At 68.9% G+C, this 43,902-nt stretch carries 38 protein-coding genes, 1 rRNA gene and 2 pseudogenes (1 of these 41 cut by a window edge); 29 read left to right on the top strand and 12 right to left on the bottom strand.

The genetic code is table 11. From position 1 onward, the window contains the following. Positions 1-59: 59 nt before the first annotated feature. The 6 genes from rrf to ARC20_RS05775 all read left to right on the top strand — a co-directional run bounded on the left by rrf (position 60) and on the right by ARC20_RS05775 (position 5,748). Positions 60-174, top strand: a 5S ribosomal RNA gene (gene rrf, locus ARC20_RS05800). A gap of 154 nt (positions 175-328) precedes the next feature. Next, positions 329-1,144: a bifunctional DNA-formamidopyrimidine glycosylase/DNA-(apurinic or apyrimidinic site) lyase gene (mutM, locus tag ARC20_RS05795; RefSeq protein WP_057645675.1), complete on the top strand. Its 816-nt coding sequence runs from the start codon at positions 329-331 to the stop codon at positions 1,142-1,144. A 66-nt stretch (positions 1,145-1,210) separates the two neighbouring features. Beyond that, positions 1,211-1,777 (top strand): ECF-type sigma factor, encoded by a 567-nt coding sequence (locus ARC20_RS05790; RefSeq protein WP_057645673.1) that lies wholly within the window; start codon positions 1,211-1,213, stop codon positions 1,775-1,777. Between the two features lie 9 nt (positions 1,778-1,786). Continuing rightward, positions 1,787-2,938, top strand: a complete 1,152-nt coding sequence (locus ARC20_RS05785) for a serine/threonine-protein kinase (protein ID WP_057645671.1) — start codon at positions 1,787-1,789, stop codon at positions 2,936-2,938. A gap of 64 nt (positions 2,939-3,002) precedes the next feature. Continuing rightward, entirely contained in the window at positions 3,003-4,061 is a 1,059-nt protein-coding gene (locus tag ARC20_RS05780) for a DUF4380 domain-containing protein (protein WP_081418050.1), read from the top strand. An 85-nt stretch (positions 4,062-4,146) separates the two neighbouring features. Continuing rightward, the gene (locus ARC20_RS05775; protein ID WP_057645665.1) at positions 4,147-5,748 is read left to right on the top strand and encodes an OpgD/OpgG family glucan biosynthesis protein; all 1,602 of its coding nucleotides are present in this window, start codon (positions 4,147-4,149) and stop codon (positions 5,746-5,748) included. A 42-nt stretch (positions 5,749-5,790) separates the two neighbouring features. Here the strand turns inward: ARC20_RS05775 and ARC20_RS05770 are convergent, their stop codons facing one another. The 4 genes from ARC20_RS05770 to ARC20_RS05755 all read right to left on the bottom strand — a co-directional run bounded on the left by ARC20_RS05770 (position 5,791) and on the right by ARC20_RS05755 (position 8,808). After that, positions 5,791-6,531: an SEL1-like repeat protein gene (locus tag ARC20_RS05770; RefSeq protein WP_057645663.1), complete on the bottom strand. Its 741-nt coding sequence runs from the start codon at positions 6,529-6,531 to the stop codon at positions 5,791-5,793. Positions 6,532-6,616: 85 nt separating this feature from the next. Beyond that, positions 6,617-7,237 (bottom strand): thymidine kinase, encoded by a 621-nt coding sequence (locus ARC20_RS05765; protein WP_057645660.1) that lies wholly within the window; start codon positions 7,235-7,237, stop codon positions 6,617-6,619. 39 nt (positions 7,238-7,276) lie between these two features. Next, positions 7,277-8,011, bottom strand: a complete 735-nt coding sequence (locus ARC20_RS05760) for a hypothetical protein (RefSeq protein ID WP_237642510.1) — start codon at positions 8,009-8,011, stop codon at positions 7,277-7,279. A 2-nt stretch (positions 8,012-8,013) separates the two neighbouring features. Next, positions 8,014-8,808: an SEL1-like repeat protein gene (locus ARC20_RS05755; protein ID WP_237642509.1), complete on the bottom strand. Its 795-nt coding sequence runs from the start codon at positions 8,806-8,808 to the stop codon at positions 8,014-8,016. 66 nt (positions 8,809-8,874) lie between these two features. Here ARC20_RS05755 and rep point away from each other — a divergent pair, with 66 nt between their 5' ends. Next, on the top strand, positions 8,875-10,851 hold the full coding sequence (gene rep / locus ARC20_RS05750; protein WP_057645652.1) for a DNA helicase Rep: 1,977 nt from the start codon (positions 8,875-8,877) through the stop codon (positions 10,849-10,851). 58 nt (positions 10,852-10,909) lie between these two features. Then, positions 10,910-11,425, top strand: coding sequence for a GNAT family N-acetyltransferase (locus ARC20_RS05745; protein WP_057645650.1), 516 nt, complete (start codon positions 10,910-10,912; stop codon positions 11,423-11,425). 2 nt (positions 11,426-11,427) lie between these two features. Here ARC20_RS05745 and ARC20_RS05740 read toward each other — a convergent pair whose 3' ends face one another. Beyond that, positions 11,428-12,084: a YceH family protein gene (locus ARC20_RS05740; RefSeq protein WP_057645728.1), complete on the bottom strand. Its 657-nt coding sequence runs from the start codon at positions 12,082-12,084 to the stop codon at positions 11,428-11,430. Between the two features lie 108 nt (positions 12,085-12,192). Here ARC20_RS05740 and ARC20_RS05735 point away from each other — a divergent pair, with 108 nt between their 5' ends. Both ARC20_RS05735 and pyrF read left to right on the top strand, forming a co-directional pair. Beyond that, positions 12,193-13,131: a 5'-nucleotidase, lipoprotein e(P4) family gene (locus ARC20_RS05735; RefSeq protein WP_057645648.1), complete on the top strand. Its 939-nt coding sequence runs from the start codon at positions 12,193-12,195 to the stop codon at positions 13,129-13,131. Then, positions 13,128-13,847, top strand: coding sequence for an orotidine-5'-phosphate decarboxylase (gene pyrF / locus ARC20_RS05730; protein ID WP_057645646.1), 720 nt, complete (start codon positions 13,128-13,130; stop codon positions 13,845-13,847). The genes ARC20_RS05735 and pyrF overlap by 4 nt, the downstream gene beginning before the upstream one ends. Before the next feature lie 280 nt (positions 13,848-14,127). On the opposite strand, the gene ARC20_RS05725 is transcribed toward pyrF, so the two are convergent. Next, positions 14,128-17,235, bottom strand: a complete 3,108-nt coding sequence (locus tag ARC20_RS05725; protein WP_057645643.1) for a TonB-dependent receptor — start codon at positions 17,233-17,235, stop codon at positions 14,128-14,130. A 592-nt stretch (positions 17,236-17,827) separates the two neighbouring features. Between ARC20_RS05725 and ARC20_RS05720 the strand changes: the two genes are divergently transcribed. Both ARC20_RS05720 and plsB read left to right on the top strand, forming a co-directional pair. Then, positions 17,828-18,742, top strand: a complete 915-nt coding sequence (locus ARC20_RS05720; RefSeq protein ID WP_057645642.1) for a hypothetical protein — start codon at positions 17,828-17,830, stop codon at positions 18,740-18,742. Next, positions 18,742-21,378, top strand: a complete 2,637-nt coding sequence (plsB, locus tag ARC20_RS05715; protein ID WP_057645639.1) for a glycerol-3-phosphate 1-O-acyltransferase PlsB — start codon at positions 18,742-18,744, stop codon at positions 21,376-21,378. The genes ARC20_RS05720 and plsB overlap by 1 nt, the downstream gene beginning before the upstream one ends. Before the next feature lie 36 nt (positions 21,379-21,414). Here plsB and ARC20_RS05710 read toward each other — a convergent pair whose 3' ends face one another. Then, positions 21,415-21,621, bottom strand: coding sequence for a YdcH family protein (locus ARC20_RS05710; RefSeq protein ID WP_057645724.1), 207 nt, complete (start codon positions 21,619-21,621; stop codon positions 21,415-21,417). A 97-nt stretch (positions 21,622-21,718) separates the two neighbouring features. Here ARC20_RS05710 and ttcA point away from each other — a divergent pair, with 97 nt between their 5' ends. The 3 genes from ttcA to ARC20_RS05695 are packed head-to-tail and all read left to right on the top strand — an operon-like array spanning position 21,719 to position 24,419. Further along, complete coding sequence (ttcA, locus tag ARC20_RS05705) at positions 21,719-22,615, top strand: tRNA 2-thiocytidine(32) synthetase TtcA (RefSeq protein ID WP_057645636.1); 897 nt, start codon at positions 21,719-21,721, stop codon at positions 22,613-22,615. A 57-nt stretch (positions 22,616-22,672) separates the two neighbouring features. Further along, a complete protein-coding gene (locus ARC20_RS05700; RefSeq protein ID WP_057645633.1) occupies positions 22,673-23,581 on the top strand; it encodes a recombination-associated protein RdgC in 909 nt (302 codons plus the stop codon). Positions 23,582-23,627: 46 nt separating this feature from the next. Then, positions 23,628-24,419, top strand: coding sequence for a YgjP family zinc-dependent metalloprotease (locus ARC20_RS05695; RefSeq protein WP_057645630.1), 792 nt, complete (start codon positions 23,628-23,630; stop codon positions 24,417-24,419). Position 24,420: 1 nt separating this feature from the next. Here the strand turns inward: ARC20_RS05695 and ARC20_RS05690 are convergent, their stop codons facing one another. Together ARC20_RS05690 and hemH are read right to left on the bottom strand one after the other, a co-directional pair. Next, a complete protein-coding gene (locus ARC20_RS05690) occupies positions 24,421-25,278 on the bottom strand; it encodes an alpha/beta fold hydrolase (protein ID WP_057645627.1) in 858 nt (285 codons plus the stop codon). Beyond that, complete coding sequence (gene hemH, locus ARC20_RS05685; protein WP_057645624.1) at positions 25,278-26,234, bottom strand: ferrochelatase; 957 nt, start codon at positions 26,232-26,234, stop codon at positions 25,278-25,280. The genes ARC20_RS05690 and hemH overlap by 1 nt, the downstream gene beginning before the upstream one ends. 163 nt (positions 26,235-26,397) lie before the next feature. Between hemH and ARC20_RS05680 the strand changes: the two genes are divergently transcribed. From ARC20_RS05680 to tatC, 4 genes and pseudogenes are all read left to right on the top strand, one after another. After that, the gene (locus ARC20_RS05680) at positions 26,398-27,279 is read left to right on the top strand and encodes a lipid-binding SYLF domain-containing protein (protein ID WP_057645619.1); all 882 of its coding nucleotides are present in this window, start codon (positions 26,398-26,400) and stop codon (positions 27,277-27,279) included. A gap of 71 nt (positions 27,280-27,350) precedes the next feature. Then, positions 27,351-27,578: a Sec-independent protein translocase subunit TatA gene (tatA, locus tag ARC20_RS05675; protein WP_057645616.1), complete on the top strand. Its 228-nt coding sequence runs from the start codon at positions 27,351-27,353 to the stop codon at positions 27,576-27,578. Positions 27,579-27,602: 24 nt separating this feature from the next. Beyond that, positions 27,603-27,959 (top strand): annotated as a pseudogene (gene tatB / locus ARC20_RS05670) (Sec-independent protein translocase protein TatB); the annotation flags it as partial. A gap of 35 nt (positions 27,960-27,994) precedes the next feature. Beyond that, the gene (gene tatC / locus ARC20_RS05665; protein ID WP_057645615.1) at positions 27,995-28,741 is read left to right on the top strand and encodes a twin-arginine translocase subunit TatC; all 747 of its coding nucleotides are present in this window, start codon (positions 27,995-27,997) and stop codon (positions 28,739-28,741) included. Positions 28,742-28,778: 37 nt separating this feature from the next. Here tatC and ARC20_RS05660 read toward each other — a convergent pair whose 3' ends face one another. The 3 genes from ARC20_RS05660 to ARC20_RS05650 are packed head-to-tail and all read right to left on the bottom strand — an operon-like array spanning position 28,779 to position 32,312. After that, a complete protein-coding gene (locus ARC20_RS05660) occupies positions 28,779-29,687 on the bottom strand; it encodes a BPSS1780 family membrane protein (protein ID WP_057645611.1) in 909 nt (302 codons plus the stop codon). 46 nt (positions 29,688-29,733) lie between these two features. Next, complete coding sequence (locus ARC20_RS05655; protein ID WP_057645608.1) at positions 29,734-30,495, bottom strand: glutamine amidotransferase; 762 nt, start codon at positions 30,493-30,495, stop codon at positions 29,734-29,736. Then, positions 30,492-32,312 carry a GspE/PulE family protein gene (locus ARC20_RS05650; protein ID WP_057645605.1) on the bottom strand — a complete coding sequence of 607 codons (1,821 nt, stop codon included), beginning with the start codon at positions 32,310-32,312 and terminating at the stop codon, positions 30,492-30,494. The genes ARC20_RS05655 and ARC20_RS05650 overlap by 4 nt, the downstream gene beginning before the upstream one ends. A 75-nt stretch (positions 32,313-32,387) precedes the next feature. Between ARC20_RS05650 and glyQ the strand changes: the two genes are divergently transcribed. From glyQ to ARC20_RS05600, 10 genes and pseudogenes are all read left to right on the top strand, one after another. Then, entirely contained in the window at positions 32,388-33,305 is a 918-nt protein-coding gene (gene glyQ, locus ARC20_RS05645) for a glycine--tRNA ligase subunit alpha (protein ID WP_057645604.1), read from the top strand. Further along, the gene (locus ARC20_RS05640; RefSeq protein WP_057645599.1) at positions 33,302-33,943 is read left to right on the top strand and encodes a glutathione S-transferase family protein; all 642 of its coding nucleotides are present in this window, start codon (positions 33,302-33,304) and stop codon (positions 33,941-33,943) included. The genes glyQ and ARC20_RS05640 overlap by 4 nt, the downstream gene beginning before the upstream one ends. A gap of 24 nt (positions 33,944-33,967) precedes the next feature. Further along, positions 33,968-36,121 carry a glycine--tRNA ligase subunit beta gene (glyS, locus tag ARC20_RS05635; RefSeq protein ID WP_425480272.1) on the top strand — a complete coding sequence of 718 codons (2,154 nt, stop codon included), beginning with the start codon at positions 33,968-33,970 and terminating at the stop codon, positions 36,119-36,121. A gap of 97 nt (positions 36,122-36,218) precedes the next feature. Continuing rightward, entirely contained in the window at positions 36,219-37,997 is a 1,779-nt protein-coding gene (locus ARC20_RS05630; protein ID WP_057645596.1) for an autotransporter assembly complex protein TamA, read from the top strand. Continuing rightward, complete coding sequence (locus ARC20_RS05625; protein ID WP_057645594.1) at positions 37,994-41,815, top strand: translocation/assembly module TamB domain-containing protein; 3,822 nt, start codon at positions 37,994-37,996, stop codon at positions 41,813-41,815. Before ARC20_RS05630 ends, ARC20_RS05625 begins: the two co-directional genes overlap by 4 nt. Positions 41,816-41,932: 117 nt before the next feature. Further along, the gene (locus ARC20_RS05620; protein WP_057645591.1) at positions 41,933-42,343 is read left to right on the top strand and encodes a hypothetical protein; all 411 of its coding nucleotides are present in this window, start codon (positions 41,933-41,935) and stop codon (positions 42,341-42,343) included. Between the two features lie 10 nt (positions 42,344-42,353). Continuing rightward, entirely contained in the window at positions 42,354-42,803 is a 450-nt protein-coding gene (locus ARC20_RS05615; RefSeq protein ID WP_057645588.1) for a type II 3-dehydroquinate dehydratase, read from the top strand. After that, positions 42,769-43,010 (top strand): annotated as a pseudogene (locus ARC20_RS05610) (hypothetical protein). The gene ARC20_RS05615 and the pseudogene ARC20_RS05610 overlap by 35 nt, the downstream one beginning before the upstream one ends. 49 nt (positions 43,011-43,059) lie before the next feature. Next, a complete protein-coding gene (locus ARC20_RS05605; protein WP_057645580.1) occupies positions 43,060-43,776 on the top strand; it encodes an SIMPL domain-containing protein in 717 nt (238 codons plus the stop codon). A gap of 70 nt (positions 43,777-43,846) precedes the next feature. Then, positions 43,847-43,902, top strand: the 5' portion of a protein-coding gene (locus ARC20_RS05600) for a S46 family peptidase (protein ID WP_057645577.1). 2,095 nt of this gene lie beyond the right edge of the window; 56 of the gene's 2,151 nt are visible here — the first part of the coding sequence; its start codon is at positions 43,847-43,849; the stop codon falls past the right edge of the window.

Raw genomic sequence — 43,902 nt, 5'->3', positions numbered from 1 at the left:
ATAACTATGCGAGACGCGCGCCTCATCCGTTCCTTGGATGGCGACGCTCCAACCGTCTCCCTGGTGAAATTAGCGCTGTGGAACCACCCGATCCCATCCCGAACTCGGAAGTGAAACGCAGCCGCGCCGATGGTAGTGTGGCTCAAGCCATGCGAGAGTAGGTCATCGCCAGGGGCTTTACCCCGCAAACCCCCAGCCAATCGGCTGGGGGTTTGTCTTTTGCGCGAGATAAAATCGAATTGGCATTGGGACGTCGCGCCGCGCCCATATATCCAGCGAAGCCCGGGCCGACGCCCATGTCACTTCCCTGCAGGCCCTGGATCTCGCCATGCCAGAATTGCCAGAAGTCGAAACCACGTTGCGCGGGCTGGAGCCCCACCTGCTCCGCCGTCGCATCCACGGCGTGATCCTGCGCAGGCCTGACCTGCGTTGGCCGATCCCCGCGGAAATCGAACGTGAACTGCCTGGGGCGAAGATCACCGCACTCCGCCGGCGCGCCAAATATCTCCTGCTTGATACAGAGCACAACGGCAGCGCGCTGTTGCACCTGGGCATGTCGGGAAGCCTGCGCGTTTTGCCGGGTGATACGCCCGTACGCGCACACGATCACGTGGACATCAGCCTCGATAACGGTCGGTTGCTGCGATTCAACGACCCACGCCGCTTCGGCGCGTTGCTCTGGCAGGCACCCGGCGAAACCCATCCCCTGCTGGCGGATCTGGGCCCAGAACCCCTCTCCCCCGATTTCGATGGCGACCAACTGTTCGACTTGAGCAGGGGCCGGCGCGCACCGGTAAAAACCTTTCTCATGGACCAGGCCGTGGTTGTGGGCGTTGGCAATATCTATGCCGCGGAAAGCCTGTTCAGAGCGGGCATCAGTCCTCTGCGCGAGGCCGGGAAAGTTTCCCGCGAGCGCTACCAGAAGCTTGCAGACGCCGTGAAGGAGATCCTGGCGCACGCCATTCAGCGTGGCGGTACTACCTTGCGCGATTTCATCAGTCCGGACGGTGCGCCCGGCTATTTCGAGCAGGAGTTGCTGGTCTACGGCCGCGAGGACGAACCCTGCCGCAGCTGCGGAAAGCCGCTTCGGCACGCCACCATCGGCCAGCGCGCCAGCGTCTGGTGTCCGCGCTGCCAGCGTTGACGCCTTCACCCCGGTCGGCCCGTTCACGGCTATAGTCCGCGCCATCTACGGTGTAAGGACTGCACCATGGCCGAGTCGACGGATATCACCCTCTGGCTGGATTCCGCGCGCGCGGGCGACCGTGCCGCGCTTGATCGCGTCCTCGCCACGCTCTACCGCGAGTTGCACGCCATGGCGCGCCGGCAGCTGGCGGGCCAGCAGAACCACACGCTCGACCCGACCTCCCTCGTCCACGAGTCTTACCTGAAGTTGCTCGGCGCCAGTGGTGGCGCCCGCTTCGATGATCGCGCGCACTTCTTCGCCTACGCGGCGTCGGCGATGCGCAGCGTCGTCGTGGACTACGCGCGCAACCGCCTGGCCCGCAAGCGCGGCGGCGACCTCAAGCGCGTAGCCGAAATTCCTGAAGACAGCGACAGCGGCGTGCGCCTGGATGAGAACCTGCTTGCGCTGGATGTCGCGCTCAACCGCCTGCATTCGGTCGACGAACGCCTGGCCAAGGTAGTCGAACTGCGCTACTTCGCTGGACTTTCCGAGCAGGAGATCGCCGAGCTCATGCAACGCTCCGAACGCAGCATCCGGCGTGACTGGCAGAAAGCGCGGATGCTCCTGCTCGCCTCGATGCAGGAAGGATGAGCCAACGCCATGGACGCGCGCCGCTGGGCCCAACTCTCGCCGCTGCTCGACGAGCTGCTCGAACTGGATGAAGACCTGAGGGCACAGCGCCTGCAACAACTCGCGCAGGCCGAGCCCTCGCAGGCCGCCGAACTGTCGCGGCTGCTGGCGATGGAAAAGCAGAGCACCGGCTTCATTGCCGAGCCATTGCTCGGCTATCACGATCAATCCGCCGCCCGCGGCGATCGCGTGGGCTGCTACCAGCTCCATGAACTGCTCGGCGAAGGCGGCATGGGCCAGGTCTGGCTGGCGACGGACGTCCGCCGCACCGTACCCCTCCAGGTCGCGCTGAAGCTCTTGCGCCCGGACCTGGCCGACCCGCACCTGCGGGCCCGCTTCCTGCGCGAACGCGACACCCTGCTGCAGCTTTCCCACGCGCGCATCCCCCGGCTGCATGACGCAGGCGAAGAAGGCCAGCTCTACCTCGCGCTCGAATACGCCCCGGGGGAGCCGATCATCGACTACTGCCGGCACCATGCCGCCACGCCCCGCCACTGCGTCGAACTCTTCCTGCAAGTGTGCGAAGCGCTGGAACACGTGCACGCGCAGGACATCGTCCATCGCGACGTGAAACCGTCCAACATCCTGGTCGACGCCTACGGCGAGGTGCGCCTGCTCGACTTCGGCATCGCGTGCCGGCGCGGCGAATCGCTGGAGCCGGCGCCCGACGATGCCACGCGTGCATTCACGCTCCACTATGCGGCGCCCGAGCAGATCCGCGGCGAAGCGGTCGACACCACGGCCGACGTCTACTCGCTCGGCGTGGTGCTCTACGAACTGCTGACCGGCCAGAAGCCTTACCGCCTGCGCCGCCAGAGCGATGCGGAATGGGAACGCGCGGTGCTGCGCGCGGAGGTGACGCCGCCCTCGGCCCTGGTCCAGCGGCAACCGGCAAACGCGGCCGCACGTCGGGCGTCGTGCCTGCGCGGCGACCTGGACGCCATCGTGCTGAAGGCCCTGCAGAAAGCCGCCACCCAACGCTATGCCAGCGTGACCGCGCTCGCCACCGACCTGCGACGCTGGCAGCGCGGCGAACCCCTCATGCCGCCGGCATCCGCCTCGTCGACAGGCTGGCTGCGGCGGTGGCGCCGCAGTCCCTTGCCGCCTCCCGCGCAGGCCTGACGCAACGCCTTTGCCCGCCGCGCCGCTGCGGTGACAATAGGGGCGATCGCAGCGGAAGGGCTACATGCGCGCACTCCACGGTTCTTTTCTCTTGCTCGGCTTGGTCGCTAGCATCGCACCCGCGGCGGCCGGCCCGGATACCTCCCGCCTCGTGCTCGACAACGGCACCGTCAGGCTGGAAGCCACGCCCGCTTTCGGCGGCCGCATCCTGTCCTGGCACCTGGTCGGCGAACCCAACGTGCTGAAGATCGGCGAGGCGGCCATCCGCGACCAGCCCCGCCCGGCGTTGTCCGCGACGGCAGGCGATATTCCGTATCTCGGCCATGACGTATGGGTCGGCCCGCAAAGCCAATGGTGGCTGCACCAGGACGTCAATCCCGCGCGCCGCGACGCCGCCGCGAACTGGCCGCCCGATCCCTATCTCTCCTTGGCCAACGTGCGCGTGCGATCCCGGGACGCACGCCAGTTCACCGTGGAAGGCATCGACAGTCCCGTGACCGGCGTGCGCCTGCGCAAGCAGGTTCGCCTGGACGAAGAGTCGCCGGACACCGTGTGGGTGGAAGCGCAGGCCCGCAACGTGCGCGCCACGCCGGTGTCGTGGGATCTCTGGTTCAACACGCGCGTCGCCGCCGACACCCGGGTGTTCGTGCCGGTAGCCGATGCGGAGCGGGATATCGACCTGCAGGCCTCCACCGATCCGGGCACCACCGCGCCGCGGCACGCCTGGAACGCCGGCCTGTTCGTGCTCACCGCGCAATCGGCCGACTCGCCGCTGATCCAGCGCGGCAAGTATCGCCTGCAGCCGTCCTCCGGCTGGATGGCCGGCTTCGCGGGCCACCAGATGCTGCTCATCCGCTTCGAGCACCAGCCGCGCGAGCGCATCCATCCGGAGCAGGGCCAGGTCGAGCTCTATCTCGATGCGCCGTCCTACGCGCGGGGGCAGGGCCTGATGGAAATGGAAGTCCACGCCCCCTATCGCCAGCTCGCCCCGGGCGAACGCATGCACGCGGCCGAACGCTGGACGCTGCTGCGCTATGACGGCCCGGACGAACTCAAGGCGCAACGCGACTTCCTCTGCCACCACGCGGTCCGCCTGCAGCTGGAAGGCGCCTGCGCGCCCTGACGGCGCGTATTCATCGGCCAGCCATCGGTTCGCCGACCGGCTGGCTATGATGTGCGTTCTTCCCCCACCTGCTGCCAAACGGCCCATGGAAAGACGCCAATTCCTCAAGAACGCCGCCGCCGCGCTCGCCGGTCTCGGCCTGCCGACGATCCCGGGCTGGGCCCTGGCCGCCGACGCCGTGGGCCTGCGCCGCCTGGGCGAGCCGCAGCCGTTCGACTTCGCCTGGCTGAAGGGCCAGGCGCGGGCATTGGCCAACGCGCCGTACCAGACCCACAAGCGCGTGCTGCCCGGCCCGGTGGAAAGCCTGACCTGGGACCAGTACCAGTCCATCGGCTATCGCCAGGACCATGCCCTGTGGGCGGACAAGCCCGGCAAGTTCCAGGCGAAGTTCTTCCACCTCGGCCTGTACTTCCATTCGCCGGTACGCATGTTCGAAGTGCTGGACGGCAAGGCGCAGGAGCTGGCGTACGATCCGGCCGCGTTCGATTACGGCAAGAGCGGCCTGCAGGGCAAGGGCCTGCCGCGCGACCTGGGCTTCGCCGGCTTCCGGCTCAACACCCGCCAGGACACCAACCGCGACTTCGCCGCCTTCCTGGGCGCCAGTTATTTCCGCGCGGTCGGCGCCGAAGGCCAGTACGGCCAGTCCGCGCGCGGCCTGGCGATCGATACCGGCACCGGCAAGCCGGAGGAATTCCCGGACTTCATCGCCTACTACCTGGAAAAGCCGGCGGCCGACTCCAACACCGTCGTCGTCTACGGCCTGCTGGATTCGCCCAGCGTCGCCGGCGCCTACCGCTTCGCCATCACCAACGGCGAAGTGCTGATCATGGACATCGACAGCGCGCTGTACCCGCGCAAGACCATCGAGCGCCTGGGCATCGCGCCGTGCACGAGCATGTACCAGACCGGCGAGAACGACCGCCGCATGGCGTGGGACTGGCGCCCGGAAATCCACGATACCGATGGCCTGTCGATGTGGACGGGCAGCGGCGAGTGGATCTGGCGTCCGCTGGCCAATCCGCCGCACCTGCGCTTCAACATGTTCGTCGACGAGAACCCGCGCGGCTTCGGCCTGCTGCAGCGCGACCGCAACTTCGACCATTACCAGGACGACGGCGTCTTCTACGAGAAGCGTCCGTGCCTGTGGGTGGAACCCAAGGCTGGCTGGGGCAAGGGCTCGGTGCAGCTGGTCGAAATCCCTACCGTGGACGAGACCTTCGACAACATCGTCGCGTTCTGGAACCCGGAAGCCAAGCCGCAGCCGGGCCAGGAGCTGCTGGTCGGCTATCGCCTGTACTGGGGCGCGCATCCGCCGGCGTCCTCGCCGCTGGCGCTGTGCGTGGCCACGCGCACCGGCCTGGGCGGGGTGATCGGCCAGAAGCGCGAGCATTTCTCCTGGCGCTTCGCGGTGGATTTCGCCGGTGGGGAGCTCGCCGCATTGGCCAAGGCCAACAACCTGCAGGTCGAAGCCGTGCTGCAGGTGTCGCGCGGCAAGACCGAGATCGTTTCGGCGCGGCCGCTGCACGAGATCTCCGGCTACCGCGCGATGTTCGACGTGGTGCCGCCGGACGATTCGACGCAGCAGATCGACATCCGCCTGTACCTGCGCCTGCAGGGCAAGCCGCTCACAGAAACCTGGCTGTACCAGTGGACGCCGCCGCCGGCGTCGGAGCGCAAGCTCTACTGAGCGTGAGCGCGCCGCGCCCCGATCAAGGCGCGGCGCATCGGCTCAGGGATGCTCGTCCTTGGGCTTGGCATCGGACGGCGGCTGCTTGCCGAGGTCCTGCACTTCGCCGATATCGACGCGGCCCGGGCTGCGGCCGTCCCAGACGTAGTCCTGCATCTGCCAATACGCCTCGGGTTCCCAGAACTCCTTGGCGTAGAACACTTCCGGGTCGATGTTGCCGCCGCGCGCGGTGGTGATCGACAGCGACGAGGCGCCCGAATAACCCAGCAGCCCGCCGGTGCCGCGCAACGCCTCGCGACGCATCACCGTCGCCTGCCGAGGCTTGGCCACGGCGTCGCCGTATTCGCCGAGCATCTTCTGGTCCAGCGTCACCGCGCGCTTGCGTTCGTCGGGCGTGAGCGCGTTCCAGTACTGCATCTTGCGGGCCGCGAACGCGTCGTAGCCACGCTCGGCGGCCAGCGCCATCCACAGGAAGCCCATCACGTGATCGGCCTGCACGCCCTGGCCTTCCCAGTAGATTTCGCCCAGGCGGGCCTGCGAAGGCTTGTCGGCATAGCGCGCGGCGAGCTGGTATTGCTTGCGCGCCTCGGCGAAGTCACCGCGCTTGTCTGCGGCGGTGCCTGCCTTGCGATAGAAAAGATCCAGGTGCGCTTCGAGGAAGCCGTCCGTGAGCACTTCGGCGGGAAAATCCTGGAAGGCCCGCGTGGGATCGGTGGCCGATGCGGGCTGGGCGAACAAGCCGAAGGCCAGCCCGAGCGCACACAGGCGAAATGCATGTCGCATGATCTCTCTCCTTGAGACTTCGACTGGATTTTCCACAATCCCGCCGCGCGGACAACCCAACCAACGACCTAGCCCGCGCGCGCATTCACCAGGGCAGCGACTCCTGCAGCGGCTCGATGCGTCCTTCGCCACGCATGATCCGCTTGTATTCCGCGCGGCTCACCGACACGTAGCGCTCGTTGCCGCCGATCTCCACCTGCGGCCCATCCTGCACCGCGTGGCCGTGCTCATCCACGCGCACGGTCATCGTCGCCTTGCTGCCGGTATGGCAGATCGTCTTGATCTCCTGCATCTCGTCGGCCCACGCCAGCAGGTACTGGCTGCCCTCGAACAGCTCGCCGCGGAAGTCGGTGCGCAGGCCGTAGCACAGCACCGGGATGCGCAGCTGGTCGACCACCTCGCTGAGCTGCCAGACCTGCGCGCGGGTGAGGAACTGGGCTTCGTCCACCAGCACGCAGTCCAGCTTGCCGAGCCCGGCGATGTCCTCTTCGACCAGCCGCAGCAGGTCGCGGTCGCGATCGAACGACACGCCTTCGGCCCGCAGGCCGATGCGCGAGGCCACCACGCCGCTGCCGGCGCGATGGTCCAGCTTGGGCGTGAGGATCAGCGTGCGCATGCCGCGCTCGCGATAGTTGTGGGCGGACTGCAGCAAGGTCGTCGTCTTGCCCGCATTCATCGCCGAATAATAGAAATAGAGCTTGGCCATGCCGCCAATTCTAGCGGCATGGCCGGCATCGGCCTGCGCTCAGTGCCTGGGTTCGGCGGGAGCTTCGTCGGGAACCTCGACCGCGCCGACGTGCACCTGGCCTTGGCGCTCGATCAGCTTGTCCTGGCTCTTCCAGTATTCGTCGGGCTTCCAGTACTTGCCCTGGTAGTACTGCTGCGCGATCACGCGCGAACCGGAGGCCGTGGAAGGCTCCATGAGGTACACGTCCAGCGTGCCGATGAAGCCGGTGCGGCTGCCGGTCACCTGGGTGCGCTCCTTGCGCATCACCCGTTCCAGGCGCGGTTTGGCGACCTTGTCGCCGTATTCCGAATACACCGCCACGCCTTCCTGCAGGGCGCGCTGGCGCTCGCCGTCATCCATCTGTTCCCAATAGTGCTCGCGCTTGGCGAGCAGGTAGGGCGTGCCGCGCTCGGCGGCCAGGTCCATCCATGCGTAGCCCAAGGCGCGATCGGTTTCGCCGCCTTGTCCGGTCCACATCAGCTCGGCCAGCGCGGCCTGCGAGATCTTGTCGCCGTAGCGCGACGCCGTGCGGTAGTAGCGCCGGGCGTCTTCCGTGCGGCCCTTCTGCGCGGCTTCATAGCCGAGGCGGCGGAAGCGCTGGTCGGGATGGGCGTCTTCCATCGCCTCGGAAGCGGCCACGTTTGGGTCGTCCATGCGCGGCGAGCTGCCCAGCATCTGGCCATAGGACTGGGCACCGGCCGCGAAGGGCAATGCCAGCAGGAGCGGAAGCGCGAGGGCGCAGGCGGTCTTCATCATCAGGTTCCATCCTTCTTCACGGTTTCGGGCGTGCCCAGCTGGATCTCGCCCTTGGGCACGCTGATCTGCTGCTCTTGCCACTTCCAGTAGTCGGCAGGTTTCCAGAACCGGTCCTGGTAATAGTGTTCCGCCGCGATGCTCCGGTTGCACACCAGTTGCATGTCGCTGACCTTCCAGTCGCCGATGCAAACGTTCACTTGCGTCACCACGCTGCCCAGCCGGCTGCCAACCGCCTCGTTCTTGCGCGATCGGCGCATCTCGGTTTCGAGTCGGGGCTTGGCCACGTCGTCGGCATACCGGGCATAGATCGCCTTGCCTTCCGCCACGGCGCGCGCGCGCTGCGCCTCGTCGAGTGCGTCCCAGTAGCGCTCGCGTTCGGCGACCAGCATCGGCGAGCCGCGTTCGGCCGCCAGGTCCATCCAGGCATAGGCCAGCGCCCGATCCTGCGCGATGCCACGCCCCTCCCACAGCATCTGCGCGATGAACGCCTGCGAGAGCTTGTCGGCGTACTTGGCTGCGCGGCGGAAGTTGTCTTCGGCCTGGCGTCCTTCGCCCCGATTGAGCGCGCCGAGCCCGCGCATCCGATACAGCATGTCCGGATGCGACTGCATGAAGCTTTCGGACAGGACGACCTCGTAGTCGCCCGGCGCCACGCCGGGAAGTCCGGACTCGTCCGAGGCACGCGCCGGGGCCGCCGCCAGCACTGCCGCCATCGAGGCGGCCAGGAGGGCCAGGGGAAACCGCATGGAAGCCTCCGTTGCCACCAGGGGAATGGCCCAGATACTGCAACCCATCGGGTCCGTCAAGCTGATGAGCCAGTCACAGTCCCGGCTACAATGCGGCGGCCCACGGAAGTCTCCATGCACGGTCTCAATCCCCCCCAGCGCGCCGCGGTCCTGCACTGCGAAGGTCCCCTGTTGGTGCTGGCTGGCGCCGGCAGCGGCAAGACGCGCGTGATCGTGGAGAAGATCGCCCACCTGATCGCGACCCACCGCTACCCCGCCCGTCGCATCGCCGCCATCACCTTCACCAACAAGTCGGCGAAGGAAATGCGCGAGCGCGTGGGCAAGCGCATCCGTGGCGAGGCGGCCGATGGCCTGACCATCTGCACCTTCCACGCGCTGGGGCTGAAGTTCCTGCAGGTCGAGCACGAGGCCGCCGGCCTCAAGCGCGGCTTTTCGATCTTCGACTCGGACGATGCCGCCGCGCAGGTGAAAGACCTGCTGCACGGCGCCAAGCCCGACGTCATCGAGGACGCCAGGAACCTGATCTCGCGCGCCAAGAACGCCGGCCTCTCGCCACAGCAGGCGATGGAAGCGGCGCGCAGCAACCGCGAGAAGGAAGCCGCCAGCCTCTACGAGCGTTACCAGGCGCGCCTGACCACGTTCAACGCGGTGGACTTCGACGACCTGATCCGCCTGCCGGTGCAGATCCTCGAATCCAACCCAGAGATCGTGATGGCCTGGCGCGAGCGCATCGGCTACCTGCTGGTCGACGAGTGCCAGGACACCAACGATGCCCAGTACCGCCTGCTGAAGATGCTCGCCGGCGAGCGCGGCAACTTCACCTGCGTGGGCGACGACGACCAGAGCATCTACGCCTGGCGCGGCGCCAACCCGGACAACCTGCTGCAGATGGGGCGCGACTACCCCAAGCTGGAGATCGTCAAGCTCGAGCAGAACTACCGCTGCTCCAACCGCGTGCTGCGCGCGGCCAACGCGCTGATCGCGCACAACCCGCACGAGCACCTGAAGACGCTGTGGAGCGACCAGGCCGACGGCGAGCGCATCCGCGTATGGGAATGCCGCGACAGTGAGCATGAAGCGGAGAAGGTCGCCGCCGAGATTTCCTATCTCGCCACCTCCAAGCAGGTGCCGTGGAGCGACTTCTGCATCCTGTTCCGCGGCAATTTCCAGTCGCGCCCGCTGGAAAAGGCCATGCAGCTGCTGCGCGTGCCTTACCACCTCACCGGCGGCACGGCGTTCCTCGAACGCCAGGAAGTGAAGGACCTGCTGTCCTGGCTGCGGCTGATCGTCAATCCGGACGATGACGCGGCGTTCCTGCGCGCCGTGCAGTCGCCCAAGCGCGAGGTGGGCGCCGGCTCGCTGGCCAAGCTGGCCGAGCTGGCCGCCAGCAAGCACGTGCCGATGTCGCGCGCGGCCGAATCGATGGGCGCGCTGCAGCACCTGCCGCCGCGCGCGGCCAACGGCCTGAGCGCGTTCACCGACATCCTGCGCGAGCTGCGCCAGCAGTCCGCCGTGCTGCCGGCCGCGGACCTGGTGCGCAAGCTGGCCGAGAAGTCCGGCCTGCTCACCGACCTGCGTAACCAGAGCAAGGACGAAGCGGGCTTCCAGCGCCGCAAGGCGAACCTGGAGGAACTGGCGGAATGGTTCGAGGGCGGCCCGCGCGGCGCCAGTGCCGGTGACCTGGCCGCGCAGCTCGCGCTGCTGTCGCGCAACGACAAGGACGACGGCGGCAACCAGGTGCGCATGATGACCCTGCATGCTTCCAAGGGTCTGGAGTTCCGCTACGTCTTCATCGTCGGCTGCGAGGACGGCGTGCTGCCGCATGAAGTCAGCCTGGAGGAAGGCAACCTGCAGGAAGAACGCCGGCTGCTCTACGTGGGCATCACCCGTGCCAAGGAGCAGCTGTGGATGAGCCACAGCAAGCTCACCCGCAAGTTCGGCGAGCAGATCCGCCTCAAGCCGAGCCGTTTCTTCGACGAGATTCCTGCCGGGGAAATCCAGCGCGACGGCGCCGACCCCGTGGCCGACGCCGAGCGCAAGAAGGAACGCGCGAGCGCCGGCCTGGCGGCGATCCAGGCGCTGTTCGATTGAGGCTTGCGGGCCTCCGCGCGTGCGGTCAGGCTGTGCCTCCGCACCACGAGAACCTCGCATGCCTGCCCTGATCCAGACGCGTCGCCTGCACCTGCGCGAGCTCTCGCCCGAGCGCGACGCGGCGAACATGCTCGCGCTGCTCAACGACCCGGGCTTCATCGCCGGCATTGGCGACCGCCAGGTGCGCACCGAGGCCCAGGCTCGCGATTACCTGGCCGGCTGGCACGGCGCGCAGTACGCCGTGCATGGCTTCGGCCACTACGCCATCGAGGTGCGCGAGGGCGGCACGTTCATCGGGACCGCCGGCCTGATCCAGCGCCCCGACCTGGCATTGCCGGATATCGGCTATGCGCTGCTCGGCGCGTATCGGGGCCACGGCTATGCCGAGGAAGCCGCGCGCGGCGTGATGGCCTACGCGCGCGACATGCTCGGGTTGAAGGCGCTGTGCGCCATCGTCTCGCCGGACAACCCGGCCTCCGTCGGCCTGCTGGAAAAGCTCGGCCTGAAACGCGAAGGCGAGTACCGAATCGCGCCGGAGCGCGAGCTGCTGGCGTACTACGCCATCCGCCTCTGACCTCAGCCCCCGGGCAGGGCCTGGCGCAGCTGTTCCAGCAGCGCACGCAGTTCGGCAACCTCGGCCTCCAGCGCTTCCACCCGGCTGGCCAGTCCCGGCGTGGCGGGCGCGTCGGGCGTCGCCGAATCGGCCATCGGCGCCATCGCCTCCACCGGTCCGCACAGCGCATGCGCGTAGCGCTCCTCGCGCTGTCCACTGGCGCGGGGCAGCACCCCGGCCAGGCCACGCGCGCCCAGGCGATCAAGCACGTGGCGCACTTCCTCGGCGTCGGCGAAACGCAGCAGGCGCTCGCTGCGCGCGAACAGCTCGTGCACCGTCTGCGGCCCGCGCAGGCAGAGCAGGGCCAGTACCACGGTCTGCTGGCGGGTGAGGGCCAGCGCGGTTTCCAGTCGGTGTTCGTAGCGCTCGGCGCGCGAGGAGAACTGCTGGCGCACCAGCCCCATCGCTTCGAGCTGGCGCAGCGCGTGGTGCACTTGCCCCGCCTCCAGCGCCATGACCGGCTCGCGCGCCGTCTTCTGGTTGGCCGCCACCTGCGCGGCGTTGACCGTCAGCGGATAGGTGTCCGGCGTGGTGGCCTCCTTCTCGACCAGGCAGCCGAGCACGCGTGCCTGCACGGCATCGAGGCGCGGGATCTCGGGGGTATCGTCGGACATGGGCATCACCTGCGGCACACGGGGCCGGCAGGATAGCCGCCCCCCGCCGGGGACTGAAACCCGCAGGTCATCCCGGAGCCGTTAAAATTGCGCCACTTTCCACGGTGGTAGCCCATGCGTCGCAGCACTTCCCTTTCCCTGACCCTCCTCGCCGGCGCCATGCTGGCCCTTGGCGCCTGCAAGGTGCAGGGCCCGGAGGGCACCCCCGCCGCCAAGCCGGCCCTGGCGCCCTCGGCCGCCCCCAAGGCGCCGGAGCCCAAGCCGGCCGCCGCCGGCGTCGCCGCCGATGACAACCTCAATGCCGTGCTGTGGATGCAGCGCTCGGAGGAATACCGCGCGCTGTCCGAGCAGACCTACCGCGCCGCCGCCGACCGCCTCGACGAGGCCCTCAAGCAGGCCAACTGGGACGCGCTGGTGCCGGAAGAGCGCGGCAACGCGACCCAGGGCCTGAAGCCGGCCGTGGTGATGGACGTCGACGAAACCGTGCTCGACAACTCGCCGTACCAGGCCCGCCTGATCCGCGACAACCAGGAATACGACGAAGTGACCTGGTCGAACTGGGTCGCCGAGAAGAAGGCCAAGGCCGTGCCGGGCGTGGTCGACTTCGCCAAGGCCGCCGCCGCCAAGGGCGTGACCATCCTGTACATCTCCAACCGTGCCCAGCACCTGCAGGAGGCCACCCTGGCCAACCTGCGCGCGGTGGGCATGCCGGTGGCCGACGACAGCGTGTTCCTCGGCCTGGGCACCTTCGTGAAGGACTGCGAGCAGAACGGCAGCGAGAAGAACTGCCGCCGCCGCCTGGCCGGGCAGAAGTACCGCGTGCTGATGCAGTTCGGCGACCAGCTGGGCGACTTCGTGCAGGTCATCGCCAACACCCCGCAGGGCCGCGGCGAGCTGCTGGAGCAGTACGACGACTGGTTTGGCGAGCGCTGGTGGATGCTGCCCAACCCGAGCTACGGCGGCTGGGAGCCGGCGCAGTTCAACAATGACTACACCCAGCCGCGCGAAGCCCGCCGCCAGGCCAAGCGCGACGCCCTGGACGTGGCCCCGTGAGCCGCCCGCCGCTGCCGCTGACCGACCGCGAGCGCCTGATCTTCGCGCTCGACGTGCCGGGCCGCCGCGAGGCGGTGGCGTGGATCGACCGCCTCGGCGAGGCGGTGTCGTTCTACAAGATCGGCATGGAGCTGCTGGCCTCGGGCGAGTACTTCGACGTGCTCGACGAACTGGCCAAGCGCGACAAGCGCATCTTCGTGGACCTGAAGTTCTTCGACATCCCGGCCACCATCGGCGGGGTGATCGGCCGCCTGTCGCAGTGGCCGGTGAGCTACTGCACCGTCCACGGCTGGCACGCGCCGATGCTGCAGGCCGCCGTGGAAGCCAACCGCAGCGAGATGCGCCTGCTTGCGGTCACCGTGCTGACCTCGATGGGCCGTGAGGACCTGCGCGCCATGGGCATCGACCGCGAGCCGGTCGACGTGGTGGTCGAGCGCGCGCTGGCGGCCCAGGCGGCCGGCATCGATGGCGTGATCGCCTCGGGCCAGGAAGCCGGGCCGATCCGCCGCGCCACTGGCGCCGGCTTCTCCATCGTGTGCCCCGGCATCCGCCCGGGCGGCCCGGTCGGTGACGACCAGCAGCGCACCGTCGGCGTGGCCGACGCCTTCCGCGACGGCGCCGACGCCATCGTGGTGGGCCGGCCGATCCGCAACGCCGCCGACCCGGTGGTCGCCGCGGAGGCCATCCAGGCCGAGATCGCCTCCCTGAAGCTTTGATGTTGTCCAATAAAAACAATCAATTGAACAACTAAGGTCAAGGTTTGCCTAAACATCGGGGGTGGCGTAGCATCGCCCCCGTCCGGCTCACGCCGGAGATGTGCCACAACACTGTCCACCGGCCTTGTGCCGGTATTTGAGGAGGCTGTGATCCTTGTGATCCGGCCTCTTTTTTTATGTGTCGCGCAAAGCAAAGGCCCGCGGACGGATCCGCGGGCCTGCTTTTGCGTCCTGGTCCCGGATTGCAGGCGATGGGCGCCTGCGAGCGGGAGGAGGGACCTCAGAACTTCACGCCGACTTCCACCTTCACTGTACGCGGCACGCCGACGATGTCGCCCTGCTCGTTGTAGTACGCCATCTTCCTGCCGCTGGCGTCCTCGTAAATGATGTTGGTGAAGTTGTCGAAGTTGAACACGTTGATGATGTCCAGGCGGGCATACGCGGTCCAGTCGCCGGCGATCTTGAAGTCCTTGGTCGCCTGCAGGTCCACCGAGCGGTAGCCGAAGATCTTGCCGCCGATCAGGAACTTGCCGTTGCCCTGCGGATTGAAGCCGGTGGGGATGCACGCCGGTTCGTTGGAACCGAACGCCGGTGCGTCGCCGCACAGGAAATCATTGCTGGGAATCGGGGTGGCCAGCGTCAGCTTGCCGCCGAAGGTGATGCCCCAGAAGCCGTCGTAGTTCGCGGTCGCGACCAAGCGATGGCGTGCCACCGCATTGGACTTGACCCACGGGTACTGGCCCAGCGTGGCGGCATCGAACGCGTAGTGCTCGTTGATGTCGCGGGTCTGGCGGGCATTGCTCCACGTATACGCGATCGAGGTGCCCCAGCCGCTCTCCTTCGTGTAGGGCTTCTGTGCCGACAGCAGCAGCTGGGTGGTCTGGGTCTTGATGCCGTTGTTGCCGACGATCAGGCCACCGAAGCCCGGCACGCCACAGCCCCACGGCTGCGACAGGCCCGGATCGGCGGTCGCGTTACACAGCTGCTGGTTGTCCCAGAAGTTGCCGTTCGGATAGCGGTTGCCGAGCGTGAAGCCGAAGCCGTCGTAGCTCAGGATGCGGGTGACGGTCACGTCGGTGAGCCAGTCGCCGATCTGGTTGCTCATGCCCAGGCTGAACTGGTCGGAGTAGGGCGCCTTGAGGTTGTTGTTCAGCAGGTCGACTTCGGTACCGGAATTGCTGGTGGCGCCGATGAGCGACTGCAGCCCCGCCACGCCGCCGGTGAGCAGCGCCGGATCCCACGCATAGCACGGCGCCGCGCCGCGGTAGCAGGCGCCGGTGGCCGGATCCTGGAAGTTCACGGTGACCACCGGCAGCGCCGACTTGGTGACTTCCAGCTGCAGGTAGTCGAACAGGTCGCGGTCATACGAACGACCGGCACCGCCGTGGATCACGTGCATCTCGTCGGCGTTGAGGTCGTACGAGAAGCCCAGGCGCGGCTGCCAGGCGCCGTCGAACGCCTTGCGGTTGTGGCCGTTGGAAATGTAGTCGTTGACGTCGATGCCGCCGGCGCGCAGCGAATCGGCATAGGTCTGGCCGGCCGGGCCGTTCGGGTCCTGGCTGTTGAGCGCGTCCACCACGTTCTGCGGGGTCACGAAGTTCAGGTACGACGGGTTCTTCTCGTAGTCCCAGCGCACGCCGATGTTGAGCATCAGGTGGTCGTTGACCTGCCAGTCGTCCTGGATATACAGGCCGTACTGCTTGGCGTTGGACGTCACGCTCGGCGCCAGGCCGCCCACGCCGGTGACCGGCTTGGTGAACTGCGCCTTGTAGGGGGTGTCCCCGGTGAAGCCCGGGGTCCCGACCGTGTAATAGAACTGCGGATTGATATCCAGGGCGTCGGCCGCGTACAGGTCGACATCCTTGTAGCGGGCGCCCATCTTGATGGTGTGTTCGCCGTGCCACTCGATCGCGTTGAGCGTGAAGTTGTCTTCCAGCGACCAGCCCTTCTGGCCCTTGGTCTGGGCCGACAGCGGCGAGCCGCCCTCGATCCCGACGATCGTCGCTTCGCTGTTCCCGTTCGGATACGTGTAGATGTAGCCGTTGCCGACGGTGATCGGCAGCGGGTTGTTGAACGAATCTTCGTGGGTGGCCAGCAGTTCGTTGTAGAACCAGTCACCGCTGTGGTTCCAGCGCAGCGCCCAGCGCTCGTCGGTGTTCTCGCTCACCACGCCGTGCGAGCGCGCCGTGCTGCCGCTGAAGCCTTCCTGGTTCTCGTCGCGGTTCTGGTAGGAGAGTTCGAAGCGGTCGCGGTCGGTCGGCTCGAAGTCGATCTTGGCGAAGTACAGGTCTTCCTGGAATTCCTGCAAGCCCGCGCCCAGCTGCGAGGCCGCATTGGCCGGCAGGAACGGCACGCCGCCGGAGGCGCCCGCATCAGGCACCGTGGTGGTGGGCAGGTCGAAGCGCTTGGCTTCGTAGGTCGCGAAGAAGTGCAGCATGTCCTTCACGATCGGACCGCCCAGCGCGAATCCGTACTCCTTCTCGGTCGAGGCGACCTTGTCCTGCCCCGCCTGCCGCTCGGCCGGCGTCATGGCGCGCATGTCCTCGTCGGTGTAGCGGTAGAACGCCTCGCCGTGGAACTCGTTGGTGCCCGACTTGGTCGCCGCCGTCACCGCCGAGCTCGCCACCTGGCCGTACTCGGCCTTGTAGTTGGAGGTGATGACCTTGTACTCGCCGATCGCCAGCTGCGGGAACGGATTGCCCGCGCTGCCGAACTGGCCGGCCACGCCGCCTTCCTTGACGTAGCTCTTCTGGCCCACGCCGTCGATGTAGACGTTGGTGGCGCTGGTGTTCTGCGCGCCGCCGCGCAGCGAGGTGTTGCCCTTGGCGTCGCGGGTGAAGACCATGCCCGGCACCGCGTCGGCGAACTCGAGGAAGTTGCGCGACACCTGCGGGGTGGTCTGGATCTGGCGCAGCGAGACGGTCTTGCCGACCTCGGAGGTGCGCACTTCCTGCAGCAGGGTGGGGGCGGTCACGTTGACCGCGTCCAGCGTGGTGGCCGCGCCGCCCGAGGCAGCCGCTTCGCCACCGGTGGCGATGTTGAGGGTGGCGGTGGAGGCCACGGTGACGGTCACCGTCTCCACGCGGCCGCCGGCTTCCACCTTGTAGGTGCCCGGCTGCAGGCCGACCACGGTGTAGTTGCCGTCGCTGCCGGTGGTGGCGCGGCGCACGGCGCCGGTGGCCACGTTGGTGGCGACCACTTCGGTACCGGCGGCCGGGCCGGACTGGGAGGTCACCTGGCCACGCAGGTTGGCATTGGCGGACTGGGCGAAGGCGCCGGGAGCGGCGGCAAACAGACTGGCGGCCAGGGCGCAGCACAGCAGGCTGCGGGTTGGCAGATTGGCTTTGGTTCGGATGGTTTTCACGAAGACCCCTCCCGGGCCGGGCATTGGCATTGGATGACGGTTCTATTCACGGGTAAGACGGATACAACGTCGGATGTGAACGTCTTGCGGTTATGTGCAAGCGTTGGAAAATTTTTGTGAGGCGAGCCACGACGGCGCGCGATACCGCACCCATGCCGGGGGCAGGGCGCCAGGCGGCGTGGCGTCTGGGTTCCAGGCGGTGGCCGGCGCGAGGCGCGGGCGTCGCCCGGAAGCGGTGGTCGGGTTGGGGAAGCACTGCGGTTCCTCCCGATGAAGGCATGGACCTGCCTTCCGTTGTCCTGTCCTGACCCACTCCCTGGCGTGACGTTTCCTGCTGCGCGCCCTGCCATGACAAGGCGCCCGCAGCATTGGGGCGGCACCGTAGCAGGAACTGCAAACGTTTACATGATGCAGTGCAATATGTGCGCTGGGTCGCGCTATTCGATTTCCGCGGTCGCACTATGCCTGCCCCTGTAACAGCGGCAAGACAACACAGGACACGGCAAGACAACGCAATGCGTCACATCGGCGCACGGCCCGCCGCGACTGCACTTCACGCCTTGCCGGGCCACATGGCGCCCGGCAAGATGCGCCATCGATTGGGGAGTCGAGATCCATGTCCGTGATGACCATCTGGCCAAGATCGTGGCGCCCGTTGCCCTGGCTGCTGGTGGCCGCCGCGCTGCTGCTGCCGGCCTGCAAGCGCGAGCCGGCGGAGCTGCCCGGCGCCACCGCCGAACCGGCCGCCACCGTGCGCGGGCTGGCCGAACGCCTGCGCGCCAACGACCTGGTGGGCTACGCCAAGGCCGCCGTCACCCCGGCGCAGTACGCCCAGCTGGAAACCGCCTGGCGCGAGGGCCACAGCCGCTGGCCGCTGAGCAGCGTGCCGCTGGGCGAGGACGTGCCAGCGATGCTGCAGTACCTCTCCGCCCCCGGCGCCGAGCAGCGCCTGCAGCGCACCTTCGACACCCAGATCGCCGGGCAGGGCGCCGGCATCAAGCAGGCCGCGCACTCGCTGGGCCTGTTCGGCGTGCAGTACCTGCGCAACCAGGGCGACTACAGCCCCGAGCAGCGCGCCCATTACGTGCAGCTGGTGAACGCCTTGGCCGAATGGGCTTCCGCTGCGCCGCTGGCCGAGCGCCCGCATGCACAGGCGGCGATTCCCCGCCTGGTGGCGGCGGCCCGCGCCACCGGCTTGTCCGACCCCGCCGCGATGCAGGCGGCCGGCATGGAGGAGAGCCTGCGTCGCCTCGGGCCGTTCCTCAAGGAGTTCAAGGCCGTGCTCGACAGCTACGGCCTGCCGCTGGACGCCAGCCTGGACGAAACCCGCGTCGGCCTGGTGACCCAGGACGGCGACCAGGCCCGGGTGCACCTGCAGTACCCGCTCGGGGCCGAGCAGGTCGATACCAGCGCCAGCCTCGTACGCATCGACGGCCACTGGTACCTGGTCAGCATCCAGGACGAAGTGCAGGCGGTCCTCCACCCCGCCTCGCCGGCCGGGGCGGCGCCCGCACAGCCGCCTAAGCCATAATGGCGCCGATGCCTGAACAGAATAATCTGCCGTTCCCGGACGGCCAGCCCGATCCGGACCGCCCCCAGACCCCGACGCCCGCCCCGGTGCCGGCGTCCAGCGCACGCGTGCCCATGGCCGCCGGCGCCATCCCGCGCCCGGCGCGTCGCCCGCTGTGGGCCCGCCTGCTGGGCCGCCTGGCCGATCCCTGGCTTGGCCTGACGATCGAGCCGGAGCAGCCGGGCCAGTACGACGACGGCCGCCCGGTCGTATACGTGCTCGAAGACTACGGCCTGTCGAACGCGCTGATCCTGGACAAGGCCTGCCGCGAGGCCGGCCTGCCCTCGCCGCTGGTGCCGCTGCCGGGCGACCCGCTGCAGCGCAAGCGCGCCTACCTGGCGTTGTCGCGCCGCAGCAGCAGCAACTCGATCATTCCCGAGCAGCGCGGCGCCAAGACCCACTCCGATTCGCTGGCCAAGCTCCTGCAGGCGCATCGCGCGCGCCCGGACCTGGACGTCCACCTGGTGCCGGTGTCGATCTTCGTCGGCCGCGCGCCGGACAAGCAGAGCGGCTGGTTCGCCGTGCTGTTCTCGGAAAACTGGGCGCTGGTCGGCCGCTTCCGCCGCCTGCTCTCGGTGCTGCTCAACGGCCGCACCACCATCGTGCGCTTCGCCCCGCCGATCTCGCTGCGCCAGACGGTGGACGAAGGCCTGCCGCCCGAGCGCACCCTGCGCAAGCTGCAGCGCGTGCTGCGCACGCACTTCCGCCGCATCCGCGAGGCGGTGATCGGCCCGGACCTGTCCACCCGCCGCCTGCTGGTGGACCAGGTGCTGGCCGCCGAGCCGGTGCGCGAAGCCATCGCCGTGCAGGCCAAGCGCGACAACAGCAAGCCGGTCGATGCCTGGCGCAAGGCGCATGCCTATGCGTGGGAGATCGCCGCGGACTACTCCAGCCCGGTGGTGCGCTCGGCCAGCTTCCTGCTCACGCATGTCTGGAACCGCATCTACGCCGGCGTGCTGGTCCACCACCTGGACAAGGTGAAGCAGGCCGCGCCCGGGCATGAAGTGGTCTACGTGCCCAGCCACCGCAGCCACATGGACTACCTGCTGCTTTCGTACCTGCTGTACGAACGCGGCATCGTGCCGCCGCACATCGTGGCGGGCATCAACCTCAACCTGCCGGTGGTGGGCACGCTGCTGCGCAAGGGCGGCGCGTTCTTCATCCGCCGCTCGATCAAGGGCAACGCGCTGTACTCGGCGGTGCTGAGCGAATACGTCGCCCAGCTGGTCGGCGGCGGTTACTCGATCGAATACTTCGTCGAAGGCGGCCGTTCGCGCACGGGCCGCCTGCTGCAGCCCAAGGGCGGCATGATCGCCATGACGCTGCGCGCCTTCCTGCGCCAGCCGCGCAAGCCGGTGCTGTTCCAGCCGGTCTACATCGGCTACGAGAAGCTGATGGAAGGCAACAGCTACCTCGACGAGCTGAGCGGCCGGCCGAAGGAGAAGGAATCGATCTGGGCGCTGCTGTGGGGCATCCCCAAGGTGCTCAAGCAGAACTACGGCCAGGTGGTGGTGAATTTCGGCGAGCCGATCGCGTTGAACGACGTGCTCGCCCGCGAGGCCCCCGAGTGGGATGGCCAGCCCGTGCCCGAGGACGAAAAGCCGAGCTGGCTCGCACGCGCGGTCGACAGCCTGGCCGACCAGATCCAGGTGCACGTCAACGGCGCCGCCGACGTCAACCCGATCAACCTGCTGGCGCTGGCCCTGCTCTCCACGCCCAAGCATGCGATGGGCGAGGCCGACCTGATCGCGCAGATCGAACTGTGCAAGAAGCTGCTGGTCGAGATGCCGTACTCGGACCGCGTCACGGTCACGCCGCATTCGCCCGAACGCATCATCGCCCACGCCGAGGAAATCGCCGTGCTCACCCGCACGCCGCATCCGCTGGGCGACGTGCTGAGCGTCAGCGGCGATACCGCGGTGCTGCTGAGCTACTTCCGCAACAACGTCATCCACCTGTTCACGGCGTCGTCGTGGGTGGCGTGCTGTTTCCAGAACAACCGCCGCATGAGCCGCGCCGGCCTGGTGCGCCTGGGCCGTACCGTCTATCCGTTCCTGCAGACCGAGCTGTTCCTGCCGTGGACCGAGGACGAGTTCGCCGGCCGCATCGAGCAGACCATCGACGTGTTCGTGCGCGAAGGCCTGCTGATGAACGTCAACGAGGACGACGGCGGCATCCTGGCGCGCAACACCGGGCAGACGGACGAGGTGTTCCGCCTGCGCGCCATCGGCCATTCGCTGCAGCAGGCGTTCGAGCGTTATTACATCGCCATCTCGGTGCTGGTGAAGAACGGCCCGGGCACGCTCGGCGCCGGTGAGCTGGAAAGCCTGTGCCAGCAGGCCGCGCAGCGCCTGAGCCTGCTGTACGCCCCGGCCGCGCCGGAGTTCTTCGACAAGAGCCTGTTCCGCGGCTTCATCCAGAAGATGCGCGAGCTGCGGCTGGTGTGGCCGGACGAGAACAGCAAGCTGGTGTTCGACGAGCGGCTGGATACCTGGGCCAAGGACGCCAAGTTCATCCTCGGCCGCGAACTGCGCCACACCATCGAGCGGGTGAGCCCGGCGGCGGCCAAGCCGGAAGAAGCGCCCGCGCAGGATTGAGGCCGCGCGGGCAAACCCCGCGCCGGCCCGCGCCCGTCAGGCCGGCTCGTCGGGGATCAGCGCGCTTTCCAGCCGGGCGATGCAGTCCTTCAGCTGCAGCTTGCGCTTCTTCATGCGCTTGATGGTCAGCTCGTCCTGCGCCAGGTCGATGACGCGGCGGCTGATTTCCTCGTCGAGCGCGCGATGCTCGCGGCGCAGCGCGTCCAGGCGTTCGACGACAGTGGCGGGATCGGGCGTCTCCATCGGCTTCGAGCTTACACCGGCCGGCATGGCCGTCGCATGGCAGCCCCGCGCCGGCCGCGCGCGCCGGCGGCGCGGCCCGACCCGGTAGAATGGCGCCATGAGCGCCGTCATCTCCCTTCCCGATCCGCTGCCGCCACGCCGCGACCCGCGCGTGGCCGAACGCGAGCAGGCCAAGCTGGCCAAGCGCCTGCGCCGCCAGGTCGGTGAAGCCATTGCCGACTTCGGCATGATCGAGGCGGGCGACAAGGTCATGGTCTGCCTGTCCGGCGGCAAGGACAGCTACACCCTGCTGGACGTCCTGCTGCAGCTGCGCCGCAAGGCGCCGGTCGAGTTCGAGCTGGTCGCCGTCAACCTCGACCAGAAGCAGCCTGGCTTCCCGGAGCACGTGCTGCCGGACTACCTGCGCGCGCTGGGCGTGCCGTACCACATCATCGAGCAGGACACCTATTCGGTGGTGAGCCGCGTCATCCCGGAAGGCAAGACGATGTGCTCGCTGTGTTCGCGCATGCGCCGCGGCGCGCTGTATGCGTATGCCGAAGCGCAAGGCTTCACCAAGATCGCGCTGGGCCACCATCGCGACGACATGGTGGCCACCTTCTTCATGAACCTGTTCCACCACGCCAAGCTCGCCGGCATGCCGCCCAAGCTGCGCAGCGACGACGGCAAGCACGTGGTGATCCGCCCGCTGGCCTACGTGGCCGAGCGCGACATCGTCGACTACGCGCAGGCGCGGCAGTTCCCGATCATCCCGTGCAACCTGTGCGGCAGCCAGGAAAACCTGCAGCGCCGCCAGGTCGGGCTGATGCTCAAGCAGTGGGAGAAGGACAGCCCCGGCCGCATCGAGCAGATCGCGCGCGCCATGGGCGACATCCGTCCCTCCCACCTGGCCGACAACACCCTGTTCGATTTCATGGCGCTGGGCCGCAGGCACGACGCGCCGCTGCCCGACGCGCATGCCTGGCTGGCCGGTGGCGAAGGCCCCGCGCACGACTGACGCATTCCCTGTTCCGCGCGCGCCCGCGCCGGATCGGCTCCACCGAATGGATACTCGATGTTCTTCCGCAACCTGACGTTCTTCCGCTTCCCCACCACGCTCGACTTCTCCGAAATCGACAAGCTCCTCCCCGAAGCCCTGCTCAAGCCGGTCGGCCCGCTGGAGATGACCTCGCGCGGGTTCATCTCGCCGTTTGGCCGCGATGAACAGGAGGTGCTCTCGCACCGCCTCGCCGAATTCCTCTGGCTCACCGTCGGCGGCGAGGACAAGATCCTGCCGGGCTCGGTGGTCAACGACCTGCTCGCGCGCAAGGTCGCCGAGATCGAGGAGAAGGAAGGCCGCCGCCCCGGCGGCAAGGCGCGCAAGCGACTGAAGGACGACCTCATCCACGAATTGCTGCCGCGCGCCTTCGTGAAGAGCTCGCGCACCGACGCCATGCTCGACCTGCAACACGGTTACGTGGCCGTGGACACTTCCAGTCGCAAGACCGGCGAGAACGTGATGTCCGAAATCCGCGGCCTGCTCGGTTCGTTCCCGGCGCTGCCGCTGAATGCGGAAGTCGCGCCGCGTTCGATCCTCACCGGCTGGATCGCCGGCGAGCCCCTGCCCGAAGGCCTCAGCCTGGGCGAGGAGTGCGAGATGAAGGATCCGATCGAAGGCGGCGCGGTGGTGAAGTGCCAGCACCAGGAGCTGCGCTGCGAGGAAATCGACAAGCACCTGGAGGCCGGCAAGCAGGTCACCAAGCTCGCGCTGGTGCTCGATGACCATGTCTCCTTCGTCCTCGGCGATGACCTGGGCGTGCGCAAGCTGAAGTTCCTCGACGGCGCGCTCGACCAGCTAGAAAACGCCGACCAGGACGGCGTGCGCGCCGAACTGGACGCGCGCTTCGCGCTGATGAGTGCCGAAGTGCGCCGGCTGTTTCTCCTACTCGAAGACGCGCTGAAGCTGAGCAAGGCGGAGGCCTGACCGGAGGTGACGCATGCGCCCACGACGGGCGTATGCTGTCAGTGCCATGGCGAAGTTCCTCCCCCGACTGATCGCCGCATCGCCGCGCACCCTGCAGCGCGACTGCGTGCGCCTGCGCCTGGATGACGAACAGGAAATCGACGTGCTGCGCGTGCGCGACCCGCGTGCGCGGCGCATCAAGCTGAGTGTCGACGAGCGTGGCGCGCGTCTCACCTTGCCCACGCGTGCCAGCCTCGTGGCCGGCGAGCGCTTCCTGCACGAACACCGGCAGTGGCTCGCCACCCAGCTGGCGCGCTATGCGGAAGATGCCCTGCTGCCCGCGCTGGAGCGCGACGTGCCGGGCCAGCAGCTGCCGCTGCGTGGCGAGCTGCTGCCGCTGCACTGGCATGCCGGCCGCTACACGCGCATCGAACAGGACGCCGAAGGCATCCACTTCCATCTCCCCGCGCGTGCCGGCACGCCGTTGATGGTGCGTGCCCTGCGCGACTTCTACGAAACCCAGGCCCGGGCCGACGTCGGCCGCTGGCTGCCGCGCTACCTGCCCAGCCTGCCGCGCGCGCCTTCGCGGGTGCGGGTGAAGGTGATGTCCTCGCAGTGGGGCTCGCTGGCACCGGACGGCACGATGGCGCTGGACCTGGCATTGGTGCTGGGGCGTCCGGAAGCGTTCGAATACGTGCTGGTGCACGAGCTCTGCCACCTCATCCAGGCCAACCATTCGCCGGCCTTCTGGCATGAAGTGGAAACGCGTTTTCCGCTGTGGCGCGTGGAGCGCGAATATTTCCAGCGCCAGGGGCGTTCGCTCAAGGCACAGCTGCGCCGGCTCCTGCAGCCGGCGTGATTCAACCGCGTGGCGTATCCAGGAACGCCTGGATCAACGCCGCCACTTCCCCCGGTTGCTCCATGTGCAGGTGATGCGTGCCCGCCAGCACGTGCAGCCGGCCATCGCGCAGCAGCTGCGCGCGGCGGGTGCGCAGCGGCTCGGGGAAATAGGGTTGCGCCGGCGTGGCGAAGATCACCAGCGTCGGGCATTCCACCGCTTCCACCAGCACGTCGATCTGCGCTTCGGTCATGCGCACGGCGGTGGGCAGGGTCAGGCGCTGGTCGCTGCCCCAGCTGTAGCCGCCGGGCACCGCCCGCACGCCGCGTTCCACCAGCAGGCGCGCACTGGCTTCGCTGAGCTGGTTGGCCATCATGCGCGCGCGCACCGGCGCCTCCAGGTTCGGGAACACGCGCAGCGGCTTGCCCGACAACGCATGCGCGGCCTCCACGCTCTCGCGCAGGCGCGTGGCGGTGTTTTCCACCTGCTCGCCCAGCCCGCCCAGTGCTTCGATCACCACCAGCGCTTCGATCCGCGCCGGCACCGCCGCGGCGACCAGGCTGGCGATGCCCGCGCCCATCGAATGGCCGAGCAGGGTGAAGCGCTCCCAGCCCAAGGCATCGGCGACGGCCAGCACGTTGTTGATCGCGCCGATCATCGTGTATTCGCTGCCGGCCGGCAGGGCGGCGCTATGGCCGTGGCCGGGCAGGTCGATCATCACCAGGTCCAGCCCGTGCAGCTCGCCGGCCAACGGCAGGAAGCTGGCGGCGTTGTCGAGCCAGCCGTGCATGGCCAGCACGCGGCGCCCGCCGGGCTGGCCGCAGCGCAGGCCGCGCAGCTCGCCGAAGGGCAGGGTGCAGGCGAACTCGTGCACGCCCATCAAACGCGCGTGGCCAATGCCGCCAGCGCGGCGGCGTGCGCCGGGGCGGCGTTGAGGCAGGGGATGTAACGCAGCTCCGCGCCACGCTCGGCGAGCGTGTGGGAGAAGCCCATCGCCACTTCCTCCAGCGTTTCCAGGCAGTCAGTGGCAAAGCCCGGGCAGACGACGTCGATGCGGCGCACGCCGGACTCGGCCATCGCCCACAGCGCGGGTTCGGCATACGGCTGCAGCCAGCGCTCGCGGCCGAAGCGCGACTGGTAGCCGAGCTGCCACTGGTCGTCTTCCAGGCCGAGCGCCGCGGCGATCGCGCGCGCGCTGGCCTCGCAGCGTTGCGGGTAGGGGTCGCCATCGTCGGCCACGCGCTGCGGCAGGCCGTGGAAGGAGAACATCAGGCGCTGGCCACGGCCGTGGGCGTCCCAGTGCGCGCGGATCGACGCGGCGACCGCCTCCACCCAGGCCGGGTCTTCCGCGTAGTCGCGCACCACGTCCACGCGGACGTCGGGGTGGCGCTGGCGCCATGCATCCACCACGTCCTGCACCGAGGCGGTGGTGGTGGTCGAGTACTGCGGGTACAGCGGCAGCACCACGATGCGGGCGATGCCGGCATCCAATAGCCGGTCCAACGCGCGCAGGAGCGCGGGCTCGCCGTAGCGCATCGCCCAATCCACCCGCCACGCCGGCAGTGCCGCCTGCAGGGCCTGCGCCAGGCCCGCGGTGTGCACCGCCAGCGGCGAGCCGCCCGGCAGCCACACCTGCGCGTATTTCTCCGCCGAACGCGGCCCGCGCAGCGGCAGGATCAACCCATGCAGCAGGGGCTTCCACAGCCAATGCGGAATGGACACCACGCGCGGGTCGCCAAGGAATTCGCCCAGGTAACGTCGTACCGCCTGGGGAGTGGGCGCGTCGGGCGTGCCCAGGTTGACGGCCAGCAGGGCGGTTTTCGATGCGTCGGACATGACCCCATTGTGGCAGGACAGCCGCGCCGGCGCCCTCCCATGTGCTCGATGGACGCGATAGAACGGGTGCTGGCCCGGCACGCGCGCTAATGGGCGATTCACCCCGGCGCGACTAACGTCGGCCATTGCCTTATCTTTCCGCGATCGTTCATTGGAGCCCGTCATGCCCCGCCTGTCGCGTCTTGCCCTGCTGCTGTCCCTGTCGTTCGCCGCCGGCCATGCCATCGCCGGCCCCGAGGAAGACCAGCGCGCGCGTAACGCGGTGCGGGTGCTCAACGAGATCCAGAAGATCCCCGAGCAGTCCATCCCCGACAAGCTGCTCGACGAAGCCCGGGCGATCGTCGTCATCCCGGACACCATCAAGGCCGGCCTGGTCATCGGCGGCCGCCGCGGCCACGGCCTGATGTCGATGAAGAACCCCGACGGCAGCTGGTCGCAGCCCGTGTTCGTCAAGCTCACCGGCGGCAGCATCGGCTTCCAGGCCGGCGTGCAGTCTTCCGACGTGGTGCTGGTGTTCCGCAACGACCGCAGCCTGGACAACATCGTCAACGGCAAGTTCACCCTCGGCGCCGACGCCGGCGTGGCCGCCGGCCCGGTCGGCCGCAATGCCGCCGCCGCCACCGATGGCCAGCTCAAGGCCGAAATCTGGTCGTGGTCGCGTGCCCGTGGCCTGTTCGCCGGCGTGGCGCTGGACGGCGCCATCCTGCAGATCGACGACGAGGCCGACCTGAATGCCTACGGCACCGGCAGCACGCCGCGCATGATCTTCGAAGGCCGCTCGCCCGAGCAGCCGTCCACCGACGTGATCGCCTTCCGCGACCGCCTGGAGGAAGCCACCTACACCGCGCGCAGCAACCGCGGCGAAGGCGCCCCGGCGCCGGCCCCGCGCACCGCCGCCGTGCCGGTCAACGGCCCGGCGCCGGCCGCCCCGCAGGAGGCCAGCACCGCGCCGTTGCAGGCCGCGCCGGCCAACGCGCCGCAGCCGGGTTTCCAGCCGGTGGGCGAGGGCGAAGTACGCACTGAAACGCTGGATGGCAAGCCCTGAAAGTCAGCACCCCCGTCCCGGCGGGGGTGCGCTATCCTGAGTGTCCTTTCACGGTAAGCGGCGAGCAGATCATGGGCGGTTTGAGCATCTGGCACTGGTTGATCGTGCTGGTGATCGTGTTGCTGGTCTTCGGTACCAAGCGCCTGACCAGCGGCGCCAAGGACCTGGGCTCCGCGGTCAAGGAATTCAAGAAGGGCATGCGCGACGATGACCGTCCGGCGCAGCTCAACGACCAGACCCGCGACGCCGACAGCACGCAGGCGCAGAACGAGCGCGAACGCGACCGCGACGGTCGCTGATCTCGCGGGCGAGGGCGTCGGCACGTGTTCGACATCGGTTTCAGCGAACTGCTGCTGATCGCCATCGTGGCCTTGGTGGTGCTCGGTCCCGAGCGCCTGCCCAAGGCCGCGCGGTTCGCCGGCCTGTGGGTGCGCCGGGCGCGCAACCAGTGGGATTCGGTCAAGCAGGAACTCGAGCGCGAGCTCGAGGCCGAGGAACTCAAGCGCAACCTGCAGAGCGTGCAGAGCTCGCTGCGCGAGGCCGAGTCGCAGATGCGGCAAGGTCACGAGCAGGTGCGCGAACATGGCCAGGCGCTGCACGACGAGGTCGCGCGCGACGTGGACATCCGCACCGGTAGCGACGCCGCGCCGGCGCCGGTGGCCGAAACGCCGGCCACGCCGCCGCCCGCCGAACCGGCCCCGCCCGAGAAGCAGCCGTGAACGCCCCGGACGACCTGCAGGCCGAGAGCAGCCTGATCGAACACCTGATCGAACTGCGCGCCCGCCTGGTGCGCGCGCTGCTGGGCCTGGGCGTGGTGCTGCTGTGCCTGCTGCCCTTCACCCGGCAGATCTACAGCTGGCTGGCGCGCCCGCTGGTCTCGCAGCTGCCCGCCGGGCAGACGATGATCGCGATGAACCCGGCCGGTGCGTTCTTCGCGCCGATGAAGCTGACCCTCTTCGTGGCGCTGTTCATTGCGGTGCCGTGGTTGCTGTACCAGGCGTGGGCCTTCGTGGCCCCGGGGCTTTACCAGCGCGAGAAGCGCCTGGCCCTGCCGCTGCTGGCCTCGGCCGTGGCGCTGTTCTACACCGGCTGCGCGTTCGCCTATTTCCTGGTGCTGCCGGCGGTCTTCCACTTCCTGACCACCTTCACCCCGGACGTCATCGCGCTCACGCCCGACGCGAACGCCTACCTGGATTTCGTCCTGGTGATCTTCTTCGCCTTCGGCACCAGCTTCGAGCTGCCGGTGGCGCTGGTCATCATGGCGTTGCTGGGCTGGGTCACGCCGGACCAGCTGCGCCAGGGCCGCGGCTACGCCATCGTCGGCATCTTCGTGATCGCCGCGGTGCTGACCCCGCCGGACGTGGTCTCCCAGCTGATGCTGGCCATCCCGATGTGCATCCTCTACGAGTTGGGCATCATCGCCGCCCGCGCGGTGGTGCCGAAGGCCCAGCCGCAGTCGTGACCGCTGGCGGGCATCGCGCCCGCCGCGGCTTGCCCGCTTACGCCACGAAGACGTCCTGGCGCTCGGCGCCGGTCGGCGGCGCAACGGCGTCGGCGTGGCCGAACATCTGCTTCCACGCCGCGTAGACCGCACCGGCGAATACCGGCATCAGCACGCCCATCATCAGCAGCTGCGCCAGGTACAGGGCGAAGGTGCCGAGCAGCAGCGAGGCGACCATCGCCACCAGCGCGACGACGAAGTAGATCGCCACCAGCGCGATGAACGTGAGCACGAAGAACACCAGCAGCGCCGGCAGGTTGCGAATGCCCGCACGCAGGCTCTCGCGCAGCGCATGCACGCCGGTGGCGTGGTCGAACATCACCTGCGGCGGCATCACGAACAGCGCCAGGCTCAGCGCGGCGAAAGTGACGATACCCGCCAGCAGCCACAGCAGGATGCGCCCGGCCGGCAAGCTGGCCACCAGCGCCTGCACCTGCGCCGGATCGGGCTGCACGCCCGACTGCGCGGCGGCCTGGTTGATGCGCTCCAGCTCACCCATCACCTGGGACAGCTGCTGCCAGCCCGCCGGTCCGATCAGCGCCACCAGCAGCAGCGCCAGCACGATCACCGCCAGCGCCTGCGGCAGCAGCGACACCAGCAGGTGCGGCGCACGACCCTCCTGCAGCCCGTGCAGCAGGTGGGAGGGGCGCGCCGCGCGGCCTTCGTCCACCTCGCGCACCGCCCACAGCATGCCGCCCATGAAGACCGGGCCGGCCAGCAGCATCAGGAACTGCACGGCCAGGCCCAGGGCCGGCAGCATCATCGCCAGCCCGGCGCCGAGCACCGCGATCAGCCCCCACGTCATGCCCAACGTACCCAGCGCCAACGGCGCGCGCCGCAGCAGCGCGAAGCCGGTCGACAACCATTCCGCGCCGGCGGACGCCGGCAGCTTGCGAATTTCGCTCATTCCCATCCCGCATCGATACGCGCCGGCCTAGTCCGGCGCCACGCGATTATCGCGCGTTTTCCGGCCTGCCACCGTGGCCGTGCGTTGGCAGCGTGCGCGCGTGCTGGACGAATCTTCGCAGCAGGCGCCGGGCCAGCGGCGCGGCGCTGACTTCCCGCGCCACCGTGCGGGCGCAGCGGCCATGGCGTTGCAGGCAGTCGGCACGGGCCCGAACGTAGCCGCGGATGTGATGGGTGGCAAATTCCGGGTGGAACTGCACGCCCCAGGCATGGGCGCCCCAGCGGAAGGCGTGGCATTCGTCCTGCGGCGACCGGGCCAGCACGGTGGCGCCTTCGGGCGCACGCAGCACCGTCTGCAGGTGGGTGGCATGGGCGGGGAAGCGCCCGGGCAGGCCGGCGAACAGCGGGTCCTCGAAGGCCGGCGGGTGCAGCTCCAGCTCGATCGTGCCCGATTCGCGCCCGGCCGGGTTGTAGTCCACCTGCCCGCCAAGCGCATGCGCCAGCAGCTGGTGGCCATAGCAGATGCCGAACACCGGCAGCCCGTCGTGGGCGGCGGCGCGCAGCCAGTCGGCGGTGCGCTCGCTCCATTCGGCGCGGTCGGTGACGAAGGCCGCCGAGCCGGACACGATCGTGCCGGCGAAGCCCTCCGGCGAGGGCAGCGCCTGCCCGGCTTCCACGTTCACCACCACCGTCTCGGCCTCGGCCAGCCCCGCGGCCACGCGGATCCAGTGCGGGAAGCGCCCGTAGCGCTTCATCGCCGGCACCGGCTGGCCGGTTTCGAGGATCAGGAACGGCAGGGGCGGCTTCATTCCTTGGGCGGCAGGACGGACAGGACTTCCTCGATTGTAGTCAGACCCAGCGCCACTTTTTCCAGCCCCGCGCGACGCAGGGTGCGCAGGCCTTCGCCGCGGGCGGCGTGGCTGAACCCGGCCAGGTCCATGTCGGCGCGGATCAGCGTGCGCAGGCGCGGGGTGACCGGCAGCAGCTCGTACAGGCCCACGCGGCCGAGGAAGCCGGTGCGCCGGCATTCCAGGCAGCCCACCGGCACGTGCGTGTGCACGTGTTCCGGCAGCGCTTCGCCCGGCTCGCGGATCGCCGCCCAGTCCGTTTCGGAAAGCGCCTGCGGCCGCTTGCAGTGCGGGCACAGCGTGCGCACCAGGCGCTGGGCCAGCACGCCGTTGAGGGTGGAGGCGACGAGGTAGTGCGGCACGCCGAGGTCGAGCAGGCGGGTGATCGCCGAAGGCGCGTCGTTGGTATGCAGGGTGGAAAGCACCAGGTGGCCGGTCAGCGAGGCCTGCACCGCCATCTGCGCGGTTTCCAGGTCGCGGATTTCGCCGATCATGATGATGTCCGGGTCCTGGCGCAGCAGCGTGCGCACGCCGGCGGCGAAGTCCAGGTCGATGTTCTGCTGGACCTGCATCTGGTTGAACTCCGGCGAGATCATCTCGATCGGGTCCTCCACGCTGCACACGTTCACGTCCGGCGTGGCCAGGCGCTTGAGCGTGGAATACAGCGTGGTGGTCTTGCCCGAGCCGGTGGGGCCGGTCACCAGCACGATGCCGTGCGGCCGTTCCACCAGCGCGTTCCAGCCGGCGGCTTCCTCCGGGCTGAAACCCAGTTGGTCGATGCTCTTGAACGCCGCGTCCGGGTCGAAGATGCGCATCACGCACTTCTCGCCGAAGGCGGTGGGCATCGTGGACAGGCGCATTTCGACCTCGCGCCCGCCCGGCGAGCGGGTCTTGATGCGGCCGTCCTGCGGGCGGCGGCGCTCGGCCAGGTCCATGCGGCCCAGCACCTTGATACGGCTGACCACCGCGGTCATCACCGCCGGCGGTACTTCGAACACCTTGTGCAGCACGCCGTCGATGCGGAAGCGCATGCGCCCCATGTCGCGGCGCGGCTCCAGGTGGATGTCCGAGGCGCGCTGCTCGTAGGCGTACTGCAGCAGCCAGTCCACGATGTGGACGATGTGCTGGTCGTCGGCGTTGACGTCGCCGGTGCGGCCCAGCTCCACCAGCTGCTCGAAACTGGGCAGGCCGACATTGCTGTCGGTGCTGCGCACATCGCCATGCGCGCCGCGCACCGAGCGCGTCACGCCGAAGAACTCCATCGTGTAGCGGTGCAGGTCCAGCGGGTTGGACAGCACCACGTCGATGCGGCGGCGGGTGAGGTGCTGGACGTCGGCCAGCCAGTCCAGCGCCAGCGGCTCGCTGGTGGCGATCAGCACGCGCTCGGCGTCCAGGGCCAGCGGCAGGATGCGATGGCGCCGTGCATAGGCATGGGAGACCACGCCGGTCACCGAGGCCACGTCCACGCGGGTGGGGTCGATGCGCAGGTAGCGCATGCCCACGCGGGTGGCCAACCATTCGGTGAGCCGTTCCAGGCCCAGCTCGCCGGCGGGCGGCTGGCCGGCATGCAGCTTGAGGTTGGAGAGCAGCACCAGCGGGTGCACCTCGCTGGCGTTGCGGGCGCCGCCGGCGGAGAACTGGATGCGCTCGCGGTCGTTCGGGGCGACCATCTCGTCGGCGAGCAGGGCAGTGGCCACCCGCTCGAACACCAGCCGCCCGCGCGGCAGTGCCGCCCCGGCCAGGGCCATCGTCGTTTCGGCGGGCTGCCGCTGTTCCATGAGCCGTTCCCCGCTGCGGAATGCCCCGCAGGTCGGCCGCTATACTAGCGCACCCCTTCGCACGGCCCCTGTCGCATGTCACAGCGCGTACCGATCACCTTCCAGGGCCTGATCCAGACCCTCAACCAGTACTGGGCCGAACAGGGCTGCGTGCTGATCCAGCCGCTGGACCTGGAAGTCGGCGCCGGCACGTTCCACCCGGCGACCTTCCTGCGCGCGCTGGGCCCGGAAACCTGGAACGCGGCCTACGTGCAGCCTTCGCGCCGTCCCACCGACGGCCGCTACGGCGAGAACCCCAACCGCCTGCAGCGCTACTACCAGTACCAGGTGGCGATGAAGCCGAACCCGGACAACCTGCAGGAGCTCTACCTGGGCTCGCTCAAGGCGCTGGGCATCGACCCGCTCGTGCACGACCTGCGCTTCGTCGAGGACAACTGGGAATCGCCGACGCTCGGCGCCTGGGGCCTGGGCTGGGAAGTCTGGCTCAACGGCATGGAGGTCACCCAGTTCACCTACTTCCAGCAGGCCGGCGGCCTGGAGTGCAAGCCGGTGCTGGGCGAGATCACCTACGGCCTGGAGCGGCTCTGCATGTACCTGCAGAACTGCGACAACGTCTACGACCTGGTCTGGACCTACGGCCCGGACGGCGCGCCGGTCACCTACGGCGAGGTCTACCACCAGAACGAGGTGGAGCAGAGCGCCTACAACTTCGAGCATGCCGACGTCGCCGAGCTGTTCCACCGCTTCGACGCCTGCGAGCGCGAAGCGCAGAAGCTGGTCGAAGTCGGCCTGCCGCTGCCGGCCTACGAGCAGGTCACCAAGGCCAGCCACGCCTTCAACCTGCTCGATGCGCGCCGCGCCATCAGCGTGACCGAGCGCCAGCGCTACATCCTGCGCGTGCGCGCGCTGGCCCAGGCGGTCGCGCAGGCCTACTACGCGCAGCGCGAGAAGCTGGGCTTCCCCGGCGCCAAGCGCGGAGCCGCCGCCGGATGATCCTCATCGGCATGTTCGACTCGCCGTTCGTGCGCCGCGTCGCCGTGGCGCTGGACCGGCTCGGCCTGTCGTTCGAACATCGCGACTGGTCGGTGGGCCGGGATTTCGACCGCATCCGCGAATACAGCCCGCTCGGCCGCGTGCCGGTGCTGGTGCTGGACGACGGCGAAGTGCTGACCGAATCGGCCGTGATCCTCGACTGGCTCGACGGCCAGGCCGGCGAGGACGCGCTGCTGCCCGCGCACGGCGCCGAACGCCGCCAGGCGCTGCGACTGGTCGGCTATGCCAACGGCGCGGTGGAGAAGGCGCTGCAGCAGGTGATGGAGCGCGTGTTCCGTCCCGAGGAAAAGCGCCACGCCCCGTGGGTTGAACGCTGCCGCACGCAGATGGAAGGCGCGCTGCAGGTGCTCGAGCAGGCGTGCGTGGACGCCGGCGATCGCGAATGGCTGGTGGGCGAACGCTTCGGCCTGGCCGACCTCACCGTGGCCTGCTTCTGCACCTACCTGCGCGATGCGCTGCCCTACGACCTGGACCGCTTCCCCGCCCTGGCCGCCCGCGTGGCGCGCTACGAGGCGTTGCCGGTCCTGCGCAAATATTACGTGCCGTTCGATGCACCGCAGACCGGCGCGACGGCCTGAACAAGGATTGATCCGATGAATGCCATCCCATCCATGTTTCCGCTTCTGATCGAACTGGGCACTGAAGAGCTTCCCGTAAAAGCCCTTCCTGGCTTGGCTAAAGCTTTCTTCGATGGAGTGCTGGCGGGCCTGGAGAAGCGAGGAATCGAATTTGAAGGCGGAGATTCTCGCCCATTCTCGACCCCTCGGCGCCTAGCCGTTCTGCTGCCTAGCGTGGCGCTTCAGCAGCCTAAGCAGGAAAGCATACTTCTCGGCCCGTACCTCAACATCGGCCTGGACGCCGAGGGCAAGCCGACCAAGGCGCTGGAAGGTTTCGCCGCCAAGGCCGGCGTCGCGTGGGATGCGCTGGAGCGCACCACCGACAACAAGGGCGAACGTTTCGTGCACCGCGCGGTGAAGCCGGGCGCGCGCACCGCCGAGCTGCTGCCGGAGATCCTGGCCGAGGCCATCGCCGCCATGCCGATCCCCAAGCCGATGCGCTGGGGCGACCACGATTACGCCTTCGCCCGCCCGGTGCACTGGCTGGTGCTGCTGTTCGGCAAGGAAGTGGTGCCGGCCCGCGTGTTCGGCCTGGATTCGGACCGCATGAGCCGCGGCCACCGCTTCATGCACGACAAGCAGGTCTGGCTGAGCACGCCGGGCGATTACGTCGATTCGCTGCGCGCCGCCAACGTCATGGTGGACCCGGCCGAGCGCCGCCAGCGCATCGTCGCCGAGGTCAACGCCGCCGCCGCGCAGGCCGGTGGCGTGGCGCGCATCACCGAGGACAACCTCGGCCAGGTCGTGGACCTCGTCGAATGGCCCTCGGCGGTGCTGTGCGGTTTCGAGCGCGAATTCCTCGCCGTGCCGCAGGAAGCGCTGATCGAGACGATGGAGATCAACCAGAAATTCTTCCCGGTGCTCGATGACGGCGGCAAGCTCACCGAGAAGTTCATCGGCATCGCCAACATCGAATCGCGCGACGTGGCCGAGGTGTCCAAGGGCTACGAGCGCGTGATCCGCCCGCGCTTCGCCGACGCCAAGTTCTTCTTCGACGAGGACCTCAAGCAGGGCCTGGTGTCGATGGGCGAGGGCCTGAAGACGGTGACCTACCAGGCACGCCTGGGCAGCGTGGCCGACAAGGTGCAGCGCGTGGCCGCGCTGGCCCGCGCCATCGCCCCGCACGCCGGCGCCGAGCCGGCACTGGCCGCGCGCGCCGCCGAGCTGTGCAAGAACGACCTGCAGTCGCGCATGGTCAATGAATTCCCCGAGCTGCAGGGCATCGCCGGCCGCCATTACGCGGTGGCGGGGGGCGAGGGCCCGGAGGTCGCGCTGGCGATCGACGAGGCCTACCAGCCGCGCTTCGCCGGTGACGACATCGCGCTCTCGCCGCTGGGCAAGGTGCTGGCGATCGCCGAGCGCGCCGACACGCTGGCCGGTGGCTTCGCCGCCGGCCTCAAGCCGACCGGCAACAAGGATCCGTTCGCCCTGCGTCGCAATGCGCTGGGCCTGGCGCGCACCGTGATCGAGAGCGGCCTGGACCTGGACGTGAAGGCGCTGCTGCGCACCGCCGCGCAGGCGGCCGTGGACGCGCTGGCCGCGCATCCGGCCGCCAAGGCGCCGCCGGCGCCGGAAGCCAGCGCGCTGGCCGCCGAGATCTTCGCCTTCGTGCTGGACCGCCTGCGCGGCTACTACGCCGACAAGGGCGTGCCGGCCACCCAGTTCAACGCCGTCGCCGCGCTGTTCGACGGCGAAGTGGCGCCGCCGCCGGGCCACGCCGCCGAGCGCGGCTCGCTGTACGACTTCGACCGCCGCATCGACGCCATCGGCACGTTCGCCGTGCTGCCGGAAGCCGAGGCGCTGGCCGCCGCGAACAAGCGCATCCGCAACATCCTGCGCAAGGCCGACGGCGCGATCCCGGCCATGGTCGACCCGGCGCTGCTGCGCGAACCGGCCGAGGAAGCGCTGGCCGAGGCCGTGGAAGGCGCGATGGGCGACACCGACGCGGCCCTGCATCGCCACGATTACGTCGCCGTGCTCGCCCGCCTGGCGCTGCTGCGTCCGCAGGTCGATGCGTTCTTCGACGGCGTGATGGTCAACGCCGAAGACCCGGCCCTGCGCGGCAACCGGCTGGCGCTGCTGCAGCGCTTGAGCGAGCGCCTGGGCAGCGTGGCGGCGATCGAGCACCTGTCGGCGTGATCGCGCCGCCGGTGCCGGCATTTGCCGGCACCGGTGTCAGTTTGTTCCGCTGGGGTCTTAACGGGTCCTTGTTGTGCTCCCGGTATATCCTCGGCCCATGCGTCTGATCCCCACGGCCCTGCTGCTCGTCTTTCTCTGGGCCCTCGCCGGCGCCGCGCAGGCGCGCGGCACCATCGACAAGGTCAACATCGAAGGCCTGGACAAGGGCGACGATGCCGAGATGATCGAGAACATCGAGGTCTCGCTCTCGCTGTACCAGACCATCGGCAAGGTCCAGGGCGAATCGCGCCTGGAATACCTGCTCAACCAGGCGCAGGACCAGACCCGCGCCGCGCTGGAGCCGTTCGGCTACTACAGCCCCACCATCACCGTCGATGCGCCGCGCAATGGCGACAACGTCACCGTCGTCATCCATGTCGACAAGGGCGAGCCGGTGCGCGTGCGCCAATCGCACATCGTGCTGACCGGCTGGGCCGAGGACGACCAGTACCTGCAGCGCGACGTGGCCGAGTTCCAGCCGGCGGTGGGGCAGGTCTTCAGCCACCCGCAGTACGAGGCCAGCAAGGTGCGCATCACCCGCCGCCTGGCCGAGCGCGGCTATTTCGATGCCGACTTCACCCAGCGCCGCGTGGAGATCACCCGCGCCGAGCACGCCGCCGACATCGACCTGGGCTGGGACAGCGGCCGCCGCTACGACATGGGCCCGGTGCGCTTCCAGTACGACTACTTCAAGCCCGGCCTGTTCGACCCGCTGGTGTACTGGGAAGAAGGCAGCTACTACCACGAAGGCAAGCTCGACCGCCTGCGCGAGTCGCTCAACAAGCTCGGCTACTTCGGCACCATCGACATCCAGCCCAAGCCCGAGGAAGCCGATGCCGATGGCCGCGTGCCGATCGACGTGCGCCTGGAGCGCGCCAAGCGCACGGTCTATACCGCCGGCTTGAGCTACGGCAGCGAGAGCGGCCCGGGTGTGCGCGGCGGCGTGGAGCGGCGCTACGTCAATTCGCGTGGCCACAAGATGGACACGCAGCTGGACTTCGCGCAGAAGCGCAAGAGCCTCACCACCGCCTACCGCATCCCGGCGTTCGCCTGGCTGGATGGCTGGTATTCGTTCACCGCCGGCTACTACGACGAGCAGACCGATTACATCGACCTGCGCAACGTCAAGCTCAGCGCCAGCCGCAGCGGCGAGCTCAACGACCACTGGACGGCCATCGCCTCCATCAACGCATTGCGCGAGCGCTGGCGCTACAGCACCAACGACCAGCCCGACCCGTTCTACCAGTACGCCACGTTCGTCTATCCGCAGCTCGAAGCGGTGTACTCCGGCGTGGACAACCGCACCTTCCCGACGCAGGGCATGGCCGCGCGCATGTTCGTGCGCGGCGGCGTGGAGGGCGTGGGCTCCGATACCAGCTTCGCGCAGGCGTATGCACAGGTGTTCTGGTTCCATGGCTTCGGCGCCAACGACCGGCTGATCCTGCGGGGCGAAGGCGGCACCACCTGGACGGCCGATCTCGTGTCGATGCCGCCGAGCCTGCGGTTCTTCGCCGGCGGCGACAACAGCATCCGCGGTTATGCGTTCCGCGAAGTCGGCCCGCGCACGCCGCCACCGGACAAGTACGCGCTCGGTGCGAAGCACGTGCTCACCGGCAGCGTCGAATACGAGCGCTACCTCAACAACAGCCCTTGGGGCGCTGCGGTGTTCGTCGACACCGGCAGCGCGTTCGACAACACGCCGGATTTCCACACCGGCGTGGGCATCGGCCTGCGCTGGAAATCGCCGATCGGCCCGGTGCGCGTGGACGTCGCCCACGGCCTGGATGACCCCGACTCGCAGTTCCAGCTCTACATCAACATCGGAGCCAACCTGTGAACGCGCCCGTGCCGCCGCCGCGCCCTCGCTTCTATCGCCGCCGCCGTTTCTGGATCGGCTCGGGGCTGGGCGTGCTCGGGCTGGTGCTGATCGCGCTGCTGGCGGTGTACTGGCTGCTGCAGACCGTGGCCGGCCGCGACGTGCTGCTGGCGCAAGTGGTGGCGCGCCTGCCGGCCGGCGCCACCTTCACCTGGAAGCAAGCCGACGGCCCGCTCGCCGGGCCGCTCACGTTGCGCGGCGTGGATTTCCGCTACCAGGACTATCGCTTCACCGCCGACCGCGTCTATTTCGAAGCCGACATCCGTCCGCTGCTCGGCCGCAAGCTGCTGCTCGACAAGCTGGAAATCAGCGGCGCGACGTTGAACCTGGCCAAGAGCGACGAACCGTTCGAGATGCCGAGCTGGCCCGGCTCGCTGCCGCAGATCGAGATGCCGCTGGCGATCCAGGCCGACGTCATCGAGGTCAACGAGCTGCGCGTCACCCAGCTGGGCGAGCCGCTGATCAACCTGCATCGCATCCGCGGGGGCCTGGAGATGGCCAATGGCGAGCTGCGCACGCGCCAGCTGCAGGTCGACAGCGACCGCGGCAACTTCGGCCTCAATGGCGATTACATCCCGCGCCAGGACTATAAGACCAACCTCACCGCCACCGCGCTGCTGCCCGCGCCGCGCGGACGCACGCCGGCCAGCTTCGGCCTGGTGGCGCGCGGCGACCTGTCGAACATGGAAGTGGCCATTGCCGGGCGCGCGCCCAAGCCGCTGCATGCGCGCCCGGTGTTCACTGGCAAGGAAGACCCGCGCTGGAGCCTGCAAGCCGACGCCGACGAACTGGATACCGCGCTGCTGATGGGCGCCGCCGGCGTCACCGATCCCGCGCCCGCGCAGCCGATCAGTCTCACGCTCGATGCCTCCGGCAAGGGCGGCAACGCGCAGCTGAAGGGGCGAGTGAAGCAGGGTGACCAGGAGATCGTGCTGCAGCCGTCGAATGTCGCGCTGAAGGACCAAGTGCTCACCGTCGCGCCATTGGAAGTGGACGCCTTCGGCGGCCGCATCCGCCTGCGTGGCACCGCCGATTTCACCGACACGAGCAACGCGCGCTTCCGCATGGCCGCCTACGCCCGCGACCTGCGCTTCACGCCCGCGCCCGACCCGGCGACCCCCGACGCCCAGCAGGTGCCGGTGGAGCTGCGCGAGGCACGCCTGGGCCTGGCCGGCACCATGAAGCAGTGGGCGGTATACGGCCGTGCCGACATCGCGCGCGAGAAGCAGCGCGCCGAACTGCACATCGATGCCCGCGGCGACGACCAGCGCGCCACGCTCAACGAAGTGCGCGCCATCACCCCGGGCGGCCAGCTGGACCTCACCGGTGAGGTGGGCTGGAAGCCGCAGCTGTCGTGGGACGTGGCGGCGGAGCTTTCGCAGTTCGATCCGGGCTACTTCGCGCCGGGCTGGGATGGTCGGCTCTCTGGTCGGATCGCCTCCAAGGGCCGCCAGCTGCCACCCGCCGCGAACGGCACGCCGGGGGACTACCAGGCCACCGCCGAGATCGCCGCACTGCGCGGCCAGCTGCGCCAGCGCAGCATCGACGCGCGTGGCCGCTTCGCACTGGAAGGCAAGCAGGGCGAAGGCCAGCTGGCATTGTCGATCGGCAACAGCCGCATCAATGCCAAGGGGCGCGTCGGCGACCGCCTCGACATCGACGCGCAGCTGCAACCGCTGCAGCTGGACGACCTGCTGCCCGGCGCCACCGGCAACCTGCGCGGCAGCGTGCAGGTGCGCGGTCGCAGCGACGCCCCGGACATCACCGCCGACCTCGCCGGCAGCGGCCTGCGCTGGAACGACTACAGCGCCGACACGCTCTCGCTGCGCGGCCGCCTGCCGTGGCGCGGCAGCGACGGCACGCTCACCTTGCAGGGCAGCGCGGTCAACGCCGGCATGGTGTTGGACAGCGTGCAGGTACAGGCGCAGGGCGCGATCGAAAACCTGCGCGTGCAGGCCGACGTGCGCAACGACATGGCCCAACTCGCACTGCAGGGCGAGGTGCGCCGCAACGGCCCGCGCTGGCAGGGCCAGGTCGGCACGCTGCGCATCGTGCCGAGCAAGGGCAACACCTGGGCGCTGCGCCAGCCGGCGCAGTTCAGCGTGAACGGCCCGGCCTTCACTGTCTCCGATGCCTGCCTGGCCGCGGTGGGCGCCAGCGGCGCGCTGTGCGTCAACGCCAACTGGCCGCGCGAAGGCGTGACCGTGCATAGCGAAGCGCTGCCGCTGACGCTGATCCAGCCGTGGCTGCCGCCGAACGAAGGCCGCCAGGTGCACCTGCGCGGCGAGCTCACGGTGGATGGCAGCTTCCGCCCGCGCGGCAATGCCTGGGAAGGCGCGTTCAAGGTCACCTCGCTCGAAGGCGGCATCCGCCTGGGCGACAACAGCCGCGGCGAAGTCGTGCGCTATGACCACTTCAGCCTGACTGGCGACTTCAACCCGCAGAAGATCCAGGGCTACCTGGGTATCGGCTTCGCCGGCAACGGCTTCGTCGATGCGCGCTTCAACACCGGCTGGGATACCTACGCGCCGCTCAACGGCGAGCTGTACCTCAACATGTCGCGGCTGAGCTGGCTGCAGCTGTTCGTGGCCGACCTGGTGAACCCGAAGGGCAACGTCGAAGGCCATGTGAGCCTGCGCGGCACGCGCTCGCAGCCGCAGCTCGGCGGCGAGGCGGTGCTGAAGGACTTCACCGGCGAATACCCCTCGCTCGGCCTCACCCTCAACGATGGCCAGGGCCGCGTCAGCGCCCAGCCCGACGGCTCGGCGCGCATCGTCGCCAACGTGCGCTCGGGCGAGGGCACGCTCAACGTCGATGGCGACCTCTCCTGGTACGGCGAGCGCACCCCGCTGAAGCTCAACATCCGCGGCGACCGCGTGCTGCTCTACAACACGCCGGAACTGCGCGTGGTCGCCAACCCGGACATGCAGTTCGGCATCGTCGACAAGACCATGCAGCTGCGCGGGCAGGTCACCGTGCCCGAGGCCGACATCGACCTGGAGCGACTGGAGCGCGGCACCTCGGTGTCCGAGGACGTGGTGGTGCTGGATCCGGCCAACCCCGAAGAGACGCCGTCCTCGCCGCTGGACATGGACCTGGCGGTGATCCTCGGCGACAACGTCAAGATGGCCGGCTTCGGCCTCAAGGGCGCGCTGACCGGCCGCATGCAGGTGCGCGCGCGGCCGGGCCGCGAGATGACCGCCAATGGCGGGCTGGACGTGAGTGGCCGTTACAAGGCCTACGGCCAGGATCTGACGATCACGCGCGGCCAGCTCACCTGGAACAACAACATCGTCTCCGACCCGCGCATCAACATCCGCGCCGAGCGGCGCATCGGCGATGTCACCGCCGGCATCGACGTCAGCGGGCGCGCGGAGTCGCCGCGTGCGGACGTGTGGTCGAATCCGTCGATGTCGCAATCCGAGGCGCTCTCTTACCTGGTGCTGGGCCGCGGCTTGTCCAGTGCCAGCGGCAGCGAAGCGCAGCAGGTGACGGCGGCGTCGGCGGCGCTGTCGGCCGGCAGCGGCCTGATCGCCTCGCAGCTGGGCGCCAAGCTCGGCCTGGACGAAGCGGGCGTGAGCCAGTCCGGCAGCCTGGGTTCGGTGGTGGGCTTCGGCAAGTACCTCTCGCCGCGCTTCTACGTGGGCTATGGCGTGGCGCTGGTCGGTGGCAGCTCGGTGATCACGTTGAAGTACCTGCTGACGCGCGGGTTCGACGTGGAAGTGGAATCGAGCACGATCGAGACCAAGGGGTCGATCAACTGGCGCAAGGAAAAGTAAACCGGCGTCGCGTCGATACGCACAAGTTACGCGCCGCCGCCGCGCGGGGCATGGCAGCTTTACGCCCCCCCTCCCTATCGTGACGCCTCCGCACCTTGGTGCGCCTGAGTCACCTGTATGTCAGTCCTGATCCTGCAAGGCCCCAGCGATCGTCCCGCCGGCGATGCACCCCTGCCGGCCCCCTGCGCCGGCCATGCCACCCAGGTGGTCCACTGCGCGGACATCGGGGGGCTGATCGCGGGCCTGCACGCCGCCCGGCATCTCGATACCGAGCTGGTCCTGCTCGATTCCGGGCATATCCACGGCGCCGAGCATCGCGCGCAGTGGTCGGCCCTGCGCGCCGCCCTCGACGGGCTGGCCGCGCCGTACATCGAAGTCCACGACGACCCGGCCGACGAACTGCAGCCCTGGCTGCGGCCGAACCACCTGCCCATCGCCACGATCATCACCGCCGGCGACCGCGGCCGCGCCTACGCCCTCTCTTCGGCCATTGCCGCGCGCCGCCTCGACGGCGCCGTGCGTCACTGAGGCCGCCGCCATGTCGATCATGATCGTGCGCGGCCCGGAAGACGCCTCGCTGCTGATGCGCGGCCCGACGCCGCTGCCGCGCGAACTGCTGCGCCAGCTGGTGGCGCGCGCCGCCGATGTCGGCAAAACCGTGGCGCTGCGCGCCTGCGGTTCGGAACAGGAGCTGCTCGACGCGCTGCGCGTCGCCCAGCAGGCCCGCATCGAGCTGGCCGTCATCGACCCGGGCGCCTGCACCGCCAGCCCGCGCCTGCATCGCGTGCTGTCCGGGCTGGACTATCCCTATGTCGAAGCCCACGACGATGGCAGCGAGCGCCCCGAACCCCCGCTGCCCGACGGCCTGGGCCAGCGCATCGCCAGCGTCCATGGCTACCGCGCGCAGAGCTACACGCTCGCGCTGTCCATCGCGCTGGAGCACCTGGGCTGCGATGCCGCCCTGCACGACATCCACGTCGGTACCTGAGCCATGCGCCTGCACTATTTCGCCGACTACGAAGGCTACGAGGGCGGCCGGCCGATCCTGTGGGGCCAGGTGACGCACAGCATCGAGGCCGAGAACGAGGAGCGGCTGGATCCGGCCGAGGTCGTCTCGGCCCTGCGCCAGCGCGCCGCGGAGGCGCACGGCATCGAGCCGCGCCAGGTGCGGCTGTGCCAGGTGGCGCGGTTGTAGCGCGCTCTGCTAGCGTGCCCGCCACCAGGGAGAAAGGGGGGAGGACACGATGCGCAGGCAGCTGTTCGTGGCATTGATGCTGTGGAGTGGAGTCGCGCTGGCCGGTACGCCGCTGCCCGATGGGCCGCACGTGGCGGTGGAGGGCAGCGCGAAGCAGGAGGTCGCGCCCGACAGCGTCAAGGTGACGCTGGTGTTCGGCCACCGCGCCGGTACTTCGCTTGCCGCCAAACAGGCGGTGGATGAGGCGGTGAACAAGTATCTGGACGCGCTGAAGCCATTCGCCGTCGCGGGCCGTGACATCGAGGCGGCTGACATGCGCGTCCAGCGGGTGGACGATGACGATGACGAAGTGCGGCTGCGCGCGTCACGCGCACCGCTCTTCGAAGCGCAACGCCGGGTCACGGTGGTGCTGGACGAGATCGCGCGGCTCGATGCCCTGTTGGACGCAGGGCTGCGAGCCGGCGCCACCGAAGTGGACGATGTCGACTTCCAGCTCCGCGACCCAGCACCGATTCGCCGCGAGGTGAAGCGCAAGGCCGTCGCCGACGCCCACGATCGCGCCAACGACATCGCACAGGCTGCGGGCGCCAGCCTGGGCCAGGTCTACAGCATTGATTCGGTGCGTTCTTCCCAGGTCGATCACTATCGGTTCCGGGAAATGGACGGAATCCAGGTGACGGGAGGGTACCTTCGGCCTGCCCAATACCTGAGCCCGTACATCACGATCAGCGAATCGGTGTCGCTGGTGTATGAGTTGCGCCGCTGAGCGCACCCCCTGATTGCCCCCGGACGGGCGGGCCGCTAAGGTCACGGCCTGCCTTTCCGGGATGCCTCCGATGCCGCTTCGCAACACCCTCACCGCCTCGCTCGCGCTGGGCTTGGCGCTGACCAC

This window comes from Stenotrophomonas panacihumi, from assembly GCF_001431645.1.
Taxonomy (GTDB): domain Bacteria; phylum Pseudomonadota; class Gammaproteobacteria; order Xanthomonadales; family Xanthomonadaceae; genus Stenotrophomonas_A; species Stenotrophomonas_A panacihumi.
This window is presented reverse-complemented; position numbering and strand designations above follow the sequence as displayed.

Bases quoted from the DNA above. Each gene is read 5' to 3' on its own strand.
- mutM (WP_057645675.1), top strand. From the start codon at position 329: ATGCCAGAATTGCCAGAAGTCGAAACCACGTTGCGCGGGCTGGAGCCC.
- ARC20_RS05790 (WP_057645673.1), top strand. From the start codon at position 1,211: ATGGCCGAGTCGACGGATATCACCCTCTGGCTGGATTCCGCGCGCGCG.
- ARC20_RS05785 (WP_057645671.1), top strand. From the start codon at position 1,787: ATGGACGCGCGCCGCTGGGCCCAACTCTCGCCGCTGCTCGACGAGCTG.
- ARC20_RS05780 (WP_081418050.1), top strand. From the start codon at position 3,003: ATGCGCGCACTCCACGGTTCTTTTCTCTTGCTCGGCTTGGTCGCTAGC.
- ARC20_RS05775 (WP_057645665.1), top strand. From the start codon at position 4,147: ATGGAAAGACGCCAATTCCTCAAGAACGCCGCCGCCGCGCTCGCCGGT.
- ARC20_RS05770 (WP_057645663.1), bottom strand. From the start codon at position 6,531: ATGCGACATGCATTTCGCCTGTGTGCGCTCGGGCTGGCCTTCGGCTTG.
- ARC20_RS05765 (WP_057645660.1), bottom strand. From the start codon at position 7,237: ATGGCCAAGCTCTATTTCTATTATTCGGCGATGAATGCGGGCAAGACG.
- ARC20_RS05760 (WP_237642510.1), bottom strand. From the start codon at position 8,011: ATGAAGACCGCCTGCGCCCTCGCGCTTCCGCTCCTGCTGGCATTGCCC.
- ARC20_RS05755 (WP_237642509.1), bottom strand. From the start codon at position 8,808: ATGGGTTGCAGTATCTGGGCCATTCCCCTGGTGGCAACGGAGGCTTCC.
- rep (WP_057645652.1), top strand. From the start codon at position 8,875: ATGCACGGTCTCAATCCCCCCCAGCGCGCCGCGGTCCTGCACTGCGAA.
- ARC20_RS05745 (WP_057645650.1), top strand. From the start codon at position 10,910: ATGCCTGCCCTGATCCAGACGCGTCGCCTGCACCTGCGCGAGCTCTCG.
- ARC20_RS05740 (WP_057645728.1), bottom strand. From the start codon at position 12,084: ATGCCCATGTCCGACGATACCCCCGAGATCCCGCGCCTCGATGCCGTG.
- ARC20_RS05735 (WP_057645648.1), top strand. From the start codon at position 12,193: ATGCGTCGCAGCACTTCCCTTTCCCTGACCCTCCTCGCCGGCGCCATG.
- ARC20_RS05725 (WP_057645643.1), bottom strand. From the start codon at position 17,235: ATGCCCGGCCCGGGAGGGGTCTTCGTGAAAACCATCCGAACCAAAGCC.
- ARC20_RS05720 (WP_057645642.1), top strand. From the start codon at position 17,828: ATGTCCGTGATGACCATCTGGCCAAGATCGTGGCGCCCGTTGCCCTGG.
- plsB (WP_057645639.1), top strand. From the start codon at position 18,742: ATGGCGCCGATGCCTGAACAGAATAATCTGCCGTTCCCGGACGGCCAG.
- ARC20_RS05710 (WP_057645724.1), bottom strand. From the start codon at position 21,621: ATGGAGACGCCCGATCCCGCCACTGTCGTCGAACGCCTGGACGCGCTG.
- ttcA (WP_057645636.1), top strand. From the start codon at position 21,719: ATGAGCGCCGTCATCTCCCTTCCCGATCCGCTGCCGCCACGCCGCGAC.
- ARC20_RS05700 (WP_057645633.1), top strand. From the start codon at position 22,673: ATGTTCTTCCGCAACCTGACGTTCTTCCGCTTCCCCACCACGCTCGAC.
- ARC20_RS05695 (WP_057645630.1), top strand. From the start codon at position 23,628: ATGGCGAAGTTCCTCCCCCGACTGATCGCCGCATCGCCGCGCACCCTG.
- ARC20_RS05690 (WP_057645627.1), bottom strand. From the start codon at position 25,278: ATGGGCGTGCACGAGTTCGCCTGCACCCTGCCCTTCGGCGAGCTGCGC.
- hemH (WP_057645624.1), bottom strand. From the start codon at position 26,234: ATGTCCGACGCATCGAAAACCGCCCTGCTGGCCGTCAACCTGGGCACG.
- ARC20_RS05680 (WP_057645619.1), top strand. From the start codon at position 26,398: ATGCCCCGCCTGTCGCGTCTTGCCCTGCTGCTGTCCCTGTCGTTCGCC.
- tatA (WP_057645616.1), top strand. From the start codon at position 27,351: ATGGGCGGTTTGAGCATCTGGCACTGGTTGATCGTGCTGGTGATCGTG.
- ARC20_RS05660 (WP_057645611.1), bottom strand. From the start codon at position 29,687: ATGAGCGAAATTCGCAAGCTGCCGGCGTCCGCCGGCGCGGAATGGTTG.
- ARC20_RS05655 (WP_057645608.1), bottom strand. From the start codon at position 30,495: ATGAAGCCGCCCCTGCCGTTCCTGATCCTCGAAACCGGCCAGCCGGTG.
- ARC20_RS05650 (WP_057645605.1), bottom strand. From the start codon at position 32,312: ATGGAACAGCGGCAGCCCGCCGAAACGACGATGGCCCTGGCCGGGGCG.
- glyQ (WP_057645604.1), top strand. From the start codon at position 32,388: ATGTCACAGCGCGTACCGATCACCTTCCAGGGCCTGATCCAGACCCTC.
- ARC20_RS05640 (WP_057645599.1), top strand. From the start codon at position 33,302: ATGATCCTCATCGGCATGTTCGACTCGCCGTTCGTGCGCCGCGTCGCC.
- ARC20_RS05630 (WP_057645596.1), top strand. From the start codon at position 36,219: ATGCGTCTGATCCCCACGGCCCTGCTGCTCGTCTTTCTCTGGGCCCTC.
- ARC20_RS05620 (WP_057645591.1), top strand. From the start codon at position 41,933: ATGTCAGTCCTGATCCTGCAAGGCCCCAGCGATCGTCCCGCCGGCGAT.
- ARC20_RS05615 (WP_057645588.1), top strand. From the start codon at position 42,354: ATGTCGATCATGATCGTGCGCGGCCCGGAAGACGCCTCGCTGCTGATG.
- ARC20_RS05605 (WP_057645580.1), top strand. From the start codon at position 43,060: ATGCGCAGGCAGCTGTTCGTGGCATTGATGCTGTGGAGTGGAGTCGCG.